This window comes from Desulfosporosinus youngiae DSM 17734, assembly GCF_000244895.1.
Taxonomy (GTDB): domain Bacteria; phylum Bacillota; class Desulfitobacteriia; order Desulfitobacteriales; family Desulfitobacteriaceae; genus Desulfosporosinus; species Desulfosporosinus youngiae.
The window spans coordinates 3,878,575-3,936,245 of the sequence record NZ_CM001441.1 but is presented as its reverse complement, the minus strand read 5'-3'; the positions used below and the strand labels follow the sequence as shown (position 1 = coordinate 3,936,245).

Sequence of the window (57,671 nt, the reverse complement as noted above, 5' to 3'; positions counted from 1 at the left end):
GCTGAATAAATCTCTGCAGTTCTTCAATTTTGTCTTCTTTTTTCTTATTGGCTTCCCGCATTAATCTAAGTGCCAATTGGCTGGATTCATACCAAAAATCATAATTGCCCACGTATAATTGAATCTTACCGAAATCGATATCCGCGATATGGGTACATACTTTGTTCAAGAAATGCCGGTCATGAGAGACAACAATAACGGTATTTTCATAATTATAAAGGAAATTCTCCAGCCAGCGGATTGATTGAAGGTCGAGATGGTTGGTTGGTTCATCAAGCAACAGGATATTCGGATTGCCAAACAGGGCTTGGGCCAGTAAGACCCGAACTTTCTCATTTCCACTAAGATCTTTCATCTTACTGGCTTGCAAGTCTTTACCTATCCCTAGCCCCATCAATAATTCAGATGCTTCAGACTCTGCCTGCCAGCCATTCAGTTCAGCAAATTCTCCTTCTAAGACAGATGCTCTAATTCCGTCCTCCTCAGAAAAATCCGGTTTGGAGTAGAGAGCGTCTTTTTCTTCCATAATCTCGTATAGTCTGGAGTGCCCCATGATAACGGTTTTGAGCACTTCATATTCTTCGAATTCAAAGTGGTCCTGCTTTAAAACTCCAATGCGTTCTCCAGGCGTCAGAACGACTTCACCACTGGTAGATTCGATCTCACCGGACAGTATTTTTAAAAAGGTTGATTTTCCGGCGCCATTGGCTCCAATTAAACCGTAACAGTTTCCGGGGAGAAATTTGACATTGACATCTTCAAATAAGGCTCTTTTACCGAATCTTAAGGTTAACCTGCTGGTACTAATCATTATTAATCGTTCCTTTATATATAGATTTGCCCTTGCTTGAGAATATAGTATATCATCTTATTACAATTAGGTATAGGTTGAGAAAAGCAATAGCCGAACGGTTCAAATAAAGAAGGGACCGCGGGCATAAAGAAGTCCTCCCGCCTGTTTAAGGAAGAGGACTTTGAAGTTTCAGCCTAGATCTATTGGGCTTAGTGGATCGATTGTCCTTCAGCTTCGGTTAACAATTTCCTTAGGATTAAAATGCCTTGCATGGTTCTCGGAAATCCTGCACTAGGTGCCACTAAGAGAATAGCGTGTTCGATTTCCTCTTTAGTGCAGCCGCATTTCATGGCTTTTAGGATGTGTGTTCTTAAGGCTCTTGGGTATTGGCACTCCGTAGATAAAGCTACTTTAATGAGCCAGCATGTTTTTTCATCTAAGGGTCCGCCATCCTTATGTATTAGCTGGCCGTATTTTTCATAGGCATCATAAATGGTCCCATGATGTTCTGTAAAGTACTTTAAGTTAATTTCTGTACTATCAAGGTTATCAAAATAATCATCCATGCCAATGAACTCCTTTCCGTTATATTTACATTATCATCCAATTTGTGGATTTTTATTCATTGAGTAACCGGTGTTATACAGGATGTACTAAATTCAACTTATAGGTATAATAAAATAACAGTTTTTGGTCAGGCGAATAAGGGGGGATTTGAATTGAAGAAAATGGAGATAGAGCTCAGGAAAGAAATCAGAGAAGTTCTTATAGAGGATCTTAAGAGATATTTCGCGAATGAGAGGGATGAAGATCTTAGCAATTTAGGCGCTGAGCTTCTTCTTGATTATATTCTAATTAATATCGGGCCTTATATTTATAATAAGGGGATCGAAGATTCTTATAATTATATGAGCGAACGTGTCGAGGATTTGCTCAGTCTTGAGAAACGTTTTAGGTGAAAGACAAAACTTAGAAAGCAGGAGAAAGCAATGTGTCTGGTTAACTCCTTTCAACCCATTGTAGGTCTACGAAGAACGGGTGTCATTTGTTAAGGATATGAGGATCGCCTTATGGGATGTAATTACAAATTGTTATGCAAATTCGAAGAAAAGCTGAACGAGTGGGAGTGTATCAAAGAATTTTTAAATACGATCACTGACTGTTAATGAGGTTTGGATTCCGGTGGAAGAAATTAGCTATTGTCAAAAGGGAAGAGGCGTGCCTCTTCCCTTTTGACTGGATATTAAATCGGTTAGATATTCAAGTTTAAATGTCCCTCGATCCAATCGACAAACTGTTTAGCAGTCCTTGCAGAACGTCCGTTATACCATAGTGCCCATTGCAAAGCCTCTCGCTGCAGGCGTTCCCTGTCAATTATCAAATTTCTGCTGTCAGCGATCCCTTCAACAATTTTCAAATAACGTTTCTGATCGGGTGAAGAGAAAACAACGTTTATTCCGAAACGATCCGCGAGGGAAAGCTTTTCCTGCATACTGTCCCCGGCATGAACCTCTTCATTATGGTTGCCTGAATGTAAGCCTGCCCTTTCGCTGAAATACTCTTTTACTAAATGTCTTCGGTTGGAAGTTGCGTAGATAAGTATGTTAGGGGTTTTGCTTTCAAGTCCGCCCTCAAGTACGGCCTTGAGCGAGGTATAGTTTTCCTCATTGTCTCCGAATGCTAAATCGTCAACAAAGATGATGAACTTTTGAGCTCTGTTTTTCAGCTGCCGGATAATTAGCGGAAAATCGGCAAGATAGGCTTTGGGGACCTCAACCATGCGTAATCCTTGTGTATGATATTCATTGAGTATGGCTTTAACGGTTGATGATTTTCCTGCGCCTCTGTCACCATATAAAAGTACATTGTTGGACGGAAAACCCTTCAGAAACTGAAGAGTATTCTCTATCACTGGTGAACGTTCGTTTTGGTATTCCACTAACTCATCTAAAGTAATTGGATCAGGATGATCTATACCCTTAAGGTAACCTTGTCCATTTGTTTTTTCCCATACAAAGGCAATGTAACGCGCGAATACACCACACCCGTAAGTTCTGTGGAAAATTTTAAGCTCCTTCAGGCACTCAGCCCATTGAATAGAACGGCAAAACTGCTCTTTAATTTGTTGAATATGGGCAAGGCTGCCGGAAGTTTGAGGTATAATTGCCCAATCGGGGAGCCCCTCAATCAATGTCTGACAGCCGGGCTCTTCAAATAACTGATTAAGTGCTGCTTTGATCATGGCTGGCTCAAGTTTGGAAACCAGTTGAAGCGCTTTTAAATCATTTGAAGCAGCCTTTTCCAGAATAGGGTCAAAACCGTTGTTCTGCACAGCCTGTAAGTTAAATGTAAATGGATTTTCATCGAAAACTATCTTGTCCAGGATGTATTCTTGCAATGACATCGTACCGCTTTTGGCCAGTTCAAAGTAATAATCGTTATATGAATTGACAATCTCTCTAAGTTCAGTATCCGTTTTGTTTAGACAATAAAGCAGGGACCGCAGGCTGTTGATTACTTTATCGTTCAGCAGTCCTCGATAGATAGACAGAGAATCCAGTGCCAGCAATGTGGTCGTTAATGTCTTTTGGCTCATTATTTAGTTCCTCCAGTTGTAATTCCAAACAAAATCGATCTATCAACTATCTTACTACATTCTTCGGCTCATAACTACTTATAAGGAGAATATCAATGAGTACTCAGGAAGTAAAAATTGGTTATAGGAGTGCTATTAAAGATGAATAAATTCCTGAATAGAATAACTGGGAGAAGGTATTGATTCAGAGAGGCAGAATAATTAAGAAGGAGGAAAAGTGAGGAAAAGTTTAGCTCAAAGAAGCATGTAATAATATGGAAATAAAGAATTGATTCGTGTATACTTATACTGGAATCATTTGCGTCATTATTTAGGCGACAATCTGTTTTAAATTTAGGAGGCCAAATTTTGAAAGACCCAAAAATTCTATATGAAAAACGCGCAAAGCATTATGCCGGCCGGAAAGAAAGACTAACTCGGACTATTAACCAATTAAGCAATGTAAGACTCATCACGTTTCTTGCCGGCTGCGGACTGGCAGGCTTTTTTTATATGACTCACAGTACTTCGTGGAGTTTTGGAATTATGGCTTTGACCATAGTCACTTTCGTTGCCTTGGTAATCTGGCATCAGAACTTAAGAACAAGGCAAAATTATAATCAAGTGTTTTATGAAGTCTATGATCAGGCTTTAAAGCGCCTTGGCGGAGAATGGAAAACCTTCTCAGATGCAGGGGAGGACTTTAAAGACTCAGCACACCCTTACTCAGAAGATCTTGACCTTTTTGGTGTTGGTTCGCTTTTTCAGTGGATTAATACAGCTAAGACCTTTGGCGGCCGGAATAAACTGAAAGAGTGGCTGACCGAGCCTCCGACAAACGTTGAATTGATTCAAAAGAAGCAAGAGGCAATTAAAGAACTTGCGGGGAATCTTGCCTGGCGTCAGCGGTTCTTAGCCGAAGCCCAAATGGCTAAAGGCCCGATCAAGTCTCCAAATGCCATTATTGAATGGGCTAAAACCTATGATAAATCGTATCTGCGGCCAGGCGTTTTAATTTCAGTCCGGGCGCTGCCGATCGTCACAATTACATTTTTGCTGCTTTACCTTATGACAGCAAAGGTCTCCTACTGGTATCCGCTGACGGGTGTTATAATTCAGACAATCATCCTCTTTACCGGAAAGAAACGGGGCAAAGCACTGAATGAGGTTTATACTTATAAAGAGAGCATTAAAATCTATGAGAAAATGTTGGAACGGTTCGAAAAGCGATCCTTCCAATCGGATTATCTCAAGGCTTTAAAGCTGGGTTTATACGATCGTGATAAAAAACCGGCGTTTAAACAAATCAAAAAGCTTTCGAGTATTGCTGAGCTAATAGCTAACCGGGATAATTCAATGTTTTTGGCGATTAACATTCTCACACTTTGGGATATCCAGTGTATGATTGCTCTGGAATCCTGGAAAGAAAGGTCGGGCCGTTATCTTACTCGGTGGCTGGAGACTATCGGCGAATTGGAGGCCTTATCAAGTTTGGCAATCATTCGCTTTGATCACCAGGACTGGGTGATTCCGGAGATTATCACTGAAAGGCCTGGTATTGATGCGGTTAGTATGGGACACCCCCTTTTGAAAGAGGCGGTATGCAATGATTTATCCTTGGATCGACGTTCCGGTATATTGTTAATTACAGGTTCAAATATGTCCGGCAAGAGCACCTTGCTTCGAACGCTGGGTATCAATCTTGTTTTGGCATATGCCGGAGCCCCGGTATGTGCCAAAGTGTTCAGCTGTTCGATACTCCAGATTTATACTTGTATGCGGGTCAGTGATAATCTTGGTGAAAGCATCTCTTCGTTCTATGCAGAGCTGTTAAGGATCAAGCAGATTGTCAGTGCGTCGAAGACCCACTCCAACATTTTCTTCCTGTTAGATGAAATTTTCAAAGGAACGAACTCTCAAGACCGGCATGCCGGAGCTAAGGTTCTAATTCAGCAGTTGAGTAAATCCGGGGCGATGGGTATGGTTTCAACCCATGATTTAGAGTTGGGGAGTATGGAACATGAGAGTGAGAGGAGAATCCGGAATTATCATTTTCGGGAGTATTATAAAAATAATGAAATCCATTTTGACTATAAACTGCGGCCAGGTATTTCAACGACTCGTAATGCTATGTATTTAATCAAAATGGCTGGAATTGATGTGGAGGAAAATAAGCTATGATTCTTGTGAGTTCCTGTTTGCTGGGATTAAATGCGAAGTATAATGGTGAGTCAAATGCCCATGCATTAATTCAGAACTATACTTCTTTAGGAAGGTTTATTCCGGTTTGCCCTGAACAATTGGGAGGATTGCCAACTCCTCGTGATCCTGTGGAGATTATTAATGGAACCGGGTGGGAAGTGCTTCAGGGAAAAAGCTCTGCCCGGGGTGAGCACGGAGATGAAGTAAGCTTACAATTCATTCAAGGAGCAAAGGAAGTCTTGAAAATTGTGGGGATGGTTAGTGTAACAGCAGCGATTCTTAAGGAGCGGAGCCCTTCCTGCGGAGTTAATTATATTTATAATGGAAGCTTTGCCCATCGCCTGATTCCTGGACAAGGTGTGACTGCTGCTCTACTGAAACAGCGTGATATCCCGATTTACTCAGAAGAAGAGCTGACCGAGGAGGGATTAATTGAGCTGATCACAAAGGATAAGGCAGCAGAGCACACAAAATAATGGGAAGGGTTAAGTTGTTTTTTTGATAAAGGTAATATTCCTGACAATAATTATGTCGGGGATATTACCTTTATTTTGTGATATGTGAGGTAAAATATTGATAATTCAAGAAGTTGTGCCTTACCGCCTCTACGTACGATTCGTTCACTCCTGTGCGAGAAACTGCCTTTTTGGGGTCTTTAAGTTTTTAGGACGGTTTTTTAGAGTGTTTATTCGAGACCTTTATGGAAAGGGGTGCTCAATAAGTTTAGACATTTTAGATTGAATGAAATGTAAGCCTCGAAGAGATATGTTCCTTTTCGAGGCTATTTGTCTTCAGTTATTTGTCTAGTAAAAAATCTTAAACAGCTATATCGTAGTCGGCCCAATTAGATCATTTTAAATTACAAAAATCGGCAAGTGAATCAGAACTGGGGGAGATCAGATGTCAAAACGGAGCAAACATTCCATGTCTATTAAAACTCGAATTACTCTTGTAGCCGGGATGGTGATTATTGTCGTGGTGGCGGCCTTATCCGGCGCTAGCCTGTGGAATGCTGAAAAACTACTTAAAACCAGTGAACTTCAAACAGAGCGACTTGTGGAACAGGGAATTAAGGATGAATTTGTTAATCGTATGGATCGGGCAAAGTCGTCTGTACTATCCGTGACTATGAACCCAGACGTGGCAAAGGCTTTAGCTGAACAAGACCGAACCACAGTTGCCCGTCTGGTTCAGCCTGTTTTTGACGAGATTAAGAAGGAAGGCTTTAGCCAACTCCAGTTTCATCTCTCACCAGCCATTTCCTTTTACCGGGCACATTCCCCGAATAAATTTGGAGATGATCTTTCAAAGATTCGCCCGACAGTGGTGGCTGCCAATTTAGAACATAAAATTGTGGAAGGATTGGAAGAAGGGGTCGAAGGATACGGATTTCGAGTGGTGGTTCCGGTCAAGTACCAAGAGCTGTGGGTTGGTACTGTAGAGTATGGAATGGATTTCGGAGAAGACTTTTTAGAGTCTTTGCAAAAAAAGAACCCTGGGGATTATTTTATCTATCTTCTCGATCCAGCGACTTCCATGGTCAAAAAGGTGAAAGAGAATGGCGGTCTGCTGGCAGGTACCAGTGAAGATAATTTCCCCGTACCGGAAAGTACGCTGAAAGCACTTGTCAATGGGCAGGCTCAATTTACGGTAAGTGAGGATGGCCGTTTCAATGTTTCGCTCATTCCCTTCCAAGACTACCGGGGAGACGTGAAAGGGTATATCAAAACGGCAGTCTCGCGGGAAGGGATAGAACAAGAGCTAAGCGCTCTGAAACGCTGGGTCTTGCTGGTGGGATTATTGGTTCTTTTGTTGGGAGTCGCTGCCGGATATTTGGTTTCATTAACTCTTACCCGGCCGCTGATTCAGTTGACAAAGGATGCAGAAGTTCTGGCAACGGGAAATTTAAACCTTGATATTAAGACAAATTGGTACGGAGAGTTGGAAACCTTAGCTCTCGCCATGAAAAAGATGCTGGAGAATACCAGGGAAACATGTTCTTCAATAAACCAAGTGGCAGAGCGGGTCGAGAGTTCTTCAAGAGAAATTTCAGCGGCTGTCAGTCAAACATCCAAAGGGACAGACCAAGTGTCTGAGAGTGTTGGCCAGGTTGCCAGCGGTTCTCAGGCGATTGCCCAGCGTACGAGTGAGATGAATGTACAAAGTGAGGGTATTAATCAAAGCATTCAAACCTTGGCACGACATATCGAGAACATTGCGGCAAGCACCACCGACGTTAGTGGACGAACCGTTAGCGGAGAAACAATTATGAAACATCTGGCGGATAAGATGCGGACCTTTGCGGACAAAGTTGGGGAGATTCAGAACGGAAGTCAGCTTCTTAAAGAACAAACCGGAAAAATCCGCGGGATTACTCAGATTATTACGGGGATTTCTGAGCAGACTAATCTCCTTGCCCTTAATGCGGCGGTAGAGGCGGCGCGTGCCGGTGAAGCCGGACGAGGATTTGCTGTAGTAGCCGAAGAAGTCCGTAAGTTGGCTGAGGGCTCCAGAGAAAGCGCCTCACAGATTGCGGCGTTGATCAATGAAGTGACTTCAAATGTAGAAAGCTCTGCCCAAGCTTCAGAAGAAGCTGTTCTTTTGATCAAAGAACAATCAGATATAGGAGAACAGGCATTGGAGCAATTTACGGAAATATCCCAAGGGACGCAATCAGTGGCTCAAATGTTAAGGGTAATGGAGGATGAGGTTCAGCAGGTTGTTCAGATGGGGGACGCAATCACCAGGTCAGTTTCGGAGATTTCGGGTATGTGCCAGGAAGATGCGGCCGCTGCAGAGGAAATTGCCGCTTCCACAGAGGAGATGAGTGCAGCGGTTGGTATGATTCGTGAAAGTACGCAAGGACTGGTTCTCTTGACGGAGGACTTGAAGGCCCAAAGTAAGCGGTTTGTGATTTGAAGTCGGCAATCTAATCAGGTATAATTGCAAAGTAAACTATGCCTAAACTCTCAATGAGGATTGTTGAGGAGGAAAATCATGAAATTAGTGACTGTTAAGGAAATTTACAGAGAGACAGACCTGTTTCTCAATCAAAAAGTAGAACTCTCCGGATGGGTTCGTACTGTGCGTACCTCCAAAGCATTTGGCTTTATAGAAATCAATGATGGAAGTTTCTTCGAAAATATTCAAGTCGTTTTCGAAGAGAGTCTGGATAATTTCCTTGAGATCGGGAAGCTGACCATTAGCTCGGCGATCCGTATCCAAGGTGAGCTGGTCTCTTCACCGGGTGCCAAACAACCCTTTGAAGTGAAGGCGGAAAACATTGAGATTCTGGCCTTGTCTGCGGCGGATTATCCTCTGCAAAAAAAGCGGCATACCTTTGAGTATTTGAGGACTATTGCCCATTTGCGCCCGAGAACGAATACCTTTGCGGCTGTCTTTCGGCTGAGATCCGTTGTTGCTTACGCAATTCATAAGTTCTTTCAGGAGAAGGGATATGTCTATGTACATACTCCGATTATTACCGGCAGTGATGCTGAAGGCGCAGGGGAAATGTTTAGGGTGACTGCCTTGGATATGGCTTTGCCGCCCAAGGATGAATCGGGCAACCTTGATTTTGCCAAAGACTTTTTCGGCAGGGAAACCAGCCTGACAGTAAGTGGTCAGCTTAATGTGGAGACGTATTGCATGGCCTTTCGAAATGTGTATACCTTTGGGCCGACGTTTCGAGCAGAAAATTCCAATACGGCGAGACATGCCGCTGAGTTTTGGATGATTGAACCGGAGATTGCTTTTGCTGATCTTTCAGATAACATGAATTTAGCTGAAGAGATGATGAAGTTTGTGATCCAATATGCCTTGGACAATGCTCCGGAGGAAATGGCCTTCTTTAATAAGTTTGTCGATAAGACCTTATTTGATCGCTTGGAAAATATCCTAAGCTCGGAATTTGTTCGTGTTACTTATACAGAGGCTGTGGAAATGCTGCAAAGGGAAAATGTCAAGTTCGAGTATCCTGTTTGCTGGGGGATGGATCTTCAAACTGAGCATGAACGTTATTTGACTGAAAAGATCTTCAAAAAACCTGTCTTTGTCTCAGATTATCCTAAGGATATTAAGGCTTTCTATATGCGGCTGAATGACGACAACAAGACGGTAGCCGCTATGGACCTGCTCGTTCCCGGAGTTGGTGAGATTATCGGGGGAAGCCAGCGGGAAGAACGGCTGGATATCCTGCAGCAGCGTATGCAGGAATCCGGACTGAACGCAGAGGATTACTGGTGGTATCTTGACTTAAGGCGGTATGGCGGTGTGAAACATGCCGGGTATGGTCTGGGTTTTGAACGGGTGATTATGTATTTGACGGGTATGGCCAATATTCGGGATGTGATTTCATTCCCTAGAACCGCGAATTCCTGTGAGTTTTAACAAACGGCACAGGCAGGAACTTTCAGTGAAATGATTGATCAGACAGATGTATTAATTTAGTACATCTGTTTTTTATTTTGCACATAGTTGTATTCCTCATGTCATTTGTTTTTACTATCTTTGGTACCAGGTGCATGATTAGCATTTCATTGGCTTGGGACGAACACCATTAACCTTATTTATGTTATTATATTAGTTTAGGATGGGGGATCAAGAGGATTTGTCCTTTTACCCTAGCTGCATTCGTCATATTACGTACATTAATGACATTTATCCTTGTATATTTTTCCATTATGGCGGATGCTTTCGAAGTTTACACTCTTTTTGGGAGGTGTTTCTTAAAAATTAAACTAAAACCCTTCTGTAATATCGGTTCTCCTATGGCATCCATTACCTTTTGGTATAGCAAATAATTATTGTGATATCATAGAGGGAGGGGGGTCTGTTGCTAAATCAAGGACGTACAGTATGTTATAATAAGCACAAGAAGTGAGGTGAAGTGGTCGTGTACCGATTAGAGGATTTAAATCCAATGCAGCGCGAAGCTGCGGAGCATAGAGAAGGGCCGCTTCTAATTCTTGCCGGAGCAGGATCGGGGAAAACCCGGGTTCTCACCTATAGAATTGCCCATTTGATTGCTCAAGGGGTAGAACCCAGTGAGATATTAGCCATTACATTTACCAATAAAGCTGCCAAAGAGATGCGGGAACGGGTGGCTGCCTTGCTGGGCAGTGAAGGATATGGCCTATGGGTTACTACCTTTCACTCAGCCTGTGTCCGTATTTTAAGACGTGATATCGATAATTTGCCGGGGTATAACCGGAATTTTGTCATTTATGATACAGGGGATCAGCAGTCCTTAATCAAAGCCTGCTTAAAAGAAGAAAACTATGATGAAAAAAAGTTTCCGGTGCGCAGTGTAGCTGCGGTTATTAGTGATGCTAAGAACAAGCTCCAGGACCCGGAGGAGTTTTCCTATAAAGCTGCCAGTTATTTTGAACAAAAAGTCGTCGATATTTACCGTTCTTATCAGAAACGCCTTAAGAGCAATAATGCTCTTGATTTTGATGATATTATCATGCTCACGGTACAGCTTTTCCAGCAAAGCGACCATGTGTACCGGTATTATCAGGATAAATTCCGCTATATTATGGTAGATGAGTACCAGGATACCAATCATGCTCAGTATAGGCTGATCAAGCTTTTAGCCAGTGAATACCGCAATCTTTGTGTGGTGGGGGATGATGATCAATCCGTCTATGGATGGAGGGGTGCGGATATCCAAAATATTCTCGACTTTGAGCGGGATTATCCGGAAGCGAAGGTCATCAAACTTGAACAAAATTACCGTTCAACCCAGACGATTCTCAGTGCCGCTAATGCGGTGGTTAAGAATAATGAGTCCCGTAAGGAGAAGTCGCTCTGGACGGAAAACTCAGAGGGGCAGTCTGTGGTGTGTTATGTAGGGTCTGACGAACGAGATGAGGCCAGCTATGTGGTCAATCGCATTCAGCGTTTGCACGAGCTGGAAGGGCGTCCTTATAATGATTTTGCCATTCTTTATCGGACAAATGCTCAGTCCCGGGCTCTTGAGGAGCGTTTCATGAAGGAAGGCATACCGTACCGCGTGTTCTCGGGACTGAAATTCTATCAGCGTATGGAGATCAAGGACATTTTAGCCTATTTGCGGGTTCTATATAATCCGGCAGATCAAGTGAGTTTTGCCCGGGTGCTTAATGTGCCGAAACGCGGACTGGGAGACACCACGCTGCAGAAGGTACTGGAATATGCGGATGAACAAGGAATGCCTGTGCTGGACGCCGTTCTGGAGGCTGAATATATCCCGGAATTATCGACACGCGCCAAGAAGCCGTTAATTGCCTTTGCCCACCTGATGCAGGGCCTGGCGAGCTTTGCTGAAGGGGCAAGAGTCTCAGATCTGGTGGAAGAGATTCTGAACAAAACGGGGTACAAAGGAATCCTTGAAGCTGAAAACACTCCGGAAGCGGAAACCCGTCTGCAAAACCTGATGGAATTTCTTTCCGTCACCTCCGAATATGATGATAAAGCAGCTCAGGCTGCACAAAACGCCTTGAACGATGGAGTTGAGGAGGAGACTGTCCCGGGGTTAAGCGGATTTTTAGAACAAGTATCCTTGGTTGCCGATATTGATGAATTAGACCAGGCCGAGGAAGCCGTGGCATTAATGACGATGCATAGTGCCAAGGGCTTAGAATACCCCGTTATTTTTGTGGTTGGTATGGAAGATGGGATTTTCCCCAGCAGCCGTTCAATAATAGAGCCAATTCTTTTAGAGGAAGAACGGCGACTTTGTTATGTCGCCATCACTCGGGCGAGGGAGAAACTATACCTGTGTCATACAGAAATGCGGATGCTCTATGGCAAGACGCAATACAATCAGCCCTCTCGCTTTTTGATGGAGATACCGTCGGAATTAATGACGGATATAGACCCCCTTGATCCGCCAAAACGTCGTCCTGCTGCTCCAGCTAAGCCGATTCGGAGAAGGGATGCCCTGTCGGACCGAACCATTCCTTTAGGTTCAGGGTCGTGGGAAAAGGATTTTGGGAGTACGCTGGTCATTAAAGGAGGTGAGGCGCATCAGGTAGGAGAAAAAGTGGAACACGCGACGTTTGGTCGAGGGATTATTGTCTCCATTAAAGGAGAAGGAAATCAAGCGGAACTGTCAATTGTTTTTGACAGTGGAATCAAGAAGTTAATTGCGGAGTATGCCAAGTTAACGAAACTGTGACATTTTTTATTCTTTATCCAGGTGCATTTCAAAAAATGAGGAAGAGAAAGGTTTAGGTGTTTGATTATGTCAGATAAAATTTATATCGTTGGTCACAAAAGCCCAGATACAGATTCAGTTTGCTCAGCTATTGCTTTAGCCCGTTTAAAAGAACTCACAGGGACTGCCAATGTTGTTCCTTGCTCTGCCGGTAAACTCAATAAAGAGACAGAGTATGTTCTCAACTTCTATGGTGTTGCTATTCCTGAAGTGTTGGAGTCTGTAGAAGCAGGTCAGCCATTGGTTCTCGTTGACCACAACGAGTGGGGTCAAGCAGTTGCCGGTGGAGATCAAGCTAAACTTATCGAAGTTATCGACCATCACAAAATCGGTGGACTGCAAACCTCTGATCCTATCCATATCCGTATCGAGCCTGTTGGTTCCACATGTACGATTGTAGCGAAGGCTTTTAAAGAACAAGGATTAGTTCCGGAAAAACCAATTGCAGGAATCCTGCTCGCCGCCATTCTCTCCGACACCGTTATCTTTAAATCCCCTACCTGCACAGAGGAGGATAAGGTAATCGCAGCTGAATTAGCAGCAATTGCTGGTGTTGATCCCAAGACCTTCGGTATTGACATGTTTAAAGCATCTTCCAACATTGCAGACCGCACTCCGCAAAGCATGATTGAGGAAGACCTCAAAGCCTTTACCATGGGACCACACAAAATCGGGGTTGGACAAGTCAGCTTAATGGGCATGGAAGGCTTCGAAGATGTACGTGCTAACTTAACAGCGGCTATTGAAGCACATCGTGCTGCTAATGATATGAAATATCTCTGCCTGATGGTTACGGATATTCTCGAAGATTATACTGAACTGATTGTTAAAGGGGACAACCCTGAAGAAGTGGCTAAAGCCTTCGGTAAAGAACTTGTCAATGGAAGCGTTCCCCTGCCGGGCGTTCTTTCCCGTAAGAAGCAAGTTGTACCACAAATGACCACATATTTCCAAGGCTAATCATAATACCTAAGCTTGCTTTATAATATTGAGAAAAAGGGGTTGTAACTAACGTTTGAAGTATGTTACAATCCCTTTTTGATGCCTTATTTATCTCAATTGCCGTTATTTGGAACCTTAAATTAGTCAGGATAGGCTGTGCTTGTAACTCTCTGGCTCATCTTAATGGAGTGAGACTCAACATCCCTCGCCTAAGGCTGTAAGGCAGATGCCGGCACATCAAGATGTCAGGACTGGTTCGAAATATTACACTATATGTAATATAATATTGTCTATAGTGTAATGTCGGGTGGGTATCAAACGCCGGCGGCTTTGAAAGACATATGGTAGGGTTATACTAATAATAGTTTAGGTTGGAAGCGAGGGATTTCAGTGCAGGATGATCTTGAGCGCCTGGCAGCGCTGCGCAAAAATCTGGAAGAGGCCAATAAACAATATTACGAGCTGGATCAGCCCCGCATCACGGATGCGGAATATGATGCTCTGCTGCGTGAGCTTCTGGAATTGGAGGCTAAGCATCCGGATTGGGTTACCCCGGATTCACCCACTCAGCGGGTTGGGGGAGCGGTAGCTAAAGAGTATACAAAAGTCCGGCATTTGGAACCTCTCCTTAGTTTAGATAATGCCTTTGCTCCGGGAGATTTGAGGGAATTTGACCGACGGGTCCGGCAAGCTGCTCCTGCGGCAGAATATGTGGTGGAACTGAAAATTGACGGCTTGACTGTGGCTCTGACCTATGAGGATGGGTTGCTGGTGCGTGGAGCTACTCGGGGAGATGGAGCTGTGGGAGAAGATATTACGGCCAATGTCAAAACCGTAGGATCAATTCCCCTGCGCTTGAACAAGACGGTTCCCAGGTTAAATGTCCGGGGAGAAGGGTACATGCCTAAAGCCTCTTTCGCCCGGTTGAATCAGGAACGTGAAGAAGAAGGGCTATCCACCTTTGCTAATCCCCGCAATGCCGCAGCAGGGTCATTGCGTCAGCTGAATTCCCGAATCACGGCTGAGCGCAAGCTGGACTATTTTGCCTATCAGGTTTTATCGGCCCGAGAATTAGAATTACATAACCAAATTGACGTGCTTACCTATTTAAAAGAGCAGGGTTTTATGGTCAACCCTGAATACAAGCTATTTAGCGACATTGAAGAGGTCATAGCTTATTGTGAACAAATGACAGCGGAGCGTCATAATTTTCCCTATGATATCGACGGTTTAGTCATAAAAGTCAATGAATTTGACCTGCAGCAGGAGCTGGGCTTTACGGCTAAAAGTCCCCGCTGGGCCATTTCCTATAAATTTCCGGCAGAGCAAGTGGAAACCGTTGTTGAAGATATTGTCCTTCGAGTAGGACGGACAGGAGTTTTAACCCCAACAGCGGTCTTGCAGGCGGTGTCTGTGGCAGGCTCCACAGTAAGCCGTGCCACCCTTCATAATCTGGATAATATCCGCGAAAAAGATATTCGGATTGGAGACCACGTACTCATCCATAAGGCGGGGGATGTGATTCCCGAGGTTATCAGAGCTCTGCCGGAAAAACGCAGCGGCGCGGAAAGGCTCTTTGAAATGCCCGAGCTTTGTCCCGAGTGCCAGAGTCCGGTTTCCCGTGAGGAAGGGGAGGCAGCCTATCGCTGCCAAAGTATCAGCTGTCCCGCTCAACAACGGGAGGGGATTATTCATTTCGTCTCTCGCGATGCTATGGGGATTGACGGACTGGGACCGGCGGTTGTTCAACAGCTCCTGGATGCGGGCTTGATCAAAGATGCCGCTGATCTCTATGCCCTAACCTTTGAGGATCTGATTCCTTTAGAACGGATGGGAAAAAAATCTGCCGAAAACTTACTGAAGGCTATTGCCGACAGCAAAGAGCGTGGCTTAGCTCCTTTGATTTTTGCTCTGGGCATTCGTCATACAGGAGTAAAAGCAGGGAAAATCCTGGCTCAAACCTTTGGTTCCATGGAAAAGCTGCAGGAGGCGACGTTTGAGGAGCTGCAAGCCATACCGGATATAGGGCCGGGGATGGCGGAAAGTTTGGTACAGTTTTTTGGCTTGGAAAGTACGGCGCGGTTTCTGCAGAAAATGCGTGCTGCGGGAGTGAAGATGACCGCCGGAGCATCCGCGAAGCCCCAGCTATTGGCCGGTAAAAGCATTGTGGTGACGGGTTCTCTGGAGCGCTGGGAGCGGCGTGAGATTGAGACCCTTATTGAAGAGTATGGCGGCAAGGCGGCGAGCAGTGTCAGTAAGAAGACTGCTTTCGTCGTTGCCGGGGAGAAGGCCGGATCAAAGCTGGTGAAAGCTCAAGGCCTGGGAGTACCGATCTTGACTGAAGAGGAATTTGAAGAGCTAATAAAGCATTAGTCTTCACTAATAAAAGAACGTTTCTTCGCAATGAAGGAACGTTCTTTTATTATTAGTGAAAGTTATAATCATTACTATATACAAGGAAAGGGAAATAGTATAAACTGATTTAGTAATTGAATTGATATACTTTGAGTAATTTTGAGAAAAAATGCACGAAAAGAGGGGTTAGAGATAAAGTTTCAGCTAAATATCATCAAAAACCTGTCATTGTCAAAGAAGATTATCGCGGGGCTACTGATCGCAGGCCTGATTTTCTTGTCCATTGGCATATATGCGGTAACAACCATCAGTAATACTCAAAGAACTCTTTCATCTCAACTCAATGATGGAATGGCTAAATTGAGGATTAATGATTCCATTAAAACCATTGTCTTAACTCAACAAAATCTAACTCTGACGTTTATTTCATCTAAGGATGAGACCCTTAGAAAAGCTGCCATTGATGAATTCAGATACTATGATCGATACTTCACTGAAGAAATAATTAAGCTGAACAACTATTTGACGGATGAAGAAAAGCCGGTATTTGAAGATATTAAACATAAACACGAGGTTTTTAGTTATTTAAGTAATGCTATGTTTTCCTTACATACGAGGGGGAACGAATTAGTCGTTGCTCAAATTGAGCCTAATTCCAAAGCCTCTACTGAAAAACTGGTTGAAAGCAGTAACCAAATGAGTGAGGATACCATACAGGCGCTCAATGATGTTCAGGCCAATGGAGATGCTAATATTAAAAATGCTTTAAGAAGATCATCCCTTTATGGGCTGCTGGGTTTGGTATTGTCCATATTCGTCAGTTTCTATGTGGTTAGAGAGATCCAGAAACCGGTTAAAGGTCTCATGGAAGTAACCCGAAAAGTAGCGTTAGGAGATTTGAGGAATAGGGCTGCGGCGGAGAGCAGGGATGAAATCGGCGAACTGGCACAATCTTTTAACTTGATGATTGATAATTTAGAGAGTGTCATCAAGGATACGACTCATAAAAGTGATCAATTGTTAGCATCCAGCGAAAGTATCAGAAAATCGACTCAAGAGTATGCCGGTTTAGCAGAGAATATTTCGGCATCCTTTTCCCAGGCAAGCATGGACGTAGCCTTAAATGCCGATGGTATTAGAGAAATGAGTTATATTATCGATGAAACTAATGCCAATGTGGCCAATATTGCTGCCGTTACGGAGAAGATCTCTGAAGCAGCGGGTATTTCTTCACAAAGAGCCGAAGACGGCGGGTTAAAATTAGATACTGCCGTTAGTCATTTGCTGGAAATCGATACGAACTCCAGGGAAACAAATGTTATCCTGTCTGGGCTTGCACTCCTTTTTGAGGAAGTTGCCCAAATAACCAGCGTCACTAAAAAATTTGCGGAGCAAACCAATCTGTTGGCTTTAAATGCCGAGATCGAAGCTGCCCATGCCGGAGATATGGGGAAAGGCTTTTCCGTAATTGCTTCAGAAGTGCGCAAGTTGGCCCAGGCTAGTACAGAGAACAGCCATCGTATTGAAAAAAAGCTGGAGGAAGTATCGGGATTTTCTCGGAAAGTGACTGAAGTCATTAATAAAAGTAATTTATCAATTGCCAACACCAAAACTATTGTTGAGGATTTGAGCAAAAGTTTGAAAGAAATTATTGCTAACACTAAAATGGAGGCCTTGGAAATAAAGAACATTTATAACACCATAGAAGACTTGCGGAAAGCAAGCAACTCAATGGCGGGTAAAGCCAAGGATATTGGCGGCTTTTCCCTCTCGACAAGCAACCAGATCAGTGTCGTGGAAGTAAGCATCAAAGAGCAGACCAGCTTTATCAAAGAATTGCATGCTCAGGCCGAATCCCTAGATTCTTTGGCGGTAAACCTCCAAGGAGTTGTCAGTAAATTTACGGTAGGAGGTTCAGTATGAATAAAAAGGTTAAATTAATAACTCTTATATCTTTGGGAGTGCTTATGGTGATATTACTGGGGATATATTCGGTTCCCAAACTGTTGGATTCCGGCAAAACTGCTGCCGCTCAGTCAACGGAAATAATTGCTCAAACTAAATTGCCGTCCCCACAACCTAAGCTGGATTCATTTATACCCATTTCGGAACAGTATCAAGAAAGCGTTCATTCGACTGCCTTGAATACCCTGCTTGAAGAAATGAAAAAGCCGGATCATCATGTACAGCCACGCTGTTTTCAATGCCATTCTTATGAGTATGCCATGGCGCCGATGGATGGCAAACCGGCGGTTGCTCAACTGAATTCATCGATTGGCTGCGCTGACTGCCATAAGATTGATAATTTGGGTGCCTATACCTTAAAGGATGAAAATGTAACGGAATTATGTTCCAGCTGTCATACGGGCATGTCCAGCGGCACGGTTAAGCCGGGAGGGTCCTGGCATCATCCCCATGGAGAAATGTTTAAAGGCATAGGTGCCATAGGGCTTCCCGAAATGCCTGATGGTCGCTATAAGGAAGGGATAAGTTGTGCGGAATGCCATATGACCAATCAAAACCATACCTTTGAAGCGACTCTTCCCAGTAAAGCGATGGAAGAGAAACGAATTACCTCCTGCAATCTTTGTCATGCCAATGAAGATGAGCAGGAATTTGCTGAGCGCATTGACAAGCTGCAGGAGGACTTTAAAGCCCAGGATGAGCAGTATATGAATCGATTGGCTAGTGTTAATGAGGCCTTGGCTAAAAATAAGGATAACCCGGATTATTCAGAGGCCAATAATTTATATGGCAGACTGTTCACGAATCTAACCTTGATTGAGGCTGATGCCAGCTGGGGAATTCATAACTTAAATTATACTAAGGCGATCATGGCCGATGTTGAAGCAAACCTGCCAAGATTAGAAGAAATGATCAAGTGATAAATAGGGTGTTAAGATGGTTCGACGGTTCTTTGGGTACTTTTCATTTTAGGCAGGAACTAAAAACACAATTTGTTTGCTTGAGTGTGTAAAAAGCAGGTTTTCCAAATTAATGTGGAAAAACCTGCTTTGCTCTTATGATTGCAACTTTGATTTCTTGTATATGAATCCTCCTATAACAATACAACATGATAAAAGCAAAAATAATATTGGTATTCCAAACCCTTGGTTTCTCTTCATTTTTGCTTCATTTACTTTGACTCTAATTTCATTGATTAAGTCTTTGCCGTCGTTTATTTCATGTTTTTGGAGTTTAAGGTCATCATTTTGGTTAAATGATAGAAACTGACTGCCTTTAGCTGTTTTACCGATAAGACCATGAATGTGCAGGGCTGGTTCATCAACATAAACGAGATCTTTTAACTCTTTTTCTATAGCCATCTTTTCTAAGGTTTCATAAGGAATGGCATCTTTTTCGTCATATACACCACTATGAACTAATTTATAAACGCCATTAACTTTAGCTATTTCATATCCTAATCGATCAGAAACTGGTATATACCACTTATCATTGGTATATAAGGCATCGTATAAATCAATATTTTCCTTTTCAAGTACCTTATTTGGATCGAGTCTGTAAATTTTGTATCCTGTATCTTTCATTTGATAGATTTCTGCATCCGTGAGATGATGTGTCATATCTCTTTCTTCCAGCATTTGATTTTGAAAACTTTTAACACTAGCTTGGAAAGCGCTCATTACATCTGTCGGCAATTTTTCTATGGCGAATACGTTTGAACATATTAGAAGCATAAGCATTAGCGTTAAGATAAAAATTTTTAGCTTCATTCTTAAATTCCCCCGTTATTAGTATAACATGTCATCGCTGCTTATTAGACAATTGAGCTATGGAAAAAGCTTCATAGAAATTGGTAAAAACCAGAATCAGGATAAAAGTCCTATTATAAAGAGAGATTTTGAATTTGCTTTGGTTTAAATCCTAATGCCCAAAAAAGGATTCGACTGCAACAATCTTGAAATAAAAGACTAATACATTTGAAGACAGGGGAGTTAGCATTTGTTTTTTTCAAAAGAAAGAAAGAATCAAATTGACGATGAGTTATATGAACGCTGTTATCATAGAGTATTTACTGCTGTTAACCTGATTGTCAGAGACCCTGAGCTGACCAAGGATGCAGTTCAGGAAGGCTTTTATAAGGCTTTTTGCAACGTTCAGCAGCTGAGAGAGAAAAATAAGTTTTGTGCATGGGTCATAAGAATTGCAATAAATCAAGCTAAAAATATGTTGCGGAAAAATTCCCGCCAGGTATTGACGAACGAAGTGGAATTATCCAGGCAGATCGATACCAGCGGATATAACCTGCCAGACCCTGTAAGTGATTCAGTACTACTTAAAAATGAAGTAACAAATGTCTTAGCCGAACTTAATCCTGCGGATCGAGAAATTCTGGTGTTAAAGTATTTATTGGATTACTCCACTGAAGAAATTGCAGCTATCCTTGAAACTTCAACTCAAAATGTGAATCAAAGGCTTCGACGTGCTCGAGAAAAATACAGAATAAAAAATACGCTTAATAAATCATCAGAGAGTTTAGAGAGGTGTGGATTATGAATGATGAGTTTGAAGATAAGTTAGGCCAACAAATTAGGAAATCCCTTCTGCGGGAAGCAAGTGAAATAGATGTACCTCCAGTTAAAGAACAGTGGGAAGATTTTGTCAGGCGATATGGTGTTCCGAAAAAACGAACGAACCGAATCAGAAAAGTCACCCTTGCGGCAGCAGCCGTAGTATTACTCGTTATTTCAGGTTCGTTTTTGAGGCCTGCTACAGCAACTGCTTTTGGGGAGAGGTTATTCACCTCGATAAAGGTTTTTCTCGGGGGAAGTCTCTATAACGTAAAAACAGAGCAGAAGGGCAATTCGGCTCCTCCCGCCGTTGAACAAAATGAGCCCCCGTCGGAGAAAGAAGTTACGTTAGATGAGGTTGAGAAAATTGTTTACTTTAATATTGCCAGACCGCATTATCTTCCTCAAGGTACTGAGTTGAAGAAAGTTCTTCTGACCCAAACAACGGGAGATACCTATTCTATTAAAATGGAGTACTCGGTTAATAACCAGCCATTTATGCTAATACAGAACAATTTAGTTGCAGGTCATAATGGGAGTTTCTTATATGACTCGGATGATGCACAGGTTAATAAAATCGATATAAACGGAAATGAGGGACATTTGCTAAAGACTAAAGATGGAACATTAATTCTTCGATGGGTGATGAGAGGGCTGGAGCTAGAGTTAATTGGAAAAACCGAAGAAGATGATCTGATTAAAGTCGCGAGGTCGGTGGCCTAAGGTAGTTAATAAAAAAAGCATGTGAGCATTTAGTTGGAGTGCTCATATGCTTTTTCTATGAGATAGATTATATCGTGGAACGTGTACGTCGAAACTAGACCCGCGGAACGACACAAAAGCCAGACCGCAGGGGAAAATCTAATTGTTATCTCATCAAATCTATGTCCTACCCGACGAAGACCTACTATTTGCTGGTCTGATAGATTTAAACTATTAAATTTTTCTATTAAATAAATGCCCCAGGTATTTTATTTGTTCCATCATCTACAGGGGCCTTACCAAAGACTGAGTTATACCATTTTTAAGAGTATTACGATTATCCAAGGTAATATTTGATGATTTTCGATAAATATTGCATTTAAGTTTGAAATTATGAATTTGGTGTCCAATCAACATTTCCAAGATGTTCATCCTTAGGAGTTAAAGTAAAATACCATGTCCTGTTTGATTTTTAGATATATCGTTAACCCGGAGAAATCGGAGATCGATATCACACCTGTACCAGGTATTGTATGCACTTTCGTTTTTTGAGGTATATTTTGGAAGCGGACTATTCTATTGAATCTAATATGATAAAACAACACCAACAGAAGGATCAGATTTCGTTTCCTGTGATGATATTCCAATGCCAATGGTCTGTATAGGCTTGAGGAGTATGTTATATTGGCGTTTGACAAAAATAGACCACTTGCTTATTCATCATTAGTATCAAAATTCTCGTAAAATTTACGCAAGAATAAAAAGAGACGCTCATTCAAGCGTCAAATTCAGGGTTTCATATACACAGGGCATGCATGAAGATGACCTCATTCATATGACTGTACTTTAGTGTAAATTCAACGATATTGATGGAGCTATTTGTAGCGAGACTAATCTTGGGTGTTAATCAAAGGTAGAATTTTATCGTTTATGCCACCAATCCATGATGTATCGGTTAAATAACGATAAAAGAATTTTCCGTTTTCGGTTGTTCTAATAATATCACTTGTACCATCTTTATATTCAAAGATAAGTATAAATTTGGGTTCCGAACTTTGGTCATAGTTATCTAATTTGACTTTAGTATTTTGTAATATATCAAAGATTTGTTCAACCGTATTAGAGTTACAAGTTGTTTCGCTATCACCAACCATTACCTTAACATTATTTATCTGATTGAAACTTCTTGTTAGCATTTTCTCCTCATTATTTCCACATCCTGTTAAAATAAAAATACTTAGGAAAACAAAAAATAGTAAAATTATTTTTGGGAATTTCTTCTTCATTGTAATTCACATCCTAACTAGATTTAATTATAATACTGATTTTTAGCCCGTTTAAGTATCTCGAGTAAAAAATTAAGTAAGGTGAAAACTGATTTGCGTCAAAAATAATAGATAATCTGGCAATTATAACAATTGGCAGAAAGTAAGAAAAAGCACGTGCGTATTCTTCTATTTTACCCTAAGGATAATTTTAGAAAATTCGGCAATTTTCGGCGCTGAGTTGCAAAAAGGTAGGGAGGTTATCTGCGAATTCGGATTGCTGCACATCTTTTTCTACTCAACGTGCACTTTTATTAAGGGGTAGTTGTGTTTATCAAAGCCCCTTATTCAATAAGAATTCTCCACAAAACCTTGCAAGTCGAGCTTTTCTGGAATTTTAGAAGAGCTAAGATTAGGCAAATGGCACTACGGGTTAATAAAAAAGGTTCCGGAGCATCCAGAACCCTTTTTTAATTCATTAACTCTTGAACCACCATAATATAAACCCGTAAAAATACCTACTTGAGTATCTTTTTGGACCATTATATATTCCTTAAGAGAGCATTACAACTAATTTTTCGCTGTCTTCCTGGTATTCGATACTTTGATTGTTTTTTCCAAATGCTATATATATTGGGGTTAATGAATCATCCCCCATACAACCCAATGATACTGCTTTTAAGTTCTTAAAACCAATATCTAATGGCTTTTCACCGAATTTGGCAAGAAGTTCTGGTGTTAGTTCTAAATCTTGGAAAATTAGTTCTAATTGAAATTTGCCTTTATGAGTCTTTTCTTTTTTCTCATGAGTCCAAACTTCAGGGTCTAAACCTAATTCTTTTACCTGAAAACATAGTCTATTAGTTGCCTTTTTGACGAAAATTAGTTTTTCTGATTTTTCATCATTCTCCCATTTTATATCTTGAATTAATGAATACATTATTGAACCTCCCTTATTAATAAATTGCACTTGATAAATATGTTCGCAAACTGTTCGTTACATACGATTCCAAGTTTTCTCCCGGACATTCGGTAGATAGAAAATCCTTATGTCCAAATGTATTGGTTTTCCATATACCCTGAATTCTTATACGCCATGCTGAAAGTGCCTGAATTGCAGTAATTTGAGCAGAAGTTAGAGACTGACTATCATAGTTACCAAGAAGACATATTCCTATATCATCATTCTTACCAGTACAATGACCACCTAGTTTACTAGGGTCCCTGCCGTCGTATATTCTTCCAGCAGGATCTATAAGATAATGATAAGCTATATCATCCCAACCAGATGACATTTGCTGACTTTGTATACTATTAACTTTTAATATGCAAGCTTGGAAATCTGTTAATTGAAAAACTAAACTTCCACTATGATGAAATATTAAATTATATGAATTACTAGTATTTCTTGCAGGAAGTGTAGTCTTTGGGGGAGTAGCGCCCCATGCTGATCTCGATAAAATGATAGGCTTTGGATTATTGGATGACCATGAATAATTTCCATCCGCAATGGCTATTTTAGGATTAGTTAATATGCCACCAGTAGCAGCCATTAATACTCCAGCAACTGTGGTCTTAGCAACTTTACCAAAAAAATCTCGCCTAGATACATCGCTACTACCATTCTTCTCAAAGTCTTTATCATCCTTCATAAAGGTAGCTCCTTTCATTTGTTAATTCTTTAGTAGTGTCTTGGAATAAAGCCAGCATAGCCTATTGGTATCACCCCTTTCTGCATCCAGCAGATTCTCGAAATTCTCACCCCAGTCCCATCATTTATGCCTGAAGAACTACGGTTAAACGTACATTCAAGAGAATCCTTGTTGACGATAAACTTGAGATGCTCGCTGTCGTAGTAAAAAGCGCTGGTTTTGGCAAGCAAGTTTACCTGCGGTCAATCAGCACTTGGATGCGCAAGTTGCGATACTGAAGCCTTCTATTCTTTTTGAACATAGGCTTCTTAATCATTTAAGCAGCTTAACACCTGCTTAAATGATTACTCTTATGCTTCGTCGGGTTTCCTATTGACTTTTTTGAAAAGGTGAGTTTTTACTTTTGCTTATCTTAGCTATGTGAAGTTGTCAAAGAACACTAAATGGATGGTATCCCCATAATACCTAAGTTCAGTTAGTTAATTTCCAAGAGGTTACCTATTGGTCTCATAAAACCCTGTTGACCCAAACTCATTTCATCCCCCCTTATACTTATTAGACAATTGAGTCATGGAAAAGGCTTCACAAATTTGGGAAAAATTTAAAATGGGATAAAAGTCCTATATAAAGAGGGATTTTGGGTTTATATGGTTTGAATTGAATTCTCTAAAAAGGATTTGACTGCAACAATATTGGAGTATACGATTAATAAATTTGAAGATAGTAAGGCAGTTGTTTTTCTCTAGGGATAAGAAGAACTATCTCGATGAAGAATTATATGAACGCTGTTATCATAGAATATTTACTGCTGTTAATCTAATCGTTAGGGGTCTGGGAGTGGTCAAAGATGCGGTTCAAGAAGGGTCTATTAAGCACTCTGGGATTATGAGCAGTTATGCCATTTATGTTACTACAGAACAATTTAGTTGCAGGTCATAACGGGAGTTTCCTTACGACTCGGATGATGCACAGGTAAATAAAATCTATATAAACTGAAGTGAGGGACTTTTGCTAAAGATGGAACATTAATACTGCGATGGGCGATGAGAGGGCTGGATATAGAGTTGATTGGGAAAATCGAAGTAGATGATCTGATTAAAGTCGCGAGATCGGTGACCTAGGATAGTTAACGAAAAAAAGCATGTGAGCATTTGGTCGGAGTGCTCACGTGCTTTTCCTATGCTGATATGATTATTCCGTAGTATTTTTCGTTTCGTTAAGGGTCCTGGTCCACTCGGAACGCAGTAAAGGGAAGCCTCTCTATACTAATCACTTAAAAACAGTCCTGAAAAACGAAGGAAACGAAAAATGCTGTCGGAAACGGAATAACCGTTAGTTTCAGGTTCTCGTGGCAATGAAGGGATTGGGCGAGGAAAGAAATTGTTCCTTTGCCAGTTTCTATCAGGTGAACGAGTTTATCGAGAAAGCCTTCCCAAAGTTTTTTATATAATAGTTTTACCGATTTTTTTTGCCCATCCATGCTTGGTGATCGGATCAAAATATATATAATATGCTACAATGGACTGGCCTTCGTCAGATGAATCAGTTCTTTTTTTAAAAGCTACATGTATAGTTTCCTGGTCAAACGATTTTGCGTGGAAAAACCATCCAAAGGTTTCAAGGCTGGCCCAATTATATTCGGGATAGTCTTTTAAAATATTTGTCACTATTTCAGAATTAAAAGTTCTTCTAAAGGAATTACCAGCAATATGGGTAGTATCAGCGTATTCCCATTCATCTTTTGGCAGAATGATTATAATATACGGTCCATAATAAAGACGATTTAAATCATTTGCTCTTATCTCAGGGTTGAGTTCCCAAGAAATAATTACTTGTTTAGTTTTTTGACTTAGCACAGTATGTTTATCATCCGGGTGACTATATTTGTCATCTAAATGATTTAAACCAAAATATGTACGATATTCACATACAGATGAAAAGGGAACGATTTGGATCATAACCTCCACATCATCAGACATAAGTTCTGATTGCTGGGGAGCGCACCCTGTGACCAATGAAATAGGTAGGAAAAAAAGCATTGTAAGTAATAGTAACTTTCTCATAACTGGCAGCCTCCAATAAAAATTATCTTATGGAAAAAATATCTTAATTACCTTAAGAACCACAAAACAGAGAAGGAAAAACGATAAAAAATTAGATGTAATAATGACAGATGAAAGAAAAAATGAAACCGTCGACGTTTGAGTATGTTGATCAACTCGACGGGACAAAAAAATTGAACCTATTTGAAGCACTGCGGTAATAATCAAAACAGTTATAATTTCCATAGTCCGCCCTTTCCTTCTACATAATATAATAATATAGGCATTCAGCATCGCATAGACTCTATTTTTCAGCAGACCCATTAACTTTGATTTTCATCCTAAAATCATGGGTTAAATTTAGAAAGAAATAGAGAACGTTAAATGAAACGCGCTCTATTTCTTTAACAAATTAATTAGGGATCTATGGCATATATACTCCTGATGTATAAGTCCAGGCAGTCTCTTTAAAAGACCCATCATAAGCATAGTGTTCAGTCGCAACCCTGTAGGTATATCCGGGAGTCACAGTGTAATCGACCATTGTAGTAAATAAATTGGTATCATATCCTTGTCGGCTCACAGTGTCCAGGGTAACCCAGGCGCTATTATTGTAGTACTGAAGATAAAACTTCACACCAACAATATCGGTGACCTTATAAGTCAGTGTTTCACCATAGATGCTAACATGATTGTTCCCGGCATTTTGAATACTGCTGTAGCCGCCCTGGATAAGCTGCAATGCTTCAATCCCAATTCCTGCCTGGATGGAGTTTGATTTGGATGATTCTGGGGCTGCGAGTACGGGGCTGGACCCAAGCAACATTACGACAGCGATTAGAAATGTTAGAGCTAGTTTTTTCATGATTTGCATCCTCCTAGTAATTTTTTGTTCCTTATTTATTAGACAATTTAGAGGGTAAATTTTCTTCATCAAATTCGAAAGAATTCTTAAAAATTATTTTACATTTGTAGTGCTTTATAAATAACTGGTGTTATGCCCGTTGTATCATGTTGGTTTATTTCACACTTTTTCCATTTTTATTGCTCCCTTCCCTAATATTTGTTATGATAAAGGGATAAAGCAACAAACTAACCAAGGGAAGGTGAATAAGTTGTCAATTTCACGTGAAGACGTTGAATACGTGGCGGCATTGGCGCGCCTAGAGTTAACTGAGCAGGAAACTCAAGAATACACCGAACAGCTTAACTCCATTTTAGGCTATGCGGCCATGTTGGAGAGATTAGATACAAATAATGTGATGCCTACGGCTCATGCTGTTCCTTTGCACAATGTACTGCGTGAGGATGAGGTGAGACCTTCGATTAATCATGACAAAGCCCTCAGGAATGCCCCTGATGGGGAAGAGGGTTTCTTTAGAGTGCCGAAAATCAGTTTGACGTAAGTTTATTTGACTTGGAAAGGAGACTGCGGAAGTTGGAATCAGCAACTATCGGGAAGTCAGTGAGTGAATTACACGAACTGCTCGTCCATAAAGACATAAGCTCTACGGAATTGACAAAAGCCTACATAGACCGCATCAAGTCGGTGGATCCTGCGTTGCAGGCCTATTTAACCGTCTTGGAAGACCAGGCTTTGGCCCAAGCGGCTGAGGTTGATGAAAAGATCTCTCAAGGACAAGCTCTGAAACCTTTAGAAGGTATTCCCATGGCCCTCAAAGACAATATGTGCACAGAAGGAATTCGCACGAGCTGTGCCTCTAAAATGCTGGACAATTTTTATCCGCCCTACAATGCCACCGTGACGGAACGTCTGCGGGCAGTGGGAACCATACTTCTGGGCAAGCTGAATATGGACGAGTTTGCCATGGGTTCTTCGACAGAGAATTCCTATTTTGCCAAGACTCGCAATCCCTGGAATTTAGAGTGTGTCCCCGGGGGATCGTCAGGAGGGTCTGCTGTAGCAGTAGCAGGGGATGAAGCTGCCTTTACCTTGGGTTCAGACACAGGGGGTTCTATTCGCCAGCCGGCCGCTTTCTGTGGTGTGGTGGGAATGAAACCTACTTACGGAGCGGTCTCCCGCTTGGGCCTGATAGCGTTTGCATCCTCTCTCGACCAGATTGGGCCCTTTACTAAAACCGTGAGGGATAATGCCTTGGTGATGAATGCCATTGCCGGTCATGATCCTCTGGATTCAACATCAGTTCCTTATGAAACTCCTGATTATACAAAGTTTCTGGTGAATGATATCAAAGGTCTGAAGATCGGGATTCCCCGTGAATACTTTGGCGAAGGAATCGATCCGGAGGTGGCCAAAGGGATTCAAGCCGGGATTCAAACCCTGATTGATTTAGGGGCGGAAGTGGCGGAGTGTTCCCTGCCTCATACGGAATACGCCATTCCCGCCTATTATCTGATTGCCACTGCCGAAGCAAGCTCAAACCTGGCCCGCTATGACGGCGTTCGCTACGGATACCGGGCGGATTCCAACGATGTTTTGGGTATGTTCAAGAAAACCCGGGCTGAAGGATTTGGCCAGGAAGTAAAGCGCAGAATTATGCTGGGAACCTATGCTTTAAGTTCCGGATATTATGATGCCTACTATCTTAAAGCTCAAAAGGTCAGAACTCTGATTAAAGAGGATTTTGATAAAGCCTTTGAGACGTTTGATGTTTTACTTTCCCCAACGGCTCCCACCCCTGCTTTTAAATTTGGGGAAAAATCTGCAGATCCTTTGGCTATGTACTTATCCGACATTACCACCGTCCCCATTAACCTGGCGGGGATTCCGGCAATTTCTATTCCGGCAGGATTCGTCAAGGGTTTGCCTATCGGCATGCAATTGATGGGCAAACCCTTCGGTGAAGGGTCGTTGTATCGCGTAGCTTATACCTTTGAGCAAAATACGAATTATCATACGTTAAAACCGAATCTGTCCGGGGAGGTGCTGTCCTGTGCTGGTCGCTAATAAATACGAAATGGTCTGCGGTTTGGAAGTCCATGTGGAACTCCAGACCAAGACTAAGATTTTCTGTGGCTGTACGACGGAGTTCGGGGGAGAGCAAAACACCCATGTCTGCCCGGTCTGCCTGGGAATGCCCGGCGCCCTGCCCGTCTTAAATTGGGAAGTGGTGGATTATGCCATCAAAGCCGGTTTGGCTTTGAACTGTGAGATCGCTGAATTCTCTAAGTTCGATCGCAAGAATTACTTTTACCCTGATTTATCGAAGAATTATCAAACCTCTCAATTTGATTTGCCCATTTGCGGCAAAGGCGGTTTGGAGATTGAAGTGGATGGGGAGAAAAAATGGATCGGGATTACTCGGGCCCACATGGAGGAAGATGCCGGTAAGCTCGTACATAGCGGGGATACCATTACGACCTCCAATGCCTCATCCGTGGACTATAACCGGGCCGGCGTGCCGCTCTTGGAAATCGTTTCAGAACCTGATATGCGCTCCATACCCGAAGTGCTTGCCTACCTGGAAAAATTAGTGCAGATCCTGGAGTATACGGAAGTCTCTGACTGCCGTATGGAACAGGGTTCAGTACGCTTTGATATCAATGTTTCACTGCGCCCAATTGGCTCGACAACCTTTGGAACCCGTACAGAAACGAAAAATCTAAACTCCTTCAGCTCAGTACGGCGCTGCATGGAATACGAAGTGGCACGTCAAGCCAGGGTGTTGGACGCAGGAGAAAAGGTGGTTCAAGAGACCCGTACTTGGGATGAGGGTCAAGGGATAACCTTAGCCCTGCGTTCCAAGGAAGAAGCCCATGATTACCGGTATTTCCCTGAACCCGACTTGGCTCCTCTGGTTATCGACCGGGAATGGGTGGAAAGAATCCGCAAAACCCTGCCTGAGCTTCCCGGGGAACGTCGGGCTCGGCTGCTGTCCATAGGATTATCCGACTATGATGCCGGGGTTATCACCCAGTCCAAGGCAATGTCGGACTTCTTTGATGCTGCTTTATCGAGCTTCGGAGATGCTAAAACCTTGGCAAACTGGGTTATGGGAGATGTCACTCGTCTGCTGAATTCTAATCAGTGCAGAGTAGAGGATTCTCCGATTTCTCCCAAACAATTAGCGGAGTTATTACAACTCATAGAAAAAGGCACGATCAGCGGAAAAATAGCCAAAACGGTTCTTGAGGAAATGTATGCTACAAGCAAGGATGCCCAGGTGATTGTCAAAGAAAAAGGGCTTGCCCAGATTAGTGACGAAGGTGCCTTGCTGGGCATTATCGACAGCGTCATTGCAGCCAATCCCCAATCGGTGGAGGACTATCGCGCAGGTAAAGACCGGGCAATCGGCTTCCTCGTTGGGCAGATCATGAAAGCCACTAAGGGGCAAGCGAATCCGGGTCTGGTCAATAAATTACTCAAGGAAAAACTCGCCTAACGCCTTTAGAGGCTTCTCTCCCTTGAAAAAAGACCCTAAAGACATGCAGAAGAATCCCTAGACCCTCAAGCAGGGCAGCTTCGTCCACAGAAGCGAACCCATTGCATGGAGAGGCGGTAGAAGCCCACAAGTCGGTGCGGGGAAACGGAGCCACGGGTTCACATCAGGTATTACCCGGAGGTTTGGCACGAAAATGTCCGGTGGACATTTTCGCCGAAGCGGCTATCCTCAAAGAATACTTATCCGCTGAAGGTAGCTCCCGCACCGGCGAGTGGGCGAGCCTCGGAATGCTGCGGTAAGCGGATGTGGCGAAGCTGCCCGACCAGAGAGTACTCTCATTTCATCCTCTGATGGGCACCGCAACGGCAGCATGGGCGGCTTCTCTGAAAGGGGATGCCTCTTTTTATTATTCAGTTTATTAAGTATACAGTATAAGGGAATGGAGATCCTTCAAATAAGAAGGAGATGGTGATATTATAAAGATTAGTGAATTCCAAGGTATTATATAATACTTCCAGATATATGAGGGGTGAGTCTTATGCGACATTTAACTATTGTAGACACTACCTTGCGGGATGGAGAACAAACTGCTGGAGTTGTCTTTTCCAATCAGGAAAAAATACGGATTGCTCAGTTGCTTGATGAGCTTGGTGTTCATCAGATTGAGGCCGGAGTTGCGGTCATGGGCGGAGATGAAAAACGTGCGATCAGCGATATTGTAAAATTAGGGTTAAAAGCAAGCATCATGGGCTGGAATCGGGCAGTAATAGCCGACATCGAGCAATCTTTGGCATGTGGTGTTGATGCTGTAGCTATTTCAATCTCTACCTCGGACATCCATATTGAACATAAACTCATGACGACTCGTGAGGATGTTTTAGAACGGATGGTCAAGGCAACGGAGTTTGCTAAACGGGAAGGTATGTATATTTCCGTTAACGCGGAAGATGCTTCACGGTCAGATATGGACTTTCTGATGGAGTTTGCCAGAGAGGCTAAGCGAGCTGGAGCAGACCGTTTGCGCTACTGTGATACCGTGGGAATCTTAGATCCTTTTGTAACCTATGACAAAATTAAAGCCTTAATTGAAAAAGTGGGTATAGACGTCGAAATGCATACCCATGATGATTTTGGCATGGCGACAGCCAATGCCCTGGCCGGAGTCAAGGCCGGAGCAACTCATGTAGGCGTAACAGTCAATGGCTTAGGTGAACGCGCCGGCAATGCTGCGTTGGAAGAAGTTGTCATGGCCTTAAAACACTTGCTTGATACGGATCTGAGCTTTGCTACGGAACGATTTGTAGAGGTGTCCGAATATGTCGCCAGAGCTTCGGGCCGGAGGATTCCCCCCTGGAAATCCATCGTAGGAAGTAATATGTTTGCCCATGAGTCTGGCATTCACGCCGATGGGGCTCTCAAAAACCCGCGGACTTACGAAGCCTTCAGTCCTGAGGATGTTGGACTTGAACGTCAGCTTGTAATTGGAAAACATTCGGGAACCGCATCAATTAAAGCAAAATTCCGTAATGAGTATGGCAAAGAGATGTCGGATGAAGACGCCAGCGAGATGCTTAAACGGGTCAGAGCTTTAGCTGTGGATATGAAGAGATCATTATTTGACAAAGAACTTGCTTACATCTATAGCGATATGCTGAAGCAGCGAAATAGTGGAAAGTAATTTATAAAACAATAAAAAACGGCGAAAGCCGTTTTTTGTGTATCATACTAAGTTGCCAATAACACTTATTACTTGTTTGCAGCAAAGTGATAAATTGCTGCTGGATTTTATGCCAATCAACATCTAATTTTTCATACGTGACTTAGTATCAGACTCCTATGCCGCGAAGCGGCACTACTGATGAATGGAAAATTTATTTTCAGGGAGAACTTTCTCCTCGGTTTGCCCAAGAATCGTACGCGCGTACGATTCTTGGACAAGTCCGGCCGGGTCTGGCGTTAACTATTTGGTTTGTGCTGCATCGTTTTTACCTCCATGTGCACGGTTTTTGACACCAAAGGCTGTCCTTCAACTATCGATGGAGGTTTTTATTCAGTATGATCCCTGGTTTAAAAACCAACTTATTAAAATAAATAGGATATACTCTTATATTTATCCTTGATACCATTTGGAGATGTTTACAAAAATATACATGTAAATAAAGTAGACAGTAATCAAAAGCTCAGGAAACTTAAGCAATATAGAGATCTTGATCATAAAGTGTAAACATAGGTAAACAGGTGTATTCTGCGGCATTTTTATAATTTCTAGGAACTAAAACTATGCTAAAGCCTGATAAATAGGGCAGATCAAATAAAAATAAATTAAGAATTATCCTTATGGCACTAATATTGCAAATAATTAATTATATTCAGAATATAATGACTTTAGGAGCAAACTGAACAAAGGAGGAATGTGTAAGGACATAGATGGTTAAAGATAACGCTTTACTACGGAATTAGCCTATTAAACAAAGTGAATAGGAGGAGTATCAATGTCAGATCACAGTTCTAAAGCCCGTTGGGGTCAACCCTTAACCGGTATTATTGCATCGGCTTCTTTTTTAATTATCGCACTGATAACTTGGTTCATATTAGCATCTCCTCACGGGATTTTCAAGAACTATGAACATCCCATGCTGGAGTTTTTGGCGTGGATGATCTTGTTTGGCGCCTGGCAGCATATTGTTTTCGGGAACTGGCCTTTTGAAAAGCTTCAGCCTGTGACACGTGGAATCGTGATGATTGTAGTCAATATCGTAGCAACCTATGTTATCGTTTATGGCGTGTTTCAGGGCTTTCTTGGTAAGCTCATCCTGCCGCTTTGGAGTGTTGATGCCTTAGTAGCACAAGGCATAAGTATCGAGCACGCCAAAGAATATGTGGGCGGAGCAATTACAATGTTTGTGCTGATGGGTTTTGTCACCTATACATTTTGGTCAATTCTCTTTAAAAAATGGCCTTGGGGAGGAAAATTGACTCAACCGGCGTTAGGTTTGGCAGAGTGGTCTTTAACGACTGTCATCACGCTTTTAGCTTATGGAGCACTTATCTATCCGTTCTACGTAAGTGTCGTTTTAAAACAACCTATTGCGGCAGCCGCTCCTTGGTGGGGAATAATGGATGGGGTTCCGCATCTGAATTACGTGGTTGGTATCTGGGAATGGATGGTTGTCTACCTTTTCATGACAGCTAATGTTTGGTCAGGAAAACCGTTCCATCTTGTTAAAAAACAACCTTGGTCCGGTTTGATTGCTATCATTTCTATCATTGTCATGGCCTATGTAACCGTCAAGATCCTGATGTTTGGTATGGGTGCGGTATGGGGTGCAGTGGACCCGACGGCCGCGGACGGACCTGCGTCTTTAGCATGGCGCTATTATAATACTGCTACACTTGCCGGGTTTACCTTGTTCCCATTTTTGATCTGGAACCACTACTTTGACAATTGGCCGCAAAAATGGGGAAGTGTTGTGGGTTGGTTTGTTCGCACAGGAATCGTTGGTATCCTTGCAGTTGTCCAGTTCTATATCTATTACGCAGTTTGTTTGCCTTTATTAGGCTTGAATCCTGAGTTTTCCAATCATGCTAATAAACCGCTGGTTTGGTTATTCTGGGCCATTATCCCGCTTCTCTTTAATGATTGGTTTATGGGGAAGGTTCCTTTTTACAAGTCAACTGCCGAGCATGTGGATGTTGTTGAATCCAAAACTTCAAGTCTGAATTAATTTTTATAAGGACTTGTCAAAGTGCTAAAATGAGTTTATTCGTAGAAGTTAAAATATTTGGTCAATGAAAAATTGAATGAAATATGCGATAATAAGAGTAGCTTGATTTATTAAGTGCATCGTCGTGGGGGGAAGCTGTATAAAGCGGCAAATTTTACCCTGACACGGCGATGCCCTTCTCTTGAAAAGTACCTAAATCAGGAGCATCTGATACGCAGCAATAGTCGTAGAATTGTAAGTTGAAAGAGGGCGAAGAGATGTGGACTTTCAGTTAAACCGTTACCAATTGATGATGCAAACGATGGTACGAGGTTTTGTCCAAAAGGAAATTATCCCTATAGCGAGTATAACTGATGAAACCCATGAATTTCCCTTAGAGACCATTCGTAAAATGGGTAAGCTTGGTCTAATGGGTATACCTATTCCAGAGGAATACGGCGGCGCGGGTTCGGACTTCTTATCTTACATTCTGGCTATTGAAGAAATTGCCAGAGGATGTGCTTCAACAGCTGTCATCTTAGCAGTGCATACTTCTGTAGCTACCTTCCCCATTCTTTATTTTGGGACAGAAGAGCAAAAAAGAAACTACTTGCCCAAGCTTGCCAGCGGGGAATGGTTAGGGGCGTTTGCTTTGACAGAAACTCATGCCGGCTCAGACGCAGCCAGCCTGCAAACGACCGCGGTGCGCAGGGGAGACTACTATATTCTTAACGGAACCAAGCGCTTTATCACAAATGCGGGTTATGCGGATATCTATTTAGTCATGGCGTCTGTAGACCTGGCTAAAGGCCCCCACGGAGTGACTTCTTTTCTGGTGGAAAAGGATACGCCTGGCTTAATTGTCGGAAAACGACAGGGAAAAATGGGTTTGAATGGATCGACAACCTGCGAAGTAATTTTTGAAAATGCTATGGTGCCGGCAGAAAATATCTTGGGAGCCGAAGGACAAGGCTTCAAAGTGGCAATGTCTATGTTGGACGGCGGGCGGATCGGAATCGGCGCACAAGCCTTAGGTATAGCTCAGGCCGCACTTGACGAAGCCTTAGCCTATTCCCAAAATCGCGTGCAGTTCAACCAAGTTATACGCAATTTCCAAGGTGTTCAATTTATTCTGGCCGATATGGCAACTCAAATTGAAGCTTCGAGGCTGCTCGTTTATCAGGCAGCCTCTTTGAGAATGGCCGGACTGCCCTACACAAAACAAGCATCGATGGCTAAGATGTTTGCCAGCGATACTGCGGTGAAAGTGACGACAGATGCAGTGCAGATTTTTGGAGGGTATGGTTACTGCAAAGAGTATAAAGTCGAGCGCTATATGCGGGATGCTAAGATTACACAGATATATGAGGGTACAAATCAGATACAAAGGATTGTTGTGGCAAAGCACCTGGGAGCTTAGAGATTTGGACCGACTGCAGGGAGATTAACAATCTAAGCACTTTTTTGAAATGAGGCTTGTGTAGTTTCTTTTTGAGACTTAATGAACGAACATTCAAGAAGGATTGGACATCTCTTTGATCGAATTACTTATTATACCAAAAATTGCAGGAGGACAAATTCATGTTGCTGGAAGGACAGAACTTTTCGATTACCCTTGATGAAATTTTAGATAATACGAATAACGCAATTATTGCTGTAAATCCCCAAGGTATGATTATTTATGCTAATCGTGCCGTTTTTAGCATATTGAAAATTCCAGCCAAAAATATTGTTGGCGAATCTATAACTACTTATTTTCCCGAAACCGGGTTAATGCGGGTGTTCGAGACTGGAATTGCGGAGTTGGGCCAGCGCTTAACCATGAATGACACCATCTTATTGAGTAATCGAACGCCTATCTATGTTCATGGAGAGCTGGTAGGAGCTGTGGCTGTATTTCAAGACATTACAGTTCTCCAGAATGTTCTTGATAATTTAGTCATTGAGCATGAAAAAACCAAGCAGCTTCAACGTACTCTCGAAGTTGTTCTGAATACAGCTTATGATGGACTGATCGTTGTTAATAAGCAGGGAATTGTCACTATGACGAATCAGGCATTTTCAAGCTTCTTTAATAAAACCCCGGAAGATTTGATCGGCAAACCTATTACTGAAGTTTACGACAACCCGAAGTTTACGGATGTCCTGGTAACTGCGCAGCCTGTTTACGGATATATTCATGACTTGAATGGACATGAAATTATCGCCAGCAGGATCCCGATTGTGCAGGATGGTAAGATCGTCGGTGCTTTGGGAAAAGTTGTTTTCAAAGATGTCAACGAACTTTATGCGATGACGAAAAAGATTGATTCTCTGCGTTCTGAACTTGACTATTATAAAAAGACAATGGTGCAAAGCAATTCTTCCGCCCTGGATCTTCTTAAGGGGAGAAATTTAGTCATGTCGAACTTGGTTCAGACCACTCTTCGTGTGGCTAAATCCGGGTCCACTGTGCTGCTGAGGGGGGAAAGCGGGACGGGCAAAGAATTATTTGCTTTACTGCTCCATGCGCAAAGCTCTCGCAGAGAAGGCCCCTTTATCAAGGTGAATTGTGCAGCGGTTCCCGATAATCTTCTTGAATCGGAAATGTTTGGTTATGATGAAGGGGCGTTTACTGGAGCAAGAAAAGGGGGAAAGATCGGAAAGTTTGAACTTGCCGACGGTGGAACCTTGTTTCTTGACGAAATCGGTGACATGGAAATGAGCATGCAAGCCAAGTTATTACGAGTCATTCAGGAACGGGAAGTCGAACGATTGGGAAGCAATAAATCCCGTAAAGTGGATTTTCGGCTGGTTGCCGCGACGAATCGTGACCTTGAAGGGATGATTCGCGATAAACAGTTTCGTGAAGATTTATATTATCGCTTAAATGTTGTAACCTTAACGATTCCTCCTCTAAGAGAAAGGATGGATGATTTAGAGGTTATTATCAAGACATTTATTAAAAAATTCAACCTCCAGTTTGCCCAATCGGTGACGGGAATATCACCTGAAGCGAAAGATGTCCTGATGAAACATCGCTGGCCCGGTAATATCCGTGAGCTGGAAAATATTATTGAAAGAGCTTTTAATATACTTGAAGGTACGGAAATCCAATTAAAGCACTTGCCGAATTACCTTCAAGTTCTGGCAAACCATGATATCCGACCTTATGTAGAAGGCTCACTGGAAACAATTCTCAATGGAGTGGAAAAAAATGCTCTCATAATCGCCCTTGAAACGGCTAATGGAAATAAGGTTCAAGCTGCAAAATCCTTAGGTTTATCCCGAGCGGGCTTATACAAGAAACTTATTAAGCATCAATTACACAATCCCTGATGGACCAAAGAAGCCTATTTTTAGGTGTGTTTGCCGGAAAGCTGCACTTATAGGTGTCTACTATCGTTGCCTGTATCGATTTGTAGACACTGCCGCCTGTCCGGGGAGCCGGACAGATCCTGGAGTTTATCATTGTTTGAGTGTAAATGAACGTAGACATATATAATATTTAGAAATTCAGGGGTTTGTTATAGGACAAAATCCGCTAAACCTTGACATGAGCCAAATGCAAAATTATCTGAAGATAGAGAATATTCATTGGCACATTAATTGCAAGATAATTCAGTAGATTCCCAATCAACCTGATTAAATGGTCTTGTAATTGAATCAGAAGGAGGATTAAGTGTGAAGACGATCATGGTTATTGGTGCTGGACAGATGGGTGGTGGGATCGCCCAAGTTGCTGCCCAAGCGGGTTACTCAGTCATTCTAAATGACATTAAAGAAGAGTTTGTGAACAGGGGTTTTGGAATTATTCAGAAAAACCTCAGCCGAAGTGTTGAGAAGGGGAAACTGCAAGCTGAAGAAAAAGATCTCATCTTAGGCCGCATTACTAAATCGGTCTCTCTGCAGGACGCAGCATCCGCCGACTTAGTCATTGAAGCAGCAGTTGAGAATATGGGAATTAAAGCCCAAATTTTTTCTCAGTTGGATGTTATTTGTCCGGAACATACGATTCTTTCGACAAACACTTCATCATTGCCAATCACCGAGATAGGTGCGTTTACTAAACGGCCGGACCGAGTCATAGGGATGCACTTTATGAATCCCGTTCCGGTGATGAAGCTTGTGGAAGTCATTCGTGGTCTGGCCACTAGCGATGAAGTGTATAATACAATCGAAACTCTCAGCATCAAGATGGGTAAAACACCGGTGGAAGTTAATGACGCCCCTGGGTTTGTTGCTAATCGGATTTTGATCCCCATGATCAACGAGGCTGTTTATACACTCTATGAAGGGATAGCCTCAGTCGAAGCCATTGACAATGTCATGAAGCTGGGAATGAATCATCCTATGGGTCCTCTGGCGTTAGCTGATTTAATCGGTTTGGACACATGTCTCTCAATCATGGAAGTCCTGCATGAAGGATTGGGCGATAAATATCGTCCGTGCCCCTTGCTTCGCAAATATGTAAAAGCGGGTTGGCTGGGAAGGAAATCCGGTCGTGGTTTCTATAAATACGATGCTTAAAAATAACGCATAATGCTTACTTAAATCTAATCAGTAAGGAGGGTAAAGCGTGGAGTATGCCAATCTCTTACTCGAAAAGAACGGTGCTGTTGCCGTTCTGACTATCAATCGGCCAAAAGCTTTAAATGCTTTAAACAGTGACACACTATCGGAACTGTCCACCGCGCTCGATGAGTTGGGGAGGGATTCCGGTGTCAAAGTTGTAATTCTCACAGGCAGTGGAGAGAAGGCCTTTGTTGCCGGTGCGGATATTTCTCAGATGAAAGATTTTAACTGTTTGGAAGGACGGCGGTTTGCCCAATTAGGGCAGGCAGTCTTTCGTAAACTGGAACTGATGCCACAGCCGGTCATTGCGGCTATCAACGGATTTGCCCTGGGCGGTGGGTGCGAGTTGGCCATGGCTTGCGACATTCGTATCGCCGGTGAGAACGCAAAGTTCGGTCAGCCGGAAGTAACCCTTGGCTTGACAGCAGGATTTGGCGGGACTCAGCGGTTGCCCCGTTTAGTCGGTACAGGTATAGCCAGTGAGTTGCTCTTTACTGGAGATATCATCGATGCTAATGAGGCTTATCGGATTGGGTTAGTGAATAAGGTTTACCCTTTGGAGACTCTGATGGAAGAGGCCCAAAAACTTGCTAAGCGGATAGCCGGAAGAGCTCCCGTAGCGGTTCAGTTAAGTAAAAGTGCGATCCAGCGTGGTGCCAATATGGATTTGGACAGCGCTCAAGCTTACGAAGCCGAGGTTTTCGGACTGACGCTTAGTACCCAGGATCAGACAGAGGGATGCAGCGCCTTTTTAGAAAAGCGCAAACCCGTTTTTGAAGGAAAGTAGAAAACTAAACTATGACCTGTCCCACGTCAAGCGCTGAATTGAAAAGAGAAACGTTTACTTAGGGAAGGTACTGGGAAGGAAATAGGCAGATATAGAGTTCACCATGATATTTGAAATTGAGAGGATGGATTAAAATGAATTTTGACTTAACTGAAGACCATATTATGATGCGTAAAATGGTTCGTGATTTTGCAGAGAAAGAGTGCGGCCCAGGTGCAGAAGAACGGGATGAAAAAGAAGAGTTTTCCATGGATATCTGGAAAAAATGTGGTGAACTCGGCTTTGCAGGAGTTACATTCCCTGAAGAGTACGGCGGTGTCGGAGCCGACTATATCTCTTATGCTATCACAGTCGAGGAACTTTCCCGTGTCGATGCTTCAGTAGGTGTAACTATTTCCGCTCATGCCAGTCTGTGTGCCAACCCGATCAATATGTTCGGTACTGAAGCACAGAAGAAGAAGTATTTGGTGCCGCTGGCTACCGGCGAGAAGCTCGGTGCGTTTGGCTTGACTGAACCTATGGCTGGTTCGGATGCATCGGGTACCCGGACAACGGCGGTTCGGGACGGCGATTATTATATCTTAAACGGCAGTAAATGTTTTATCACCAATGCATACTATGCTGACACCTATGTTGTTACGGCTCAAATGGATAAGAGCAAAGGAAATCGTGGGATCGCTGCATTTATCGTCGAAAAAGGGATGCCCGGTTTCTCCTTTGGTAAAAAAGAGAAAAAGATGGGGATCCGGTCATCAGCTACCTATGAATTAGTTTTTGAAGATGTCCGTATTCCGGCTGAAAATCTGCTCGGACAAGAAGGACAAGGCTTTAAAATAGCTATGCAAACCCTTGATTACGGCCGAATTGGCATTGCTTCCCAAGCCTTAGGGATTGCCCAGGGCGCATATGAGCAAGCCATGAACTACACCAAAGAAAGGGTACAGTTTGGTAAGGCCATCTCTGAGTTCCAAAATACACAATTCAAACTGGCAGACATGGCAACCCAAATTGAAGCTGCTCGTCTTCTGGTATATCAAGCCGGCTATTTGGCTTCTCAACATAAACCTGTCGGTAAGGCAGCGGCAATGGCGAAACTCTTCGCATCTGAAACCGCAATGGCAGTAACTACTATGGGTGTTCAGCTTCATGGCGGATATGGATATACACGCGAATATCCGGCAGAGCGGATGATGCGGGATGCCAAAATTACTGAGATTTATGAAGGCACAAGTGAAGTTCAGCGTATGGTTATTGCAGCTAACATTCTAAAATAACGATCTAATTTGCAATATAGCGAAGCGCCTTTTTAAGCGCTTCGCTAACCATAGTAAACTGTAAGATCTAAGATCTGAACTATTTACCGTTACAGAAAGAGAGGACCTTCTTAATGAGAGATGTCGTTATCGTGAGTGCAGTGCGTACCCCTGTTGGATCTTTTTGCGGTACGTTAGGTCAAATTCCGGCTGCAGACCTGGGTGCCTTGGCTGTCAAAGAAGCCATTAAACGAGCCGGGATTACACCTGAACAAGTCGATGAAGTTATTTTAGGGAACGTTTTACAGGCCGGGTTAGGACAGAATCCAGCTCGTCAAGCATCCATTAAAGCCGGAATTCCTCAAGAAGTGCCCTCCTGGACACTGAATAAGGTATGTGGATCCGGTCTGAAAACAATCGTTTGTGCTGCTCAAGCCATTATGGCAGGAGATGCCGATATTATTGTAGCAGGCGGAATGGAGAGCATGTCACTGGCTCCTTATGTTCTGCCTAAAGCGCGAACCGGGTATAGAATGGGCAATGATTCCATCGTTGATTCCATGATTAACGACGGCTTAACCGATGCCTTTGATAAGATTCATATGGGTATTACAGCTGAAAATATTGCTGAACAGTTTAATATTTCCCGTGAGGAACAAGACCGTTATTCAGTATCGAGTCAAAATCGCTGTGAAGCGTCCAGCAAAGCCGGAAAGTTTACGGAGGAAATCGTTCCTGTAGCCATTCCCCAGCGCAAAGGGGATCCGGTGATTGTTTCTCAGGATGAATTTCCGCGTTTTGGAGCTACTTATGAAGCTGTTGCTAAGCTCCGTCCAGCCTTTAAAAAGGATGGAACTGTTACCGCCGCAAATGCTTCGGGTATCAATGACGGAGCTGCCGCTCTTGTTGTCATGGCGAGAGAAAAAGCTGAGGAGTTGGGTTTGACACCGTTGGCAACGGTTAAATCCTGGGCTTCAGCCGGTGTCGATCCTAAGATTATGGGGACTGGTCCAATCCCCGCCAGCCGTAAAGCCTTGGAAAAGGCTGGATTGAAAATCGAAGATATCGATCTGGTAGAAGCAAATGAAGCCTTTGCTTCCCAAACGTTGCGAGTCGCTAAAGAATTGAATCTGGATATGGCCAAGACGAATATCAATGGAGGGGCTATCGCCTTGGGTCATCCGGTTGGAGCTTCCGGGGCACGTATTCTGGTGACATTGCTGCATGAAATGAAACGCAGTAATGCTCATCTGGGGCTGGCGACCCTTTGTATTGGCGGCGGCCAAGGAGTTGCCCTGATAGTAGAACGCTAAATCTCATATCTACATTCCTAGTCTCATTTCTACGTCCAAAGTTAACATCCTTACATTTCACTAATAACGTGCAATTAAACGTTTAAATAAATTATAAATGGATGAAGAGCAAAAGGGGGATGTACCAATGTATATGGAGGAGTATCGCAAAAAGTGTGTCTCAGCAGATGAAGCGGTAAAAGTAATTCGCAATGGTGACTGGGTAGAGTTTGCCTGGGCTGCGACTGTCCCGGGGCTACTGGATGATGCTTTGGCTCGTCGCAAAGATGAACTGTTTGATGTGAATTTGCGCGGGGGAGTAATTATTACGCCTATGGCCTGTCTGGAATGTGATCCCGCAGGAGAGCATTTTACTTGGAATAGCTGGCATCTTGGCGGACGGGAACGTAAAATGGTTCAAAAAGGCCAGGCTTATTATATACCTCTTAAATATTCAGAATTGCCAAGATATTTGCGGGAAAATGTTAAAACAGATGTTGTGGCGATTCAGGTTGCGCCTATGGACGCCCATGGATATTTCAGTTTTGGTGTTACTGTGTCTCACTACGCTGCAGCTATTGAGAAAGCTCGTGCTGTTATCGTTGAGGTTAACGAAGATATGCCCAGTGTCCATGGCGGTTATGATCATGCCGTTCATATTTCCAAGGTAGATTATGTTGTTGAGGGAGGGCACAGAGGGCTTCCTATCTTACCTTCGGCAGCTGCCTCAGATCTTGACCGGCAAATTGCTGAGTATGTCTTGCCGGAAATTACTGATGGAGCATGTATTCAATTAGGTATTGGCGGTATGCCCAATGCTTTAGGGAAAATGATTGCGGAATCTAATCTGAAAGATCTGGGAGTCCATACAGAAATGCTGGTTGACGGATTTGTAGATATGGTGGAAGCGGGTAAGGTTACCGGCATGTGTAAGAAACTTGACCGGGGCAGAATAGTCTATGCTTTCGCAGCCGGAACTCAGAAACTCTACGATTTTCTTCGCAATAATCCTTCCGTGGCGGGTTATCCCGTAGATTACACCAATCATCCCTTTATTGCTTCACAAAATGATCAGCTAATCTCGATCAATAGTGCTCTGGAGGTCGATTTAACCGGCCAGGTCTGTTCGGAATCCGCTGGACCAAGCATGATCAGCGGTGCCGGAGGCCAGCTGGATTTTGTGGAAGCAGCCTATAATTCCAAGGGAGGGAAAAGCTTTATTTGCTTGCCTTCCACTTATACGGATAAAAATGGGCAATTGCATTCCCGGATTAAAGGGATGATGACCTATGGTGCGACAATAACAGATACTCGTCCGACCGTTCAGTATGTGGTCACAGAGTATGGGAAGGTTAATCTTAAGGGATTGCCTACCTGGCAGCGGGCTGAAGCGCTGATCTCAATCGCTCATCCTGACTTCCGTGAAAGTCTGATCGAAGAGGCTAAACAACTTAAAATTTGGCGCAAAAAGGCATAATCAGGAAACTTTATAGTTTTCATAATGCAGGAAATTTTTAAAAGCTTGGCGAAATTCAAACGCCAAGCTTTTTTTACTATCAGGGGTTTCCTTTTTCCCTGTAGTGGACATTATCCGATTTAACAGTTAGAATTAATATGGGGTTAGAATTGGATAGAAAAGGAATAAACTGATCCTGATGGTCAGTTTAATTAAGATAGAGGATGTTATAAATGAGTAAAAAAATCGACTTGCGAGTGCCGCCGCGCAAGCCAGTCTGGAATATTTGGCAAGGGCTGCTATTAATGGCTATCGTGACGATCATTGAGTTTCCGCTTGGTTGGCTGGAGAGTCCCAGGGATTTGGAATCATCTCATGGAATTCTCAGCTTTATAGCGGTTGGTTTAGGGGATGTATTGCTTTACTTCGGTGTTATCTGGCTATTTCTTCACTTGATTCGACGACCGTTTTCTGATCTGGGGTTTGTTAAACCTCTTCGCAGGTTTGTGGTCTTAGGCTTGATCGTTGGAGTCCTCTTATTTGTAGGTATCGGCCTTTTAGGAAACCTATTGACGAAAGTGCTGGGAACACCTGCACCTCAAAGCTTTGCTGCCGCAGTAAAAGGAGCGGATTACAGTTGGGAATTTATACTGCTCACTCTATTGGGGGGAGTAATAGCCCCGATTAAGGAAGAGATGTTTTTCCGTGGTTTAATCTATCCGCCTCTGCGGCAAATCTTTGGGAGGGGTAAGGGAATACTATTAACCGGTCTGTTCTTTGCCGCGCTGCATTTAGAGATCATCCGCTTTTTACCTCTATTTATAGGCGGGGTGGTGCTTACCTGGCTGTACGAACGTTCTTCGAGTATTTGGCCGGCTATAGTGGCCCATGGGACCTGGAATGTATTGATGGCTATTGCTCTTTGGATTCAGCGCTATTAATGATTTCGTTATCTCGGAGGTCTCTTCCAGCTGTCCTATAAAGGGTTTGCCATACATTTCGTTTTTCTTAATAAACCAGAGAAGTTTGGCAATAATAGTGGTGAATGAGATTAGGAGGAATGAAAAATGGTTGCACTGAAAGACAGCGTTACAAAAGAGAACCTTTTAAAGGCTTTTGCAGGAGAATGCCAAGCCTGGCGGCGTTACGAACTTGCCGCAGGCCTGGCAAAAAAGCAAAATCTTGAGGTCCTCTACTGGCTTTTTCATTACACTGGAAATCAGGAGAAGGAACATGCTGAGGTATTCTATAATCATTTGAAAGAGTTCAACGGGCAGGAAATCTCGATGAGTGCCAACTACCCTGTCGATAATTCGAATAACATTCTGGAGCTTTTGAGGCTTGCCGCCCAACGTGAAGCTGCGGAGCATGACATGATTTACAAATCCTTTGGCGACAGGGCGCAGGAGGAGGGATTTGCTAATATCGCCGATTCGTTTTATATGATCGCTGAGATTGAAAAGGTACACAGCCAGCGTTTTTCTCACTATGCGCAGCTCATACAAAACAATAAACTATTTGAAAACGAAACGATCACTGAATATATCTGCCTAAACTGCGGTCACATCCATAAAGCTATCGGAGCGCCGCAAACCTGTCCAGTTTGCAGCCATAATCAGGGATTTTTTGTCCGCCGGGAAGACTCGCCCTTTGGCAAATAAAAGTGCGCGATTCGTTTTAAAAGCTCTTATAGCTGCCAATATATTTTGTTGAAAATCTGAACTGCGGTTTTATTCCCAGCCCTGTCCAAGTTCCTTCCGGTTAAACAATTACGCTCTGCGTACTGCCGGGAAACCTACTGAGTCGGATGACAGCGTTTGCAGCTATGCCCAGGCTACATGAATAACTTATTAGCTTACCGTTTATTAAACCTAAACGCGTAGGTCTGATTTGTTATTCCTGTGCCTGGGTTTTTGGTTATAAAAATAATGTTAGCTTTGACAAGGTAACAGGACGAACCAAGTATACCGATGACTTGTGACAGCCGGGCACTGGTAGTTAAGCTTGTGCATTCCACCATTGCTAATGGTCTTGTTAAATCAATTCCAAGAATATATGTGGTGAGCTAAAAGGATTGCTAATCATTGTTCGATATAATATAGTTATCGTACGGAGTGATTAGGATTATGAACGATATAAACGATAACAATCGTCAAAAACCGAACAATATAATTACGGCCACTGAGCTTAAAAGCAATCTCGGGACGTATTTGGATTATGTCATCCATAATAATGAAGTGGTAATTACCAAAAACGGTAAAAAAGCAGTGAGGCGATCTGGATATTGAAGATTTTAGGATCTACAGGAAGCAGGAGACAGTTCGGTCGTATTGGTTTTCTGATTTGGAAATTGCAGGGGCTATGGTTTTCCCTTAAATCCTCTTTGCCGAACATCCTGAGGTCTGGGTTTAGGATGGGAATGCTGATAAATCTATTGAAGATAAGAGCAGAGGGATGAAAAATAGGTCAGGAGGTATGACATGGCTACGAGTTCGGATTTTATAGAGTATGTTTGTGAACAAATCTCGGGTGCAGGCGCAATCAGATATAAAAAGATGTTTGGTGAATACATGGTCTATGTGGAAGAGAAACCTGTTCTTCTGGTTTGTGATAATACGGTTTATGTAAAAATTCTTGATTGTATCAGGGATAAAATGAAAGAAGCTCAAAAAGGCTTTCCTTATGACGGCGCTAAGGAACATTATATATTAGATATTGATAACAGGAAGTTCAGCAAAGAGATCGTATCCCTGCTGCTGCCCTTCATCCCTGTTCCTCGGCCGAGGAAGAAAAAGCCAAAGGGGAATTGAATGATAAAAAAGTATCATACACCGGGCACCCGTTTGAAGATTGGGTTCAGCGAGGTGATAAATGAGGGGGAGGCGCCTAAAGCGTATGAATATTCTAATTGCGGATGATGAAAGCGACATCCGAAATTTGATAAAAATCAGCCTTGCGGAAAACGGATATACTGCCTTGACGGCACAGAACGGAAAGGAAGCCTGGGACATCCTGAGGACACAGGACGTCCATTTGGCAATCCTTGATGTGATGATGCCGGTGATGGATGGCTTCAATCTCCTCCGAAAAATTCGGGAACACAGCACGATCCCCGTCATCTTTCTGACCGCGAGGGCTGACGACATGGACAAAGTGCTGGGCCTGGGGCTGGGTGCGGACGACTATCTCTCCAAACCCTTTTCTATTGCTGAGCTGATGGCCCGCGTCGGCGCGCAGCTGCGCCGGAATAACGAGTATTTATCTCCGAAGGAAAAAGAAGCCGCAAGCATTACATACGGAAAGTTGTCCATAGACAAAGAAAAATGCTGCGTCTTTAAGAATGGGGAACCAATCGAGCTTGGTGCCAAGGAATACAAGCTGCTTCTGTATTTTATGGAAAACCCGGAAAGGGTTTTCACGAAACGGCAGCTTTATCACGCGGTATGGGATGAGGAGTTTTATGTTGACGACAACACCGTGATGGTTCATATCAGCCGAATCAGGAGCCGGATGGAGGACGACCCACAAAAACCAAGATATCTGAAAACCATTCGCGGAATCGGGTACAAGCTCCATTATTCCGGTGAAAAGACATGAAAAAAAAGCTGTCCAATCAATTTCTCACCAATTATATGGTGGTATTCCTGCTGACGATACTGACGACGGCCTTTGCGTTTATGCTGCTGTCCTTTGCGAGCGGATTGATTTCAGACACGCTGGCGAAAAACAGATTCCCCGCAAGCTCGATAATCAAAGAGGATTATACAAAGATCGATGCATCCCCAGTCGTGCAAAACGGCGGCGGCGTACAGGTTGTGGACAAGGAATATCGCGTCATTTATTCAAACGGGCTTGACACCATCGGTAAAAGTCAGCTAAGCGCCGAGGAATTCACTGGGTTTCTGACTGAAAGTAAAGGGAAGTCCTACCATTATGATATCCTCTATCAGCCGGGGGGCGAATTTTGGCTGATTGTTACCTTCCCCACCTCCATCCGGCTGGATTTTTCCCTGGTATATAATAAAGAAGCCTCCGCCGGTGATTTTGTGCGGGCAGGCGGGGCGATGGTTTCGGTAGCGCTGATTTATCTTTTGATGCTTGCGCTGTTCACCTTTCTTTTTTCGAGAATCACGGCCGCAAGCATTACCGTGCCGTTGCGAAAGCTCTGTGACGGTACACGGCTTTTACGGGAAGGGGATTACTCTGTGCGGGTGGATTTGCGTCTGAAAAATGAGTTTGCCGAGCTTCAGAATACCTTTAACGACATGGCCGCCCGGATTGAGCATGAAATATCCCTCCGCAAAAAATCGGAGGACAACAGGCGGCGGCTGATTCTCGATATTTCCCATGATCTCAAAAATCCTATGTCCAGCATACAGGGCTATGCGGAGATGTGCATGAAGAAACCGGAGTTACCTGAGCAAGAACGTGGTGCGTACCTTCAAACCATTCACCAAAACAGCCGGAGAGCAAACCGGCTGCTCACCGAGCTGTTTGAGCTTTCCCAAATGGACAGCCCGGACTTTTCAATAAAGCCCATAAAAACAGAACTCTGCGAATATCTCCGGCAGGTATGCGGCGGGCTTGTGCCGCAATTGGAGCGCGCAGGGTTCCGATATGAATTCGAAATCCCCGAAGAAAGTGTTTTTGCGCTGTTGGATACTGAACGGTTTGGCCGGATCATTCAAAACCTTTCGGATAATACGGTGCGGTATAATCCGCAGGGAACAACAGTCGCCGTAGGCCTGACGGCGCAAGATCATCAGGCAGTTATTCATTTTCATGACGATGGGAGCGGAATTCCGGCTCATCTTACGGAGGATATATTCAAGCCTTTTGTCCGGGCGGACAATTCCCGCAACTCTAAAACCGGCGGCAGCGGGCTGGGGCTTTCCATTGCGAAAAAAATCGCTCAGGCCCACGGCGGGGATTTGACGCTGGACTCCGATGGAAATAAAGGCAGCACCTTCAGGATCACGGTTCCGACGATTTAAGGTGGATTTAAGGTTCATATCAGCTGTATGACAGGTTCGATTGCTATGATAGCAAAGAGCCTGAAATACAGCTGATTTTTTATTGTGAGGTGATGGATGATGCAACATGAACCGGCTCTTCTGGAGGTGCTTCTGACAAGGCTTGGGTTTTTCTTTTACGGAAGATCTGTCTATAAGGAATTCGCAGACCTACTGCCCATTGGGGGTAGTGAAGAGGTGCTTGATTTCGGGTGCGGAATGGGAAGGGTTGCGTATTACGCCGTAAAAAAGCTGCCCCGCGGATATTTGACTTGCCTGGACATTTCCGGGCGATGGCTGAATGCCTGCCGCGAAACCCTGCGCAAATATGGGAACGTCGCTTTTTTGCAAGCGGAGGCCCCGGCACTGCCCAGAGAAAGCTTCGATGTGGCATACTGCCACTTTGTTTTGCACGATATTGCGCAAGAGGAACTGGAAAGGGTCATTCCCGCGCTGGCAAAATCCCTCAAACCAGGGGGCGCGTTTGTTTTCCGCGAACCGCTGAATGAAATGAAAAAACTGAATCTAATCAAAGGGTTAATCGAGAAAAACAGACTGTCCCTCCAAGACAGCCGGATCACGGATATCCCGTTGATGGGCAACGTCCTTGAAAGCATATATATCAAGGAATAATGGAGGTTTTCAAATGATTCAGACAGTAATATTTTTCAGCTTGACCGTCTTATCGGTCATTGTTCTCGCGGGGATTTTACTCCTGTCGATTCATCGTGTCATTGCCATAATCACAAAAAAGACAAATTACAAACAGCTCATCCGCCTAAAAAGGACAGGGATATTCTTGGTCATGGCAATCGTTTTGAATGCGGGGCTGATTGCCGTTTCCCAGATTACCGCATCCACGCCCCGCATCGCTGATGAAAAGGGCAACGCACCCGAAAACGGCATTGCGGAGCTGACAGAAGTCGAACTGAGGGGTAGGAAGCAGTGGATCAGTCTGAGAGGTTGGGATAAGAACAAGCCCGTCCTGCTTTTTTTGGCAGGCGGCCCCGGCGGGACCCAGATGGCGACCGTGCGGCATGAGCTGGCGGAACTGGAGAAATATTTTGTCGTTGTAAACTGGGATCAGCCCGGCTCCGGGAAATCCTATTATGCCGAAAAAACGGGGAACATCACCGTAGACACCTATATTCAGGACGGTCACGCCCTGACGGAATACCTCAAGGAACGCTTTGCACAGGAAAAGATCTATCTGGTGGGAGAATCTTGGGGCAGCGCCTTGGGTATTTTCCTGGTCGACAGGTATCCTGAGTCCTATCACGCATTGATTGGCACGGCGCAAATGGTGGATTTTGCCGAAACAGAGCGGATGGATTACGCAAAAGCGATGGAAATCGCGAGATCCAAAGGGGATACGGCTCTCGTAGAACGGCTTACGGAAAACGGCATGCCTCCCTATTACGGAAGGGATGTAATCTGGAAAAGCGCGGTGTACCTGAATTACCTCAGCGCTTATATGGCGGGTAATCCCGAAATAGACAATCCCGGCTACAACACTTTTCGGGATATTGGCTCCGCTGAATATGGGCTGCTCGACAAAATCAACTATGCCTGGGGCATTATCAATACCTATAACCATGTGTACCAGCAGCTTTATGACATCGACATGAGGAGGGATTACACTAAGCTGGATGTTCCTGTCTATTTCTTCCTGGGCCGGCATGACGTCAACGCACCCACGGTGTTGGTCGAGGAATATATACAGGTGCTGGACGCGCCCGATAAGGGAATTGTCTGGTTTGAACATTCCGGCCATAGCCCGTGGATCAATGAGGGGGCGAAGTTTGTGAAGGAGGTATCGGCATGTTTTTCGGAAAACAAAACTCAGGAATGAGATGGGGTGCGAATAGGAAGGCGGTAGTTTTTCTGCCCCTGGTGATTGCCATTATGATAGGGCTCACGGCTTGCTTCGCGGCAAAAGGCAGTATTATAATCCTTGAGAACCCAAATGGGACAGGATTCACAATGGAACTCAAGGAATTCAGTGCAAGAAACAAGTGCGAATTGTCCTTAAAGAAGGGTGATGAGCTGCAGATCGAAATTTCTCGTGAAGAGGGAAAAATCGCCCTGACGATCAGCGGCAAAGACGGCAGCGAACCCTATACGGGAAAGGACTTGCAGTCCGGCATATTCACCGTAGCCGTATCTGAAAGGGATGAATATGTGTTCGCAATAACCGGCGACAAGGCGACCGGGAAGGTTGCGGTCAAGAATTTGGGAAGCCGGCAATCAAAGTAAGCGAAAGAAAAAATGGCGCGTAATCGGAATTTTGAATAGGCTGACCATTTGCCGCTATAACAAAAACCGAAAAAGAGGGAGTGAGGTTAATATGAAAGAGAAGAAGATCGAAGTGATGTGGAAGTATGTGATCAATTCCTACCTATTGTTTTGGGTAATGGTTTTAGGGCTTGGCGGTTTGGCATCTATGGTATTTCATGCTTCGCCCATTGCTATGCAATGGATTGTGGTATTGTGCAGCTGGTCACCAACTATAGTGCTCCTTATAATGCTAAAAACACTAAAGCCCCATATGACGATTAAGGGGTTTTATAAGAAGGCTTTTCAAGGCAAGCTGAAAATAGGCTTGATTTTGATTGTACCCGTTATCGTTATAAGTGTTCTCCTGCTGTCGGCATGGATTTTATCCGCAATTGAACAAACATCTATTGCTGCGCAGCTGGGGGTTGTGCCATCTGCACTATTTGGCACGATTTTGTTTTCGGTTTTACAGGGAGCATCCGGCGAAGAGTCCGGCTGGCGTGGATACTTGCGCCCGGAATTGGAAGAAAGATACGGGTTTATTAAAGGGAATCTCATTTTGGGTGTAATCTGGGCATTTTGGCATGCACCGCTTTGGTTTGTCGCATCTGATTATAGCGGTTTGCAGTTATTGCTCTATATCATTGAAAATATAGTGATAATGACATCTTTAACGATTATAATGGGTGTATTTATGAAGAAGTGTGATAATCTGTTCGTAGCGTTCTGGATTCACTTCTGCTTTAATCTTTCACTGAATTTCTACGCGGATAGTGTTTATTTCTTAGCGATATCTTCTGTACTGTATCTGGCGGTTGCCTTGACTTTCTTGGGGATTTATTTGAAATCTCTTAGATTAGAGATATAAAGCGGAACCATGGACGGTTGATAGGGGATGCTGCTGAAATCCACAGAAAAATTATTCCTTTGACTATAATACGGCTGCCAAAGAAGTAAGGAATGAAATTTATCGAGGGTTTTGTTCTAAGCTAATATCAGGAAATGAGCCGATAGATAATCACCGACCTGCTAAAATAGCAAAATAAGGAGCCGAGGATATTGATAAACCCAATCCTAACGACAAAATTATTCATACCAACATCCAGGCCTAATATAGTTTTTCGTCCTTCACTGACTCAGAAAATTACCGAAGGATTAACACAGGGTGGAAAGCTTACTTTGGTACCTCTTGATGGGAAACGCCAATGGTATCGGTATCATCATCTTTTTGTCGATTTTCTGCGCGCAGAGTTGGAGGAGGACGGGAAAAAAACGACATACCGGCAGGAGAAACAAAACAAAAGGAGAAGTAAAGCGGATCACAGAGGCCTTTCTGAAAATAAAGAAGTTGGATATAGCCGCCATTGAAAAGGCCCGGTTAGGGTGAGTATGAAAAAGCAAAGACAGGGTATGAACCCAAGCCGGGGGAGGGATTCATGCCCTATCTTTACAGAGGGGAAGCTGTTGGACAGGAAGGGATGCCTTGGGTTACAATGAACTGGAATAGATTTAGGAAGTAAGTTCATAAGCCCCGAAGGAATCATGACATAAATGGCGGGAGGCAGTAATATGCAGATAAAGAGTAAAAAATATTGGGACTATGTTAGCATTCTTAAAGAAGAATTGGTTCCCGCCATGGGGTGTACCGAACCAATCGCTCTCGCCTATGCTGCCGCAAAGGCGAAAGAAGTATTAGGTGTCTTGCCCTCCGGCAGCAGGGTAGCCGTAAGCGGCAATATAATCAAAAACGTGAAAAGCGTTATTGTCCCCAATACCGGGGGGCTAAAGGGTATTGAGGCAGCTGTGGCGGCAGGAATTATAGCCGGAAACCCATCCAAAACCCTGGAGGTTTTGTCGGACATCAAGGAAGAGGATAAGCCCCGTATCCAGGACTATCGGGAGACCCATGATATTCGCATTATTCCCTATGAAGGAGACCTTGTATTCTATATTTCTGTAACCGTATACGCAGGGAACTCCTATGCTACGGTTGTCATTGAAGACTATCATACCAATATCGTTTACATTGAAAAGGATGGAAATGCTTTATTCCGTTCAGAAGCAGAATTGAATAACGTTAATCTAACCGATCGCGGAGCCTTAAATGTAGAGGAAATCCTGGCATTTGTAGATATGGTTGATTTGACGGATATCGCGGATGTGATCGGGCGTCAAATAGAGTACAACAGCGCCATTGCGGCTGACGGTATGAAAAATAATTGGGGTGCCAATATCGGAAAGGTGCTTGTAAATACCTATGGGGATGATGTGAAAATCCGGGCAAAGGCGATGGCTGCCGCAGGTTCGGATGCCAGAATGGGAGGGTGCGAAAAGCCGGTCATCATCCTTTCCGGAAGCGGAAATCAGAGTTTAACGGCATCACTGCCGGTTATTGAATATGCCAAAGAGCTTAAAGTATCTCAGGATAAGCTTTTTCGGGCAGTGGCCCTGGCAGATTTAATCACCATTCATCAAAAAACCAGTGTTGGAAGACTATCCGCTTTTTGTGGAGCTGTTAGTGCCGGCTGCGCCGCCGGAGCCGGAATTGCTTATCTTTGTAATGGCGATTATGATGCCATTGCCCATACGGTTGTAAACGCTCTGGCCATTGTTTCCGGTATTGTATGTGATGGGGCAAAATCATCTTGTGCTGCAAAAATCGCCTCTGCGGTGGATGCTGGGCTTATTGGCTTCAGCATGTATCAAAGCGGCCAGGAATTTTGCGGTGGGGATGGCATTATAACAAAGGGCGTGGATAATACGATTGCCAATGTCGGACGGATGGCCAGTAAGGGCATGCGTGAAACCGACAGCGAGATAATAAAGATTATGGTAGAGTGCCGGTAATTTTCACGTTGATTTGTGATGGCAAATAAATCTCGAAAAATCAACCAAGTGGCGTGGCGTTAGGAAGGCTAACAAGTGCGAAGACAATATCTTTGCACTTGTTAGCCAAATTTTCTAAGTATAGACTTGTTAGCCAGGTTTTCTAAGCACAGTTATTCGCTTCCCTTCGCGGTATCTGATCCCCTAGTGATTCCCGGCTTTCCGAGTTATCAGGGCCTCCACAAAATGGTGGGTTCCCAGCAGCAAGACCCCCAGGGTCATGCCCCCAAGCCCGAGAAAGTAGAGGGCGGGCACAATGTGTTTGCAGCTCATCAAGACCATGCTGAGCAGGCATAAGGCCATGCCCCATACCTGGGCCCTGGTCATGTACAGTCCGGCATATTTAACCCTGTGATCGTCATCTTTAGCCGGAAACTCCAGCCAAATCCGGTTCCAGACGAGAGCGAAAAGGACGGTGAGGGTTGCTCCCCAGGCCATGTAGAGGGGAAACAGCCAGGCGGGCATGGGCAGCGGCAAAACAGCCGGAATGACGGCGGTGGCTGCCGCCGGAGGATGATCCGCGTCAAAAACCTGCATCAGCACAGCGGCGTAAAGCAGGGTTAGACTGAGTTTAAGGGGAATAACAAAGTCCGTGTCCCCTGCCAGCAATTCTCCTGTCCAAACTCCCGCCAGCCCGCCGATGGAAGAGACAAAATGTCCCACAATCACCGGTTTGGGCCGGGCCACCCGCAAGTAAACGCAACTGGAATTGATAAAGCAGGTTGCCGCCAGGGGCGGAAAGAGCACGGCTATTCCCGCCGCTTTGGAGAGAAGGCTGATGGCGGCAAGCACCAGGCAGCTGCCAAGGGAGCCCCAGACAAGGCGGGACAAGGAAATGACTCCCGGACGGTAAACGTCCCTCTCAAATTCTCTGCGGCAAATGGACCTGACTCTGATCTGCACCGAATTTAGTTTCTTAGGCACTTAGTGTTCTCCCTCCAGACCAAGCTTTGGCTTAACGGCAGCGATTTGGCGGGTAATGAGAGGTCTAAAGGTCCCAGTTCAGTTTTTTTCTGGCGGCCTTAAAGTCGGAGATGATCATCTGAGCGACTTTTTCCGGGTCCGGGTCAACGTTCATGCAGGAGCCCAGCAGTTCTCTTGTGCCCCCGTAAAGGAAATCCCTGACCTTTTTCGAGCCTTGTACCGGAGCATGGACACAGTGGTAGGAATCGAAGCCCAGCATGCGGAAAGCCAGGGCCGCTCCCACGCCTTTCTCGTTGGACCATTCCGGAGTTACTTCGGCAAAGGGCAAATCTTTGAGGGGATGGCCGAGCAGGCCGGCCAGGGCAGCGAAGGTGCCAACGGCATGGGCGTTATCAATGCACTCGCCGAAATGCCAGACCGGGGGCATATCTGAACCGAGAAATTCCTGCAGACTGCTTCCGCATTTATCCTGTCCCTTGACCGAGCAGTAGCCGAGCTTGGCCATGGGAAAGGAGGCACAGCCGTTGGCAAAGATAAGGATGTTATTCTTCAGCAGGATGTCGGCAATATCCACAATGGCCTTTTCAAAGACGATGCGGGTGTTTGTGCAGCCGGCTAAGTTGATGATGCCGAGAATCCGGCCTTCCTTAAGAGCGCCGGCAATGGGCTGGAGGCTGCCGCCATAATACTCGCTGAGGTACTCCGGACCGAATCCCACTTCCGCTTCCACTTCGTAGGGAGGGATATGTCTCTTCACGTCCAGCCGGTTTTTGAAGCTTGTGATGGCGCGGGTTACAATTCTGTCGGCTAATTCCGGCAGGCGGTCCAGGTCGGAGAGATCCCGCTTGTAGCCGATATGTTCCGCTCCCGGCAGGCGGTTGGATTCGTTGGTGGTGACCACCACTGTTTTAAAGCAGTTGGCCACATCCATGATCCCGGGGAAAACTTCCTGGATGTCGGCCAGCCAAAGATCCAGGGCGCCTGTGGCCACGACCAGCTCGGCGCCGTTGGCGTTGGAGAGGGGAATGACCCCACCCAGGCGGTACATGGTTGACAGGCCGGAACAGCAAATTCCGTAAAACTGGATGCCCTGAGCTCCGGCCTCCCGGGCCATAGTGACGAATTTGTCCGTTCGGGCCGTTTTGATCACTTCTGTGGCAAGCATGGGGGCGTGACCGTGAATGGCGATATTAACAAAGTCTTTTTTCAGGGCCCCGACGTTGGCCTTGACGGTACTCCGCTTGGGAATGCCGAAGAGACAGTCGCTGGCGATGGAACCGCCCACCACGCTGTTCATGGAAAAGGTAATGCCTAAGCGCAGGAACTGATCCATCATTTTGCGCCAGTCCCCTTGAGTTGCCACGGTGGTAGCGTGCAGGGTTTCAAAAACTTCGTGATAGGAGCTGATGGGAGTGATGCCAAGCTCCTCCCAGACCTGCTGACGTTCGGGCGAGGCCACGGCAGTGAGGGTTCTATGCCGGCCGGGCACCGTACGGCTCATATCTGCCAGCAAAATATCCGCAATTTCGCCGGCCAGGGCTGCGACGGTCTTGCCCGAGGTTTCCAGTCCGTACATGTTGGCCACGGCGAGCACTTTGTCCTGACCCAGGATAGGGAGCTCGATCTCTCCCGAGGCGGCCTTTTTCAGGGTTAACATGACTTCACGGGCGCGCGCTCCATGGGCTGCCACTCCTCCGGCTGCCGCCCGGGCCAGGTTGCGGGCTACAATGAGATCGGCATTGGCTCCGCAGGTCCCCCGGGGAGACTTCTCGGTTATCTTACATGGACCCAGGGAGCAGATGCGGCAGCAGACGCCGGCCAGGCCAAAGGCACAGTGAGGTTTCTGCTTGTCGAAACGGTCGAAACAGTTTTCGCTGCCGATACTGTCCATGTAGGCCACCATTTCCCTTACTGCGGGATCGGGAGCCTGGGCCATGACGTCGGCTTTGCTGGCGAAGGACTTGCGATACTCTGTGACGGCGCTCATGTAGTCGGTAAAATCGTTATCGTGGTGATGGTGGTCATGATTGTGGTGATGGTCAGGGTCAAGGTGGTCATGGTGGTGATGGTGTTGATCAGCTTCATGGGTATGGGAATGTTTCTTCTCTTCCATGTCGTTACTCCTCTCTAATTTAAAGGTGCGGTTTAGAAACTGGGGGGATCTGAATGGCAGGCTGGCAGCATTTTCACAGCATCAAGATATCCCCTTTGTCTTTAGAACAAGTACTTTTGCAAGTGCTGTGCCAGAGTCATGGGCTGGGGAAATACCAGCAATGAGAGGGGATAGGGGATTTCTGGAACAGCAAAAACACGAGGACAGCGACAAAATTCCGTTGTTAGCAACGGAATTTCGTTGTTGTCCTCGTGTTTTAGTGGCAGGCAGAGCAGGGGTCAAATTCTTCCGCTGGTAAGAGAGCCTGCCGGGGGATGTTGGAGCCGGATTTGCTTCAGGGTGGGGCGTGTGAAGCTAATTGCAGTTGTGCCAATGCTCAAAGGTGATTCCCATCTTTTTCAGGCGTGAAAGGAGAGTGGTCGGCTTGAGCCCCAGTTTTTCGCTGGCGCTTCTCTGTCCGTAGACCTTGCCGTTGCAGACCCTGAGGGCCTCGATCATATTTTCCTTTTCCAATTGACGTATTTCGGCGTCAGTTAAGATAATGCCCTTGCCCGCAGGAGCTTTGCTGTGGTTGTCGGAGACGGGTGCGGCGGTGCCGGTTTCCGAATGGGTTATGGCGTAAATCCCCGAGTCCAGCTTCCCCAAATGAGACGTAATCACTGCCCGCTCAATGACGTTTTGCAGTTCCCGGATATTGCCGGGCCAGTCGTATTGGGTCAGGGCGTCCATATCCCAGGGGGTGAGGCCGGGTTTCGGGCGGTTCAGTCTTCGCGAGATAAGAGCCAAAA

The 57,671-nt window shown here is 44.2% G+C and carries 49 protein-coding genes and 1 pseudogene (2 of these 50 only partly in view); 38 read left to right on the top strand and 12 right to left on the bottom strand.

Annotated elements, in window-relative coordinates:
* A protein-coding gene (locus DESYODRAFT_RS18315) for an ABC-F family ATP-binding cassette domain-containing protein (RefSeq protein WP_007785362.1) crosses the window boundary here: on the bottom strand, nt 1–811 show its 5' portion. The gene continues 803 nt to the left of window position 1, outside the view; 811 of the gene's 1,614 nt are visible here — the first part of the coding sequence; it begins with the start codon at nt 809–811; its stop codon lies beyond the left edge, outside the window.
* 191 nt (nt 812–1,002) lie between these two features.
* Nucleotides 1,003–1,359: a carboxymuconolactone decarboxylase family protein gene (locus tag DESYODRAFT_RS18310; RefSeq protein ID WP_007785360.1), complete on the bottom strand. Its 357-nt coding sequence runs from the start codon at nt 1,357–1,359 to the stop codon at nt 1,003–1,005.
* 162 nt (nt 1,360–1,521) lie between these two features.
* On the opposite strand from DESYODRAFT_RS18310, the gene DESYODRAFT_RS18305 reads away from it, so the two are divergent.
* Nucleotides 1,522–1,752 carry a DUF2164 domain-containing protein gene (locus tag DESYODRAFT_RS18305; protein ID WP_042339859.1) on the top strand — a complete coding sequence of 77 codons (231 nt, stop codon included), beginning with the start codon at nt 1,522–1,524 and terminating at the stop codon, nt 1,750–1,752.
* Between the two features lie 293 nt (nt 1,753–2,045).
* On the opposite strand, the gene DESYODRAFT_RS18300 is transcribed toward DESYODRAFT_RS18305, so the two are convergent.
* Complete coding sequence (locus DESYODRAFT_RS18300; protein WP_007785354.1) at nt 2,046–3,389, bottom strand: ATP-binding protein; 1,344 nt, start codon at nt 3,387–3,389, stop codon at nt 2,046–2,048.
* 348 nt (nt 3,390–3,737) lie between these two features.
* Here DESYODRAFT_RS18300 and DESYODRAFT_RS18295 point away from each other — a divergent pair, with 348 nt between their 5' ends.
* From DESYODRAFT_RS18295 to DESYODRAFT_RS18255, 9 genes are all read left to right on the top strand, one after another.
* Nucleotides 3,738–5,549 (top strand): MutS family DNA mismatch repair protein, encoded by a 1,812-nt coding sequence (locus DESYODRAFT_RS18295; RefSeq protein ID WP_007785353.1) that lies wholly within the window; start codon nt 3,738–3,740, stop codon nt 5,547–5,549.
* Nucleotides 5,546–6,046 carry a 2-thiouracil desulfurase family protein gene (locus tag DESYODRAFT_RS18290; RefSeq protein WP_007785352.1) on the top strand — a complete coding sequence of 167 codons (501 nt, stop codon included), beginning with the start codon at nt 5,546–5,548 and terminating at the stop codon, nt 6,044–6,046. The genes DESYODRAFT_RS18295 and DESYODRAFT_RS18290 overlap by 4 nt, the downstream gene beginning before the upstream one ends.
* A 424-nt stretch (nt 6,047–6,470) precedes the next feature.
* The gene (locus DESYODRAFT_RS18285; RefSeq protein ID WP_007785350.1) at nt 6,471–8,489 is read left to right on the top strand and encodes a methyl-accepting chemotaxis protein; all 2,019 of its coding nucleotides are present in this window, start codon (nt 6,471–6,473) and stop codon (nt 8,487–8,489) included.
* A gap of 78 nt (nt 8,490–8,567) precedes the next feature.
* Nucleotides 8,568–9,959, top strand: coding sequence for an asparagine--tRNA ligase (gene asnS / locus DESYODRAFT_RS18280; RefSeq protein ID WP_007785349.1), 1,392 nt, complete (start codon nt 8,568–8,570; stop codon nt 9,957–9,959).
* 505 nt (nt 9,960–10,464) lie between these two features.
* Nucleotides 10,465–12,732 (top strand): DNA helicase PcrA, encoded by a 2,268-nt coding sequence (gene pcrA / locus DESYODRAFT_RS18275; protein WP_007785347.1) that lies wholly within the window; start codon nt 10,465–10,467, stop codon nt 12,730–12,732.
* 66 nt (nt 12,733–12,798) lie between these two features.
* Nucleotides 12,799–13,731: a manganese-dependent inorganic pyrophosphatase gene (locus DESYODRAFT_RS18270; protein WP_007785345.1), complete on the top strand. Its 933-nt coding sequence runs from the start codon at nt 12,799–12,801 to the stop codon at nt 13,729–13,731.
* Between the two features lie 372 nt (nt 13,732–14,103).
* Nucleotides 14,104–16,086 (top strand): NAD-dependent DNA ligase LigA, encoded by a 1,983-nt coding sequence (ligA, locus tag DESYODRAFT_RS18265; protein WP_007785342.1) that lies wholly within the window; start codon nt 14,104–14,106, stop codon nt 16,084–16,086.
* Nucleotides 16,087–16,227: 141 nt separating this feature from the next.
* Complete coding sequence (locus tag DESYODRAFT_RS18260; RefSeq protein ID WP_007785341.1) at nt 16,228–17,991, top strand: methyl-accepting chemotaxis protein; 1,764 nt, start codon at nt 16,228–16,230, stop codon at nt 17,989–17,991.
* Nucleotides 17,988–18,953: an ammonia-forming cytochrome c nitrite reductase subunit c552 gene (locus tag DESYODRAFT_RS18255; protein ID WP_007785339.1), complete on the top strand. Its 966-nt coding sequence runs from the start codon at nt 17,988–17,990 to the stop codon at nt 18,951–18,953. The genes DESYODRAFT_RS18260 and DESYODRAFT_RS18255 overlap by 4 nt, the downstream gene beginning before the upstream one ends.
* Before the next feature lie 135 nt (nt 18,954–19,088).
* Here the strand turns inward: DESYODRAFT_RS18255 and DESYODRAFT_RS18250 are convergent, their stop codons facing one another.
* On the bottom strand, nt 19,089–19,802 hold the full coding sequence (locus DESYODRAFT_RS18250) for a hypothetical protein (RefSeq protein WP_007785338.1): 714 nt from the start codon (nt 19,800–19,802) through the stop codon (nt 19,089–19,091).
* A 229-nt stretch (nt 19,803–20,031) separates the two neighbouring features.
* Here DESYODRAFT_RS18250 and DESYODRAFT_RS18245 point away from each other — a divergent pair, with 229 nt between their 5' ends.
* Both DESYODRAFT_RS18245 and DESYODRAFT_RS18240 read left to right on the top strand, forming a co-directional pair.
* On the top strand, nt 20,032–20,586 hold the full coding sequence (locus DESYODRAFT_RS18245) for an RNA polymerase sigma factor (RefSeq protein WP_007785337.1): 555 nt from the start codon (nt 20,032–20,034) through the stop codon (nt 20,584–20,586).
* Nucleotides 20,583–21,323, top strand: coding sequence for a DUF4367 domain-containing protein (locus tag DESYODRAFT_RS18240; RefSeq protein ID WP_007785336.1), 741 nt, complete (start codon nt 20,583–20,585; stop codon nt 21,321–21,323). Before DESYODRAFT_RS18245 ends, DESYODRAFT_RS18240 begins: the two co-directional genes overlap by 4 nt.
* Nucleotides 21,324–22,192: 869 nt before the next feature.
* Here DESYODRAFT_RS18240 and DESYODRAFT_RS18235 read toward each other — a convergent pair.
* The 5 genes from DESYODRAFT_RS18235 to DESYODRAFT_RS26715 all read right to left on the bottom strand — a co-directional run bounded on the left by DESYODRAFT_RS18235 (nt 22,193) and on the right by DESYODRAFT_RS26715 (nt 27,126).
* Nucleotides 22,193–22,588 carry a hypothetical protein gene (locus tag DESYODRAFT_RS18235; protein WP_007785335.1) on the bottom strand — a complete coding sequence of 132 codons (396 nt, stop codon included), beginning with the start codon at nt 22,586–22,588 and terminating at the stop codon, nt 22,193–22,195.
* 532 nt (nt 22,589–23,120) lie between these two features.
* On the bottom strand, nt 23,121–23,507 hold the full coding sequence (locus DESYODRAFT_RS18230; protein ID WP_007785334.1) for a hypothetical protein: 387 nt from the start codon (nt 23,505–23,507) through the stop codon (nt 23,121–23,123).
* 16 nt (nt 23,508–23,523) lie between these two features.
* Nucleotides 23,524–24,219, bottom strand: coding sequence for an N-acetylmuramoyl-L-alanine amidase (locus DESYODRAFT_RS26720; protein WP_007785333.1), 696 nt, complete (start codon nt 24,217–24,219; stop codon nt 23,524–23,526).
* Nucleotides 24,220–25,661: 1,442 nt separating this feature from the next.
* On the bottom strand, nt 25,662–26,282 hold the full coding sequence (locus DESYODRAFT_RS18220) for a hypothetical protein (RefSeq protein WP_007785332.1): 621 nt from the start codon (nt 26,280–26,282) through the stop codon (nt 25,662–25,664).
* 403 nt (nt 26,283–26,685) lie between these two features.
* Nucleotides 26,686–27,126: a DUF6147 family protein gene (locus DESYODRAFT_RS26715; RefSeq protein WP_007785330.1), complete on the bottom strand. Its 441-nt coding sequence runs from the start codon at nt 27,124–27,126 to the stop codon at nt 26,686–26,688.
* Nucleotides 27,127–27,376: 250 nt separating this feature from the next.
* Between DESYODRAFT_RS26715 and gatC the strand changes: the two genes are divergently transcribed.
* From gatC to DESYODRAFT_RS18090, 26 genes and pseudogenes are all read left to right on the top strand, one after another.
* Nucleotides 27,377–27,667, top strand: coding sequence for an Asp-tRNA(Asn)/Glu-tRNA(Gln) amidotransferase subunit GatC (gatC, locus tag DESYODRAFT_RS18205; protein WP_007785329.1), 291 nt, complete (start codon nt 27,377–27,379; stop codon nt 27,665–27,667).
* A gap of 32 nt (nt 27,668–27,699) precedes the next feature.
* Nucleotides 27,700–29,190 (top strand): Asp-tRNA(Asn)/Glu-tRNA(Gln) amidotransferase subunit GatA, encoded by a 1,491-nt coding sequence (gene gatA / locus DESYODRAFT_RS18200; RefSeq protein WP_007785328.1) that lies wholly within the window; start codon nt 27,700–27,702, stop codon nt 29,188–29,190.
* The gene (gene gatB, locus DESYODRAFT_RS18195; protein WP_007785327.1) at nt 29,177–30,625 is read left to right on the top strand and encodes an Asp-tRNA(Asn)/Glu-tRNA(Gln) amidotransferase subunit GatB; all 1,449 of its coding nucleotides are present in this window, start codon (nt 29,177–29,179) and stop codon (nt 30,623–30,625) included. Before gatA ends, gatB begins: the two co-directional genes overlap by 14 nt.
* A gap of 101 nt (nt 30,626–30,726) precedes the next feature.
* On the top strand, nt 30,727–30,924 hold the full coding sequence (locus tag DESYODRAFT_RS18190; RefSeq protein ID WP_042338823.1) for a hypothetical protein: 198 nt from the start codon (nt 30,727–30,729) through the stop codon (nt 30,922–30,924).
* 239 nt (nt 30,925–31,163) lie between these two features.
* Nucleotides 31,164–32,303, top strand: a complete 1,140-nt coding sequence (gene nifV, locus DESYODRAFT_RS18185) for a homocitrate synthase (RefSeq protein WP_007785326.1) — start codon at nt 31,164–31,166, stop codon at nt 32,301–32,303.
* Between the two features lie 814 nt (nt 32,304–33,117).
* Entirely contained in the window at nt 33,118–34,350 is a 1,233-nt protein-coding gene (locus DESYODRAFT_RS18180; protein ID WP_007785325.1) for a hypothetical protein, read from the top strand.
* Between the two features lie 259 nt (nt 34,351–34,609).
* Nucleotides 34,610–35,749, top strand: coding sequence for an acyl-CoA dehydrogenase (locus tag DESYODRAFT_RS18175; protein WP_007785324.1), 1,140 nt, complete (start codon nt 34,610–34,612; stop codon nt 35,747–35,749).
* Nucleotides 35,750–35,910: 161 nt separating this feature from the next.
* Nucleotides 35,911–37,647, top strand: a complete 1,737-nt coding sequence (locus tag DESYODRAFT_RS18170) for a sigma-54-dependent Fis family transcriptional regulator (RefSeq protein ID WP_007785323.1) — start codon at nt 35,911–35,913, stop codon at nt 37,645–37,647.
* Nucleotides 37,648–37,992: 345 nt separating this feature from the next.
* Nucleotides 37,993–38,838 carry a 3-hydroxybutyryl-CoA dehydrogenase gene (locus tag DESYODRAFT_RS18165; RefSeq protein WP_007785322.1) on the top strand — a complete coding sequence of 282 codons (846 nt, stop codon included), beginning with the start codon at nt 37,993–37,995 and terminating at the stop codon, nt 38,836–38,838.
* A 49-nt stretch (nt 38,839–38,887) separates the two neighbouring features.
* Entirely contained in the window at nt 38,888–39,670 is a 783-nt protein-coding gene (locus DESYODRAFT_RS18160) for a short-chain-enoyl-CoA hydratase (protein WP_007785321.1), read from the top strand.
* A 134-nt stretch (nt 39,671–39,804) separates the two neighbouring features.
* The gene (locus tag DESYODRAFT_RS18155; protein ID WP_007785320.1) at nt 39,805–40,944 is read left to right on the top strand and encodes an acyl-CoA dehydrogenase; all 1,140 of its coding nucleotides are present in this window, start codon (nt 39,805–39,807) and stop codon (nt 40,942–40,944) included.
* A 113-nt stretch (nt 40,945–41,057) separates the two neighbouring features.
* Nucleotides 41,058–42,236, top strand: coding sequence for an acetyl-CoA C-acetyltransferase (locus DESYODRAFT_RS18150; protein ID WP_007785319.1), 1,179 nt, complete (start codon nt 41,058–41,060; stop codon nt 42,234–42,236).
* Nucleotides 42,237–42,363: 127 nt separating this feature from the next.
* Entirely contained in the window at nt 42,364–43,692 is a 1,329-nt protein-coding gene (locus tag DESYODRAFT_RS18145) for an acetyl-CoA hydrolase/transferase family protein (RefSeq protein WP_007785318.1), read from the top strand.
* A gap of 212 nt (nt 43,693–43,904) precedes the next feature.
* Nucleotides 43,905–44,612, top strand: a complete 708-nt coding sequence (locus DESYODRAFT_RS18140; RefSeq protein ID WP_007785316.1) for a CPBP family intramembrane glutamic endopeptidase — start codon at nt 43,905–43,907, stop codon at nt 44,610–44,612.
* A 126-nt stretch (nt 44,613–44,738) separates the two neighbouring features.
* A complete protein-coding gene (locus DESYODRAFT_RS18135; RefSeq protein WP_007785315.1) occupies nt 44,739–45,332 on the top strand; it encodes a rubrerythrin family protein in 594 nt (197 codons plus the stop codon).
* Nucleotides 45,333–45,797: 465 nt separating this feature from the next.
* Complete coding sequence (locus DESYODRAFT_RS27510) at nt 45,798–45,959, top strand: type II toxin-antitoxin system Phd/YefM family antitoxin (protein WP_083842188.1); 162 nt, start codon at nt 45,798–45,800, stop codon at nt 45,957–45,959.
* Between the two features lie 192 nt (nt 45,960–46,151).
* The gene (locus tag DESYODRAFT_RS18130; RefSeq protein ID WP_007785314.1) at nt 46,152–46,481 is read left to right on the top strand and encodes a TfoX/Sxy family protein; all 330 of its coding nucleotides are present in this window, start codon (nt 46,152–46,154) and stop codon (nt 46,479–46,481) included.
* Nucleotides 46,482–46,566: 85 nt separating this feature from the next.
* Nucleotides 46,567–47,268 (top strand): response regulator transcription factor, encoded by a 702-nt coding sequence (locus tag DESYODRAFT_RS18125; protein WP_007785313.1) that lies wholly within the window; start codon nt 46,567–46,569, stop codon nt 47,266–47,268.
* Nucleotides 47,265–48,665 carry a sensor histidine kinase gene (locus DESYODRAFT_RS18120; protein WP_007785312.1) on the top strand — a complete coding sequence of 467 codons (1,401 nt, stop codon included), beginning with the start codon at nt 47,265–47,267 and terminating at the stop codon, nt 48,663–48,665. The genes DESYODRAFT_RS18125 and DESYODRAFT_RS18120 overlap by 4 nt, the downstream gene beginning before the upstream one ends.
* Nucleotides 48,666–48,761: 96 nt before the next feature.
* A complete protein-coding gene (locus DESYODRAFT_RS18115) occupies nt 48,762–49,316 on the top strand; it encodes a class I SAM-dependent methyltransferase (protein ID WP_042338821.1) in 555 nt (184 codons plus the stop codon).
* 13 nt (nt 49,317–49,329) lie between these two features.
* Nucleotides 49,330–50,535, top strand: a complete 1,206-nt coding sequence (locus DESYODRAFT_RS18110) for an alpha/beta fold hydrolase (RefSeq protein WP_007785310.1) — start codon at nt 49,330–49,332, stop codon at nt 50,533–50,535.
* A complete protein-coding gene (locus DESYODRAFT_RS18105) occupies nt 50,505–50,939 on the top strand; it encodes a PDZ domain-containing protein (protein WP_007785309.1) in 435 nt (144 codons plus the stop codon). The genes DESYODRAFT_RS18110 and DESYODRAFT_RS18105 overlap by 31 nt, the downstream gene beginning before the upstream one ends.
* 91 nt (nt 50,940–51,030) lie before the next feature.
* Complete coding sequence (locus DESYODRAFT_RS18100; protein WP_007785308.1) at nt 51,031–51,828, top strand: CPBP family intramembrane glutamic endopeptidase; 798 nt, start codon at nt 51,031–51,033, stop codon at nt 51,826–51,828.
* Nucleotides 51,829–51,868: 40 nt separating this feature from the next.
* Nucleotides 51,869–51,985 (top strand): annotated as a pseudogene (locus DESYODRAFT_RS29325) (flavodoxin); the annotation flags it as partial.
* 34 nt (nt 51,986–52,019) lie between these two features.
* Nucleotides 52,020–52,328 (top strand): winged helix-turn-helix domain-containing protein, encoded by a 309-nt coding sequence (locus tag DESYODRAFT_RS28925; RefSeq protein WP_486599012.1) that lies wholly within the window; start codon nt 52,020–52,022, stop codon nt 52,326–52,328.
* 201 nt (nt 52,329–52,529) lie between these two features.
* A complete protein-coding gene (locus tag DESYODRAFT_RS18090; protein WP_007785307.1) occupies nt 52,530–53,807 on the top strand; it encodes an L-cysteine desulfidase family protein in 1,278 nt (425 codons plus the stop codon).
* A 183-nt stretch (nt 53,808–53,990) separates the two neighbouring features.
* Here DESYODRAFT_RS18090 and DESYODRAFT_RS18085 read toward each other — a convergent pair whose 3' ends face one another.
* The 3 genes from DESYODRAFT_RS18085 to DESYODRAFT_RS18070 all read right to left on the bottom strand — a co-directional run.
* Complete coding sequence (locus DESYODRAFT_RS18085; protein ID WP_007785305.1) at nt 53,991–54,770, bottom strand: HPP family protein; 780 nt, start codon at nt 54,768–54,770, stop codon at nt 53,991–53,993.
* Between the two features lie 64 nt (nt 54,771–54,834).
* Complete coding sequence (locus DESYODRAFT_RS18080) at nt 54,835–56,883, bottom strand: anaerobic carbon-monoxide dehydrogenase catalytic subunit (protein ID WP_007785302.1); 2,049 nt, start codon at nt 56,881–56,883, stop codon at nt 54,835–54,837.
* Between the two features lie 354 nt (nt 56,884–57,237).
* A protein-coding gene (locus DESYODRAFT_RS18070) for a sigma-54-dependent Fis family transcriptional regulator (RefSeq protein ID WP_007785301.1) crosses the window boundary here: on the bottom strand, nt 57,238–57,671 show its 3' portion. It continues 1,216 nt past the right edge of the window; the window shows 434 of its 1,650 coding nt (coding positions 1,217–1,650); the start codon falls outside the window, past its right edge — the gene reads right to left on this strand; its stop codon occupies nt 57,238–57,240.

What these genes read in the sequence shown, in the direction of transcription:
- DESYODRAFT_RS18310 (WP_007785360.1), bottom strand. Translation starts at nt 1,359, where the DNA reads ATGGATGATTATTTTGATAACCTTGATAGTACAGAAATTAACTTAAAG.
- DESYODRAFT_RS18305 (WP_042339859.1), top strand. Translation starts at nt 1,522, where the DNA reads ATGGAGATAGAGCTCAGGAAAGAAATCAGAGAAGTTCTTATAGAGGAT.
- DESYODRAFT_RS18300 (WP_007785354.1), bottom strand. Translation starts at nt 3,389, where the DNA reads ATGAGCCAAAAGACATTAACGACCACATTGCTGGCACTGGATTCTCTG.
- DESYODRAFT_RS18290 (WP_007785352.1), top strand. Translation starts at nt 5,546, where the DNA reads ATGATTCTTGTGAGTTCCTGTTTGCTGGGATTAAATGCGAAGTATAAT.
- DESYODRAFT_RS18285 (WP_007785350.1), top strand. Translation starts at nt 6,471, where the DNA reads ATGTCAAAACGGAGCAAACATTCCATGTCTATTAAAACTCGAATTACT.
- asnS (WP_007785349.1), top strand. Translation starts at nt 8,568, where the DNA reads ATGAAATTAGTGACTGTTAAGGAAATTTACAGAGAGACAGACCTGTTT.
- DESYODRAFT_RS18270 (WP_007785345.1), top strand. Translation starts at nt 12,799, where the DNA reads ATGTCAGATAAAATTTATATCGTTGGTCACAAAAGCCCAGATACAGAT.
- DESYODRAFT_RS18255 (WP_007785339.1), top strand. Translation starts at nt 17,988, where the DNA reads ATGAATAAAAAGGTTAAATTAATAACTCTTATATCTTTGGGAGTGCTT.
- DESYODRAFT_RS18250 (WP_007785338.1), bottom strand. Translation starts at nt 19,802, where the DNA reads ATGAAGCTAAAAATTTTTATCTTAACGCTAATGCTTATGCTTCTAATA.
- DESYODRAFT_RS18240 (WP_007785336.1), top strand. Translation starts at nt 20,583, where the DNA reads ATGAATGATGAGTTTGAAGATAAGTTAGGCCAACAAATTAGGAAATCC.
- DESYODRAFT_RS18235 (WP_007785335.1), bottom strand. Translation starts at nt 22,588, where the DNA reads ATGAAGAAGAAATTCCCAAAAATAATTTTACTATTTTTTGTTTTCCTA.
- DESYODRAFT_RS18230 (WP_007785334.1), bottom strand. Translation starts at nt 23,507, where the DNA reads ATGTATTCATTAATTCAAGATATAAAATGGGAGAATGATGAAAAATCA.
- DESYODRAFT_RS26720 (WP_007785333.1), bottom strand. Translation starts at nt 24,219, where the DNA reads ATGAAGGATGATAAAGACTTTGAGAAGAATGGTAGTAGCGATGTATCT.
- DESYODRAFT_RS18220 (WP_007785332.1), bottom strand. Translation starts at nt 26,282, where the DNA reads ATGAGAAAGTTACTATTACTTACAATGCTTTTTTTCCTACCTATTTCA.
- DESYODRAFT_RS26715 (WP_007785330.1), bottom strand. Translation starts at nt 27,126, where the DNA reads ATGAAAAAACTAGCTCTAACATTTCTAATCGCTGTCGTAATGTTGCTT.
- nifV (WP_007785326.1), top strand. Translation starts at nt 31,164, where the DNA reads ATGCGACATTTAACTATTGTAGACACTACCTTGCGGGATGGAGAACAA.
- DESYODRAFT_RS18180 (WP_007785325.1), top strand. Translation starts at nt 33,118, where the DNA reads ATGTCAGATCACAGTTCTAAAGCCCGTTGGGGTCAACCCTTAACCGGT.
- DESYODRAFT_RS18170 (WP_007785323.1), top strand. Translation starts at nt 35,911, where the DNA reads ATGTTGCTGGAAGGACAGAACTTTTCGATTACCCTTGATGAAATTTTA.
- DESYODRAFT_RS18155 (WP_007785320.1), top strand. Translation starts at nt 39,805, where the DNA reads ATGAATTTTGACTTAACTGAAGACCATATTATGATGCGTAAAATGGTT.
- DESYODRAFT_RS18150 (WP_007785319.1), top strand. Translation starts at nt 41,058, where the DNA reads ATGAGAGATGTCGTTATCGTGAGTGCAGTGCGTACCCCTGTTGGATCT.
- DESYODRAFT_RS18145 (WP_007785318.1), top strand. Translation starts at nt 42,364, where the DNA reads ATGTATATGGAGGAGTATCGCAAAAAGTGTGTCTCAGCAGATGAAGCG.
- DESYODRAFT_RS18140 (WP_007785316.1), top strand. Translation starts at nt 43,905, where the DNA reads ATGAGTAAAAAAATCGACTTGCGAGTGCCGCCGCGCAAGCCAGTCTGG.
- DESYODRAFT_RS18135 (WP_007785315.1), top strand. Translation starts at nt 44,739, where the DNA reads ATGGTTGCACTGAAAGACAGCGTTACAAAAGAGAACCTTTTAAAGGCT.
- DESYODRAFT_RS27510 (WP_083842188.1), top strand. Translation starts at nt 45,798, where the DNA reads ATGAACGATATAAACGATAACAATCGTCAAAAACCGAACAATATAATT.
- DESYODRAFT_RS18130 (WP_007785314.1), top strand. Translation starts at nt 46,152, where the DNA reads ATGGCTACGAGTTCGGATTTTATAGAGTATGTTTGTGAACAAATCTCG.
- DESYODRAFT_RS18125 (WP_007785313.1), top strand. Translation starts at nt 46,567, where the DNA reads ATGAATATTCTAATTGCGGATGATGAAAGCGACATCCGAAATTTGATA.
- DESYODRAFT_RS18120 (WP_007785312.1), top strand. Translation starts at nt 47,265, where the DNA reads ATGAAAAAAAAGCTGTCCAATCAATTTCTCACCAATTATATGGTGGTA.
- DESYODRAFT_RS18115 (WP_042338821.1), top strand. Translation starts at nt 48,762, where the DNA reads ATGATGCAACATGAACCGGCTCTTCTGGAGGTGCTTCTGACAAGGCTT.
- DESYODRAFT_RS18110 (WP_007785310.1), top strand. Translation starts at nt 49,330, where the DNA reads ATGATTCAGACAGTAATATTTTTCAGCTTGACCGTCTTATCGGTCATT.
- DESYODRAFT_RS18105 (WP_007785309.1), top strand. Translation starts at nt 50,505, where the DNA reads ATGTTTTTCGGAAAACAAAACTCAGGAATGAGATGGGGTGCGAATAGG.
- DESYODRAFT_RS18100 (WP_007785308.1), top strand. Translation starts at nt 51,031, where the DNA reads ATGAAAGAGAAGAAGATCGAAGTGATGTGGAAGTATGTGATCAATTCC.
- DESYODRAFT_RS18090 (WP_007785307.1), top strand. Translation starts at nt 52,530, where the DNA reads ATGCAGATAAAGAGTAAAAAATATTGGGACTATGTTAGCATTCTTAAA.
- DESYODRAFT_RS18080 (WP_007785302.1), bottom strand. Translation starts at nt 56,883, where the DNA reads ATGGAAGAGAAGAAACATTCCCATACCCATGAAGCTGATCAACACCAT.